The 57,004-nt window shown below is 68.3% G+C and carries 56 protein-coding genes and 1 pseudogene (1 of these 57 cut by a window edge); 35 read left to right on the top strand and 22 right to left on the bottom strand.

The genetic code is table 11. From position 1 onward, the window contains the following. The 6 genes from OO71_RS42605 to OO71_RS42580 form a co-directional block, all read left to right on the top strand. Positions 1-689, top strand: the 3' portion of a protein-coding gene (locus OO71_RS42605; protein WP_033295774.1) for a long-chain fatty acid--CoA ligase. The gene continues 940 nt to the left of window position 1, outside the view; only the last 689 of its 1,629 coding nucleotides appear in the window; the start codon falls outside the window, past its left edge; the stop codon is at positions 687-689. 100 nt (positions 690-789) lie between these two features. Continuing rightward, a complete protein-coding gene (locus tag OO71_RS42600) occupies positions 790-2,094 on the top strand; it encodes an ABC transporter substrate-binding protein (protein ID WP_033295773.1) in 1,305 nt (434 codons plus the stop codon). Continuing rightward, positions 2,091-3,002, top strand: coding sequence for a carbohydrate ABC transporter permease (locus tag OO71_RS42595; protein WP_033295772.1), 912 nt, complete (start codon positions 2,091-2,093; stop codon positions 3,000-3,002). The genes OO71_RS42600 and OO71_RS42595 overlap by 4 nt, the downstream gene beginning before the upstream one ends. Beyond that, the gene (locus OO71_RS42590; protein ID WP_033295771.1) at positions 2,999-3,817 is read left to right on the top strand and encodes a carbohydrate ABC transporter permease; all 819 of its coding nucleotides are present in this window, start codon (positions 2,999-3,001) and stop codon (positions 3,815-3,817) included. Before OO71_RS42595 ends, OO71_RS42590 begins: the two co-directional genes overlap by 4 nt. 94 nt (positions 3,818-3,911) lie before the next feature. After that, positions 3,912-4,238 (top strand): hypothetical protein, encoded by a 327-nt coding sequence (locus tag OO71_RS42585; protein WP_033295770.1) that lies wholly within the window; start codon positions 3,912-3,914, stop codon positions 4,236-4,238. A 1,024-nt stretch (positions 4,239-5,262) separates the two neighbouring features. Then, entirely contained in the window at positions 5,263-5,727 is a 465-nt protein-coding gene (locus OO71_RS42580; protein ID WP_033295769.1) for a DUF4190 domain-containing protein, read from the top strand. Positions 5,728-6,177: 450 nt separating this feature from the next. Here OO71_RS42580 and OO71_RS50705 read toward each other — a convergent pair whose 3' ends face one another. After that, positions 6,178-6,330 carry a hypothetical protein gene (locus OO71_RS50705; RefSeq protein ID WP_156096835.1) on the bottom strand — a complete coding sequence of 51 codons (153 nt, stop codon included), beginning with the start codon at positions 6,328-6,330 and terminating at the stop codon, positions 6,178-6,180. A gap of 329 nt (positions 6,331-6,659) precedes the next feature. On the opposite strand from OO71_RS50705, the gene OO71_RS42575 reads away from it, so the two are divergent. The 5 genes from OO71_RS42575 (at position 6,660) to OO71_RS42555 (ending at position 11,927) form a co-directional block, all read left to right on the top strand. Then, on the top strand, positions 6,660-8,390 hold the full coding sequence (locus OO71_RS42575) for a TIGR03767 family metallophosphoesterase (RefSeq protein WP_033295768.1): 1,731 nt from the start codon (positions 6,660-6,662) through the stop codon (positions 8,388-8,390). A gap of 52 nt (positions 8,391-8,442) precedes the next feature. Then, positions 8,443-8,844 (top strand): PaaI family thioesterase, encoded by a 402-nt coding sequence (locus OO71_RS42570; RefSeq protein ID WP_033295767.1) that lies wholly within the window; start codon positions 8,443-8,445, stop codon positions 8,842-8,844. 67 nt (positions 8,845-8,911) lie between these two features. Continuing rightward, entirely contained in the window at positions 8,912-10,162 is a 1,251-nt protein-coding gene (locus OO71_RS42565) for a peptidase C39 family protein (protein WP_033295766.1), read from the top strand. Positions 10,163-10,203: 41 nt separating this feature from the next. Continuing rightward, positions 10,204-11,301: an S-(hydroxymethyl)mycothiol dehydrogenase gene (locus tag OO71_RS42560; protein ID WP_033295765.1), complete on the top strand. Its 1,098-nt coding sequence runs from the start codon at positions 10,204-10,206 to the stop codon at positions 11,299-11,301. Further along, on the top strand, positions 11,298-11,927 hold the full coding sequence (locus OO71_RS42555; protein ID WP_425388749.1) for a gamma-glutamylcyclotransferase: 630 nt from the start codon (positions 11,298-11,300) through the stop codon (positions 11,925-11,927). Before OO71_RS42560 ends, OO71_RS42555 begins: the two co-directional genes overlap by 4 nt. A gap of 17 nt (positions 11,928-11,944) precedes the next feature. Here OO71_RS42555 and OO71_RS42550 read toward each other — a convergent pair whose 3' ends face one another. Both OO71_RS42550 and OO71_RS42545 read right to left on the bottom strand, forming a co-directional pair. Continuing rightward, a complete protein-coding gene (locus OO71_RS42550; RefSeq protein ID WP_051793067.1) occupies positions 11,945-12,697 on the bottom strand; it encodes a class I SAM-dependent methyltransferase in 753 nt (250 codons plus the stop codon). A 28-nt stretch (positions 12,698-12,725) separates the two neighbouring features. Next, positions 12,726-14,339 (bottom strand): FAD-binding oxidoreductase, encoded by a 1,614-nt coding sequence (locus OO71_RS42545; protein WP_245633960.1) that lies wholly within the window; start codon positions 14,337-14,339, stop codon positions 12,726-12,728. A 16-nt stretch (positions 14,340-14,355) separates the two neighbouring features. Here OO71_RS42545 and OO71_RS42540 point away from each other — a divergent pair, with 16 nt between their 5' ends. From OO71_RS42540 to OO71_RS42520, 5 genes are all read left to right on the top strand, one after another. Continuing rightward, complete coding sequence (locus OO71_RS42540) at positions 14,356-15,000, top strand: TetR/AcrR family transcriptional regulator (RefSeq protein ID WP_033295763.1); 645 nt, start codon at positions 14,356-14,358, stop codon at positions 14,998-15,000. Then, on the top strand, positions 14,997-16,523 hold the full coding sequence (locus OO71_RS42535; RefSeq protein WP_033295762.1) for a glycerol-3-phosphate dehydrogenase/oxidase: 1,527 nt from the start codon (positions 14,997-14,999) through the stop codon (positions 16,521-16,523). Before OO71_RS42540 ends, OO71_RS42535 begins: the two co-directional genes overlap by 4 nt. A 151-nt stretch (positions 16,524-16,674) precedes the next feature. Further along, positions 16,675-16,944, top strand: coding sequence for a helix-turn-helix transcriptional regulator (locus tag OO71_RS42530; RefSeq protein WP_033295761.1), 270 nt, complete (start codon positions 16,675-16,677; stop codon positions 16,942-16,944). Next, positions 16,944-17,846, top strand: coding sequence for an ABC transporter ATP-binding protein (locus OO71_RS42525; protein WP_033295760.1), 903 nt, complete (start codon positions 16,944-16,946; stop codon positions 17,844-17,846). Before OO71_RS42530 ends, OO71_RS42525 begins: the two co-directional genes overlap by 1 nt. Then, entirely contained in the window at positions 17,843-18,931 is a 1,089-nt protein-coding gene (locus tag OO71_RS42520) for an ABC transporter permease (protein ID WP_033295759.1), read from the top strand. The genes OO71_RS42525 and OO71_RS42520 overlap by 4 nt, the downstream gene beginning before the upstream one ends. On the opposite strand, the gene OO71_RS42515 is transcribed toward OO71_RS42520, so the two are convergent. The 4 genes from OO71_RS42515 to OO71_RS42500 all read right to left on the bottom strand — a co-directional run bounded on the left by OO71_RS42515 (position 18,918) and on the right by OO71_RS42500 (position 23,420). Next, positions 18,918-20,270, bottom strand: a complete 1,353-nt coding sequence (locus tag OO71_RS42515; protein WP_033295758.1) for a cryptochrome/photolyase family protein — start codon at positions 20,268-20,270, stop codon at positions 18,918-18,920. The two genes, OO71_RS42520 and OO71_RS42515, sit on opposite strands and share 14 nt — an antisense overlap. Before the next feature lie 61 nt (positions 20,271-20,331). Beyond that, positions 20,332-21,648, bottom strand: coding sequence for a citrate synthase (locus OO71_RS42510; protein WP_051793058.1), 1,317 nt, complete (start codon positions 21,646-21,648; stop codon positions 20,332-20,334). Positions 21,649-21,838: 190 nt separating this feature from the next. After that, positions 21,839-22,780: a carbohydrate kinase family protein gene (locus OO71_RS42505; RefSeq protein WP_033295757.1), complete on the bottom strand. Its 942-nt coding sequence runs from the start codon at positions 22,778-22,780 to the stop codon at positions 21,839-21,841. A 52-nt stretch (positions 22,781-22,832) separates the two neighbouring features. Further along, a complete protein-coding gene (locus tag OO71_RS42500; protein ID WP_033295808.1) occupies positions 22,833-23,420 on the bottom strand; it encodes a TetR/AcrR family transcriptional regulator in 588 nt (195 codons plus the stop codon). Positions 23,421-23,524: 104 nt separating this feature from the next. Between OO71_RS42500 and OO71_RS42495 the strand changes: the two genes are divergently transcribed. Together OO71_RS42495 and OO71_RS42490 are read left to right on the top strand one after the other, a co-directional pair. Next, the gene (locus tag OO71_RS42495) at positions 23,525-24,661 is read left to right on the top strand and encodes an acyl-CoA dehydrogenase family protein (RefSeq protein WP_033295756.1); all 1,137 of its coding nucleotides are present in this window, start codon (positions 23,525-23,527) and stop codon (positions 24,659-24,661) included. A gap of 91 nt (positions 24,662-24,752) precedes the next feature. Next, complete coding sequence (locus OO71_RS42490; protein ID WP_033295755.1) at positions 24,753-25,361, top strand: Uma2 family endonuclease; 609 nt, start codon at positions 24,753-24,755, stop codon at positions 25,359-25,361. Between the two features lie 29 nt (positions 25,362-25,390). Here OO71_RS42490 and OO71_RS42485 read toward each other — a convergent pair whose 3' ends face one another. The 3 genes from OO71_RS42485 to OO71_RS42475 are packed head-to-tail and all read right to left on the bottom strand — an operon-like array spanning position 25,391 to position 28,007. Beyond that, positions 25,391-26,611, bottom strand: coding sequence for an amidohydrolase (locus OO71_RS42485; RefSeq protein ID WP_033295754.1), 1,221 nt, complete (start codon positions 26,609-26,611; stop codon positions 25,391-25,393). A gap of 20 nt (positions 26,612-26,631) precedes the next feature. Beyond that, on the bottom strand, positions 26,632-27,135 hold the full coding sequence (locus OO71_RS42480; protein WP_033295753.1) for a GNAT family N-acetyltransferase: 504 nt from the start codon (positions 27,133-27,135) through the stop codon (positions 26,632-26,634). Then, the gene (locus OO71_RS42475) at positions 27,102-28,007 is read right to left on the bottom strand and encodes an aldose 1-epimerase family protein (RefSeq protein WP_033295807.1); all 906 of its coding nucleotides are present in this window, start codon (positions 28,005-28,007) and stop codon (positions 27,102-27,104) included. The genes OO71_RS42480 and OO71_RS42475 overlap by 34 nt, the downstream gene beginning before the upstream one ends. 66 nt (positions 28,008-28,073) lie before the next feature. On the opposite strand from OO71_RS42475, the gene OO71_RS51110 reads away from it, so the two are divergent. Genes OO71_RS51110 through OO71_RS42460 form a run of 3 tightly spaced genes read left to right on the top strand, consistent with a single transcriptional unit; the run spans position 28,074 to position 30,305 of the window. Continuing rightward, positions 28,074-28,607 (top strand): CGNR zinc finger domain-containing protein, encoded by a 534-nt coding sequence (locus OO71_RS51110; protein ID WP_162186177.1) that lies wholly within the window; start codon positions 28,074-28,076, stop codon positions 28,605-28,607. Continuing rightward, the gene (locus OO71_RS42465) at positions 28,594-29,439 is read left to right on the top strand and encodes an EamA family transporter (RefSeq protein ID WP_033295752.1); all 846 of its coding nucleotides are present in this window, start codon (positions 28,594-28,596) and stop codon (positions 29,437-29,439) included. The genes OO71_RS51110 and OO71_RS42465 overlap by 14 nt, the downstream gene beginning before the upstream one ends. 41 nt (positions 29,440-29,480) lie before the next feature. After that, positions 29,481-30,305 (top strand): MBL fold metallo-hydrolase, encoded by an 825-nt coding sequence (locus tag OO71_RS42460; RefSeq protein ID WP_033295805.1) that lies wholly within the window; start codon positions 29,481-29,483, stop codon positions 30,303-30,305. Here OO71_RS42460 and OO71_RS42455 read toward each other — a convergent pair. The 3 genes from OO71_RS42455 to OO71_RS42445 are packed head-to-tail and all read right to left on the bottom strand — an operon-like array spanning position 30,302 to position 33,421. Continuing rightward, a complete protein-coding gene (locus OO71_RS42455; RefSeq protein ID WP_033295751.1) occupies positions 30,302-31,711 on the bottom strand; it encodes an amino acid permease in 1,410 nt (469 codons plus the stop codon). The two genes, OO71_RS42460 and OO71_RS42455, sit on opposite strands and share 4 nt — an antisense overlap. An 8-nt stretch (positions 31,712-31,719) precedes the next feature. Further along, positions 31,720-32,853 (bottom strand): aminotransferase class V-fold PLP-dependent enzyme, encoded by a 1,134-nt coding sequence (locus tag OO71_RS42450; protein WP_033295750.1) that lies wholly within the window; start codon positions 32,851-32,853, stop codon positions 31,720-31,722. A gap of 10 nt (positions 32,854-32,863) precedes the next feature. Next, entirely contained in the window at positions 32,864-33,421 is a 558-nt protein-coding gene (locus OO71_RS42445) for a helix-turn-helix domain-containing protein (protein WP_245633959.1), read from the bottom strand. A 117-nt stretch (positions 33,422-33,538) separates the two neighbouring features. Between OO71_RS42445 and OO71_RS42440 the strand changes: the two genes are divergently transcribed. Together OO71_RS42440 and OO71_RS42435 are read left to right on the top strand one after the other, a co-directional pair. Then, on the top strand, positions 33,539-34,327 hold the full coding sequence (locus OO71_RS42440) for a cyclase family protein (RefSeq protein WP_051793053.1): 789 nt from the start codon (positions 33,539-33,541) through the stop codon (positions 34,325-34,327). Then, positions 34,324-35,952 (top strand): thiamine pyrophosphate-binding protein, encoded by a 1,629-nt coding sequence (locus OO71_RS42435; protein WP_033295749.1) that lies wholly within the window; start codon positions 34,324-34,326, stop codon positions 35,950-35,952. Before OO71_RS42440 ends, OO71_RS42435 begins: the two co-directional genes overlap by 4 nt. Here the strand turns inward: OO71_RS42435 and OO71_RS42430 are convergent. The 4 genes from OO71_RS42430 to pdxH all read right to left on the bottom strand — a co-directional run bounded on the left by OO71_RS42430 (position 35,912) and on the right by pdxH (position 40,189). Beyond that, a complete protein-coding gene (locus OO71_RS42430) occupies positions 35,912-37,291 on the bottom strand; it encodes an APC family permease (RefSeq protein ID WP_033295748.1) in 1,380 nt (459 codons plus the stop codon). The genes OO71_RS42435 and OO71_RS42430 overlap by 41 nt on opposite strands. Before the next feature lie 46 nt (positions 37,292-37,337). Next, positions 37,338-37,886, bottom strand: coding sequence for a DUF3558 domain-containing protein (locus tag OO71_RS42425; protein ID WP_033295747.1), 549 nt, complete (start codon positions 37,884-37,886; stop codon positions 37,338-37,340). A 36-nt stretch (positions 37,887-37,922) separates the two neighbouring features. Next, on the bottom strand, positions 37,923-39,221 hold the full coding sequence (locus OO71_RS42420; RefSeq protein ID WP_051793050.1) for an MFS transporter: 1,299 nt from the start codon (positions 39,219-39,221) through the stop codon (positions 37,923-37,925). A gap of 302 nt (positions 39,222-39,523) precedes the next feature. Continuing rightward, on the bottom strand, positions 39,524-40,189 hold the full coding sequence (pdxH, locus tag OO71_RS42415; protein WP_033295746.1) for a pyridoxamine 5'-phosphate oxidase: 666 nt from the start codon (positions 40,187-40,189) through the stop codon (positions 39,524-39,526). 403 nt (positions 40,190-40,592) lie between these two features. On the opposite strand from pdxH, the gene OO71_RS42410 reads away from it, so the two are divergent. Beyond that, positions 40,593-41,732 carry a citrate synthase 2 gene (locus OO71_RS42410; protein ID WP_033295745.1) on the top strand — a complete coding sequence of 380 codons (1,140 nt, stop codon included), beginning with the start codon at positions 40,593-40,595 and terminating at the stop codon, positions 41,730-41,732. A gap of 89 nt (positions 41,733-41,821) precedes the next feature. On the opposite strand, the gene OO71_RS49710 is transcribed toward OO71_RS42410, so the two are convergent. Continuing rightward, complete coding sequence (locus OO71_RS49710; RefSeq protein WP_211260830.1) at positions 41,822-42,448, bottom strand: TetR/AcrR family transcriptional regulator; 627 nt, start codon at positions 42,446-42,448, stop codon at positions 41,822-41,824. A 14-nt stretch (positions 42,449-42,462) separates the two neighbouring features. Continuing rightward, complete coding sequence (locus OO71_RS42405) at positions 42,463-44,163, bottom strand: SDR family oxidoreductase (protein ID WP_033295744.1); 1,701 nt, start codon at positions 44,161-44,163, stop codon at positions 42,463-42,465. Between the two features lie 145 nt (positions 44,164-44,308). Here OO71_RS42405 and OO71_RS52745 point away from each other — a divergent pair, with 145 nt between their 5' ends. From OO71_RS52745 to sepH, 7 genes are all read left to right on the top strand, one after another. Continuing rightward, positions 44,309-45,148 carry an ABC transporter ATP-binding protein gene (locus tag OO71_RS52745; RefSeq protein ID WP_156096832.1) on the top strand — a complete coding sequence of 280 codons (840 nt, stop codon included), beginning with the start codon at positions 44,309-44,311 and terminating at the stop codon, positions 45,146-45,148. Then, positions 45,145-45,960 carry an ABC transporter permease gene (locus tag OO71_RS42395; RefSeq protein ID WP_033295742.1) on the top strand — a complete coding sequence of 272 codons (816 nt, stop codon included), beginning with the start codon at positions 45,145-45,147 and terminating at the stop codon, positions 45,958-45,960. The genes OO71_RS52745 and OO71_RS42395 overlap by 4 nt, the downstream gene beginning before the upstream one ends. Further along, positions 45,939-47,120, top strand: coding sequence for a sensor histidine kinase (locus OO71_RS42390; RefSeq protein ID WP_245633958.1), 1,182 nt, complete (start codon positions 45,939-45,941; stop codon positions 47,118-47,120). Before OO71_RS42395 ends, OO71_RS42390 begins: the two co-directional genes overlap by 22 nt. Then, positions 47,117-47,740: a response regulator gene (locus tag OO71_RS42385; protein ID WP_033295740.1), complete on the top strand. Its 624-nt coding sequence runs from the start codon at positions 47,117-47,119 to the stop codon at positions 47,738-47,740. The genes OO71_RS42390 and OO71_RS42385 overlap by 4 nt, the downstream gene beginning before the upstream one ends. A gap of 22 nt (positions 47,741-47,762) precedes the next feature. After that, entirely contained in the window at positions 47,763-49,109 is a 1,347-nt protein-coding gene (locus OO71_RS42380) for a serine hydrolase domain-containing protein (protein WP_033295739.1), read from the top strand. Positions 49,110-49,535: 426 nt separating this feature from the next. Beyond that, positions 49,536-50,660, top strand: a complete 1,125-nt coding sequence (gene serC, locus OO71_RS42375; protein ID WP_033295738.1) for a phosphoserine transaminase — start codon at positions 49,536-49,538, stop codon at positions 50,658-50,660. 244 nt (positions 50,661-50,904) lie between these two features. Then, a complete protein-coding gene (gene sepH, locus OO71_RS42370) occupies positions 50,905-51,747 on the top strand; it encodes a septation protein SepH (RefSeq protein ID WP_033295737.1) in 843 nt (280 codons plus the stop codon). A gap of 176 nt (positions 51,748-51,923) precedes the next feature. Here the strand turns inward: sepH and OO71_RS42365 are convergent, their stop codons facing one another. From OO71_RS42365 to OO71_RS42355, 3 genes are read right to left on the bottom strand one after another with little or no spacing between them, the layout of a single operon-like run. Then, positions 51,924-52,277 carry an MmcQ/YjbR family DNA-binding protein gene (locus OO71_RS42365; RefSeq protein WP_033295736.1) on the bottom strand — a complete coding sequence of 118 codons (354 nt, stop codon included), beginning with the start codon at positions 52,275-52,277 and terminating at the stop codon, positions 51,924-51,926. Positions 52,278-52,295: 18 nt separating this feature from the next. Continuing rightward, positions 52,296-52,877, bottom strand: a complete 582-nt coding sequence (locus OO71_RS42360; protein ID WP_033295801.1) for a DUF2537 domain-containing protein — start codon at positions 52,875-52,877, stop codon at positions 52,296-52,298. A 32-nt stretch (positions 52,878-52,909) separates the two neighbouring features. Beyond that, a complete protein-coding gene (locus OO71_RS42355) occupies positions 52,910-53,731 on the bottom strand; it encodes a TrmH family RNA methyltransferase (RefSeq protein ID WP_033295735.1) in 822 nt (273 codons plus the stop codon). 216 nt (positions 53,732-53,947) lie between these two features. Between OO71_RS42355 and OO71_RS42350 the strand changes: the two genes are divergently transcribed. The 4 genes and pseudogenes from OO71_RS42350 to OO71_RS49705 form a co-directional block, all read left to right on the top strand. Continuing rightward, positions 53,948-55,444, top strand: a complete 1,497-nt coding sequence (locus OO71_RS42350) for a glutamate-cysteine ligase family protein (RefSeq protein ID WP_033295734.1) — start codon at positions 53,948-53,950, stop codon at positions 55,442-55,444. 20 nt (positions 55,445-55,464) lie between these two features. After that, on the top strand, positions 55,465-56,067 hold the full coding sequence (locus tag OO71_RS42345) for a TetR/AcrR family transcriptional regulator (RefSeq protein ID WP_033295733.1): 603 nt from the start codon (positions 55,465-55,467) through the stop codon (positions 56,065-56,067). A 78-nt stretch (positions 56,068-56,145) separates the two neighbouring features. Continuing rightward, entirely contained in the window at positions 56,146-56,808 is a 663-nt protein-coding gene (locus OO71_RS42340) for a biliverdin-producing heme oxygenase (RefSeq protein ID WP_033295732.1), read from the top strand. 114 nt (positions 56,809-56,922) lie between these two features. Beyond that, a pseudogene (locus OO71_RS49705) lies at positions 56,923-57,004 on the top strand (superoxide dismutase); the annotation flags it as partial.

Below are 57,004 nucleotides of genomic sequence, written 5' to 3'. Positions count from 1 at the left end.
TCGAGGAGCGCTACGACGTGCCGATCCTGCACGCGTGGGGCATGACCGAGACGTCTCCGCTGGGCAGCGTCGCCCGGCCGCCGGCGAGCGCCACCGGCGAGGAACGCTGGGCGTACCGCTACACCCAGGGCCGGTTCCCGGCGTCGGTGTCGGCCCGGCTGATCGGCGACGACGGGCAGGAGCTGCCCTGGGACAACGAGGCGGTCGGCGAGCTGGAGGTGTCCGGGCCGTGGATCGCGGGCGCCTACCACGGCGGGTCCGAGATCGACCCGGAGAAGTTCCACGACGGCTGGCTGCGCACCGGCGACGTCGGCAAGATCAGCCCGGACGGGTTCCTCACCCTCACCGACCGCGCCAAGGACGTGATCAAGTCCGGCGGCGAGTGGATTTCGTCGGTGGACCTGGAGAACGCGGTGATGGGGCATCCGGCGGTCGCCGAGGCGGCGGTGGTCGGCATCCCGGACGAGAAGTGGGACGAACGCCCGCTGGTCGCCGTCGTGGTCAGGGAAGGACAGAGCGCGACGGCCGAGGAACTGCGCGACTACCTGGCCGACAAGGTCGCGAAGTGGCAGCTGCCGGAGAACTGGACGTTCGTGGAGGAGGTGCCCAAGACCAGCGTCGGCAAGTTCGACAAGAAGCGGCTGCGCGCGTCCTACTCCGAGGGAAAGCTCGACATCTCACACCTCTGACCCGGTAAAACTCCGGCGAGTTGCGCGTACGGGAAGGGCTTCGTGAGGGACGCTGAAGCCCGCAAGGAGCCTTTCCCGGCACGTCGGAGGAGAAACGGGGATGCAGCAGCGGAGCAGGAGGTCGTTCCTGTCGTTGGCAGGGGCGGCTGCGGTGGGCGCGGTCGCGGCCGCGTGCGGGTCGGACACCGGTCGTCCGGGAATCCCGCCACCGTCCACGGCGATGTCGGCGGGGCTCACGCCCACGTCGCAGGCGCCTCGGGTCACGCTGCAGCAGTGGTACCACGCGTACGGCGAGGACGGCGTGCAGGAGGCCGTCAAGAACTACGCGGCGTCGTACCCGGGTGCGAAGGTCGAGGTCGTGTGGAACCCGGGTGACTACGACTCGAAGATCGTCACGGCGCTGCAGAACAGCGCGGTGCCGGACGTCTTCGAGGCGCAGGTGAAGATCGACTGGGTGCGGCAGAACCAGGTCGTGCCGCTCGACGACCTCGTCGCGCCGGTGAAGAACGACTTCAGCCCGGCGGTGCTTGCCGCGCAGACCGTGGAGGGCAAGGTCTACGGCATCCCGCAGGCCACCGACACGCAGGTGCTCTTCTACCGCAAGAGCATGCTGCAGGCGGTAGGAGTGCAGCCGCCGCAGACGGTCGACGAGCTGATCGACGCGGCGGGCAAGCTGACCAAGGACGGCGTGAAGGGGCTGTTCGCAGGCAACGACGGTGGCGTCGGCACGCTCACCGGGCCACTGCTGTGGTCGGCCGGGCTGGACTACCTGAAGAACGGCAACCGGGCGGTCGGGTTCGACGATCCGCGTGCGGCCGCGGCGTTCGGGAAGCTGCGTACGTTGAACGCCAACGGTTCGCTGTTGCTCGGTGCGCCGGCGGACTGGTCGGATCCAAGCGCGCTCATCGACGGGCTGTGCGCAATGCAGTGGACCGGGCTGTGGAACATCCTGAAGATCCGCGACGCGCTCAACGACGATTTCGCCGTGCTGCCGTTCCCGAAGCTGGACGGCAGCGGCGCGCCGTCGGTGCCGGTGGGCGCGTACGGAGCGATGGTCAACGCCAAGAGCGCGCACGTCAACGAGGCCAAGGCATTCGTGAAGTGGCTCTGGATCGACCAGACCGACGACCAGCTGGAGTTCGCCACCCGCTACGGCTTTCACGTACCCGCCCGGCAGAGCCTCATCGACAAGGCCGACACGCTGAAGTCCGGCCCGGCGGCCGACGTGGCCCGGTTCGTGAAGGAGAACAGCCACCTCGTCGGCGGTCCAATGTGGACACAGGCGGCGAACACCGCGCTTTCGGACGCGGTGGCGAAAATCGCCAAGGAAGGCGCGGATCCGGTGGCGGAAACGAAGGCCGCGGTCACCGTCGCGCAGTCCGAGCTGAAACGCCTGTTCGGGTGACGCTTTCCCGGAAAGCTCGGGATACGCTGGCGTTCTGGGGGTTTGTGGGTCCGTTCCTGGCTGGTCTGGCTGTATTCGCGTACGTGCCGATCGGGTGGAGCCTGTACCTGTCGTTCTTCGACGCACGCAACACGGTCACCCCCAGCGTCTTCGTGGGCCTGGACAATTACGCGCACATGCTCACCGACGGCCCGTTCGTGTCGAGTCTCGGTACATTCAGCGTGTTCGCAGCGTTCATCGTGCCGCTCACTTTTGTGCTGTCGCTGGCTTTGGCGGTGGGCGTGAACCAGCTGCGGTTCGCGCGGGCGTTCTTCCGGTCAGTGTTCTTCCTGCCGTTCGCGTGTTCGTACGTGGTGGCGTCGCTGATCTGGAAGACGTCACTGTTCTCCGGAGTCCGATATGGACTCGCGAACACCGTGCTCGGCATCTTCGGCGTGGACCCGGTGGCGTGGACCGGCACCGTGCACCCGCCGTTGTACTGGGTGGTGCTGGTGACTGCCCGGCTGTGGCTGCAGCTCGGCTTCTACCTGATCCTGTTCATCGCCGCACTGCAACGAATTCCCGCGCAGCTGTACGAGGCGGCGTGGCTGGACGGCGCCAAGCCGGGGTGGCAGGTGTTCCGGCACATCACGCTGCCCCAGCTGCGGGCGACGTCGATTGCCGTGCTGCTGCTGAATCTCATCAACGCGTACCAGGCATTCGACGAGTTCTACAACATCATGGGCGATTCCCGCGGTTATCCACCGTTCGCGCGACCGCCGCTGGTGTACCTCTACTACACGTCACTCGGCTCGGGCGGGCAGGATCTCGGACGCGGCAGCGCGGGCGCGATGATCCTGGCGTTACTGATCGCGATAGTGACTCTGTTGCAGGGCAAGCTCTTCCGCTTCGATCGGAGCGCGTCATGATCCGCGCGGCGGTGCGCTGGACGGCGCTGACGCTGTCCGCCATCCTGTTCCTGGTGCCGTTCTATCTGTTGCTGCGCAACGGTCTTGCGTCCCGCGCGGAGATCACGTCGCCGGGTTGGACATGGTGGCCGAAACAGGTACACTGGGAGAACCTCGCCAAGCTCTTCCAGCAACCTGACGTACCTTTTGCGCGCAGCATTCTCAATTCTGTCATTGTCGCGGTTCTGCAGACCGTCGGCCTGCTGGTGCTCTGCTCACTGGCGGGCTACGGCCTGGCACGGGTGCCGTCCCGCTATGCGAAGCCGGTCTTCTATGCAGTGCTGGCCACGCTGATGATCCCGACGTCGGTCACGTTCGTGCCGAGCTTCGTGGTGGTGTCCTCGCTGGGCTGGCTGTCGGACTTCCGCGGGCTGGTGATCCCGGGCTTGTTCAGCGCGTTCAGTGTTTTCCTGTTCCGGCAGTACTTCCTGGACTTCCCGCGGGAACTGGAGGACGCAGGTCGCGTCGACGGGCTCACCCGCTGGGGCGTGTTCCGGCGGATCGTGGTGCCCAATTCGCGGGGCTTCTTCGCGGCCATCGCGGTGATCACCGTGATCGGCAGCTGGAATGCTTTCCTGTGGCCGCTGATCATCGCGCAGTCGCCGGATTCGTGGACGGTGCAGGTCGCGCTGTCGGGTTTGCTGACCGCGCAGAACCCGCAGCTGAACCTGCTGTTCCTGGCCGCCGCGCTGTCGATCCTGCCGATCGTTTTTCTTTTTGCTTTCCTGCAACGCTATCTCGTGCGAGGCGTGATGGAGGCGGGGTTGAAGGGGTAGAGTGGATCTTGTCAGGGAGTGGAAGGAGGTGATCACGGTGCACCAGCTCTAGGTACGGCCCGTCCGGGGCCGTCACGGAGCCGAAAGGTGACCGATGAGCAGGACCGACAAGACCCGCCCGTGGTGGGTGCGAATGGCCGACGAGCCGATGCGGACGTGCCGCCCAGCCCACGACCACCGCGACGGGCACTGCACGCTGCCGCCGGACATCACGCGAGCCACGGAGTCGATGGGCCACGTCTCGACGATGGGCTGCCACTGGCGCGCAACCGACTTCTACCTCCACGCCCAATCCGGAGGCAGCGACGGCTGCCGCGACTGCACCGGCTACTACGAACGCCGCGCCGACCGCCGCCGCACCCGCCACGAAAGCCGCCGGGAACTGCGCGAGTATCGAGGAAGGCCCCCAGCAGCGGACTGAGGTGGACGACGCCTCCACTTAGTGGAGACACACCTGCCTCCGGGAAACCGGCCCTACCCGCTGGGACCCACTCCCCGGGAGACACCGCCGGTCCCTGAGGTGCGGCTGAAGGGTGTACCAATTCCGCCTGAGCTAAGCCACCAGGCACCAGCTCAGCGCCGGACGCAACCGGGCGTCACGACTCAGCGGGCAATGCGTCAGCAACCGAAGCAACCGGACGTCACGACCCAGCGCGCGACGCCTCAGCAACCAAAGCAACCGGACGCCACAACACCGCGGGCAATGCGTCAGCAACCGAGGTAACCGGGCTTCACAACTCAGCGGGCGACGCCAGTGAGGTAACCCAGCCGAACCGGCCGGTCTTCCGACGGACGACCGGCCGGTTTGGTGCTTCGTCCAGCCTGCCGACCGGTCAACTGCAGCCGCCCGTTGTCGCATGCAGTTCCCGAGCCACCCACCTGTTGCCCAACCGGCCCCGACCAACTCAGGCCGCTTCGCCCAGCCGGTTCCCGCGCGGTTCGCGACTCCACCCGACCCAGCCAACGACAGCCCCCGGCTGCCCGGATCACCCAGCGGGCCCCCGCTGCTCCACCTGTCCAGTTGGTGACCAGTCTTCCCGTCCGGCCTGCCGAACGAGGGGCCCCAAACCGCCGAGCCACTCCCCTTCCGGCGCATCGCCGCCGACCCAGCGCGCGACCCGAACCCCTACCGAACCACCCGGATCCGCCACTGATCCAGCCCATCGGGTTGCCCCACCCCGAGCCATCGGGTCCGCAGCCAGAGCCCGGCCGACCCCTCCGTACCTTCGGCGGGGCGAGGCCCACCCCTGCCCGCATCGTGTTCGTCATTTCAGGGGCGCCATCACCGCAACCCCGGCCACCACCGTGTGGAACCCGCAAGAATCACCCCTCAATTTCGCGGTTCTCCATGCTCGCCGGGCCGCGGCGGGCGAGAATCAGATCTCGTAACGTTCCACCTCGATCCGGCGAATACCCAGCGTCACCGAAGCCGCAGGAGTGCACCTATGACGGACCCCTACCAGCAGCAGCCGTATCCCGGCCAGGAGCCGACTCCGGGGCAGCCGTACCCGGGGCCTCCGTCCGGGCCGGTGCCGTCGCCTTACGGTGGGGTGCCGCAGCCGTACGGGGCTCCGCAGCCATACGGCGCGCCGCAGTACGGGGCTCCCTATGGCGGTTATCCCGCCCCGGCCAAGACCAGCGGGCTTGCGGTGGCCGGGATGGTCGTCGGGATCGTCGCGTTGATCTCGTTCTGGGTGCCGTTCTTCGACGTGATCGCGGCGATCACCGCGATCGGCCTCTCCTGGGGCGGCATGGTCCAAGCGGGCAAACCCGGCTGGACCGGACAGGGAATGGCCATCGCGGGCCTGGTGTGCGGCATCATCGCGGCCATCCCGGCGGTGATCTTCCTGGTGCTGTTCATCGGGTCCCTCGCCGCGGCGGGAACGGCCACCTGCGCGTTCTACTGCTGAACCCATGAGGCTCGACCGGCCGCCCATCCGTGGCCGGTCGGGCCGACGCACTCCGCCCGGCGCAGGCGTCATCTGCGGGATTCCAGCCGCATCAGGGCGTCAGCGACTTGCTGGCAGTGACGACAATCCGCCTGCCACATTGCGGCAGAAGCCAGCACTGCCCTGACGTCAACCACAAGCCCGCATTCGCGGCTCTTCCGGCTGCCGCATAGCGACGACCCGCGCAGGCTGGACATCAGCACACATACGCCCACCCCACAGGCGACAAACCGACACGAGCACCGGCAACAACCGCGGCCGAGACGCGAACAACAAGCCAGCCCCGCCGACCGGACCCAGCGCGGGCATCAGCAGCGGGCCAACACGAGCGACCGGCACAGAGCACCGGCAACAACCGCGGCCGAGACGCGAACAACAAGCCAGCCCCGCCGACCGGACCCAGCGCGGGCATCAGCAGCGGGCCAACACGAGCGACCGGCGCAGCACGAGCGCCAGCGGCAGGTCCGCACGAGCGACGGCGCAGCACGAGCGCCAGCCGCAGGTCAGCACCACCCACCGGCGCAGCACGGACGCCAGCGCTGAAAACCGGGGCAGCGCAGGCATCAGCGACAGGCCAACAGTCCCGACCGGTGCGATAGAGACACCCGCAGGGAGGCCCACGGGCGATTCAGCCCAGGCCCAGCCAGCCAACCCCCGAGGCATTGCCCCACCTTCGGCGGTAGTCCAGGGCTGCTCGTTGTGACAGAGTCTCGCCCGTTGTCACGGTTAATGTGAGAGAGCTTCGCGTTTTGCTCCGGTTTCGTTCACCGGCCGTGCATCGGGGTCCGGCAGTGTGCCAGAGCAACAGCAAAGACAGAGACAAAGGCAGCGGCAACAACAAAGGCAGAAGCAACAGGCAACGGCCGGGCAACGCGAGGACCGGGGAGGAACCCATGGCGGACCTGACCAGGCGGGCATTCACCACAGCAGCAGGGGCCGCAAGTGCGAGCCTGCTGCTCTGCACCCCCACCGCCAACGCGTTCGACCGGGCCCTTCGGCGGACGGCCACCCGAGCCGTCCGCACTGCTGGCACCACACTCGAGCAGGTCGCCGTCGGAGCGCAAAACGGCCAAAAAGGATACTCCTGTCTCACCGCAGGGCCAGGGTGGCCGCTCATCGTCCGCGAGGACCTTCTCGAAGGCAAGGCCGGACGCGACGATCGCCGGACCGGGCTGGGGGCGTTTGTGCAGTTCACCGACCTCCATTTCACCGACACCGAGTCCCCTGCGCGGTTCGAGTACCTGCATCCCTTCATCGGGTCGGCGCATCGGCCGCAGGAGGTTCTCGGGGCGGTCGCGACCACCGCGCTCGTCCAGCGGGTCAACCGGGTCGGCACAGGGCCGTTCACCGGGCGAACGTTCGACTTCGTCGTGACCACCGGCGACAACACCGACAACCACGAGCTGATCGAGCTCGACTGGTTCCTCACCACCCTCAACGGCGGGCCGATCACGCCGAATTCCGGTGACCCCAAGCGGTACGAGGGCGTCCAGGCATCCGGCAACCCGGCCTTCTGGAACCCGGGCACCCGCCTCGCCGACGACTACACCAAGAAGGGCTTTCCGCAGGTCCCCGGGCTACTCGACGCCAGCATCAAACCCTTCACCGCACCTGGGCTCGACCTGCCGTGGTACTGCACGTTCGGCAATCACGACGACAGCGTCGTCGGCACGTTGCCCGAGGGCATTCCGGGCATCGAAGGCTGGTACACCGGCAAATACAAGATCATCGGCAAGGACGAGAGCACCGCGAGGAAGCTCGGGACGGCCATCCGGCAAGGGCAGAACGTCCCGATCGGCGAGCTGTTCGGCGGGAGCGGCACGGTTCGCGAGGTCACGCCAGACGCGCGGCGGCGGCCGTTCAGCACCGCGGAGTTCGTCAGGGCTCACCTCGCCGCGGAGCACACCGGACCTGGCCCCGTCGGGCACGGTTTCACCGGTGCCAACGCCGACGGTCTCGACGTCTACTACCCCTTCCGCATCGCGCCCGGCGTCACCGGGATCAGCCTCGACACCACCACGCAGGGCGGGCTCGCCGACGGGTCGATCGGGCTCCGTCAGCTCAGCTGGCTCGAGGCAACGCTCAAGCGCGGCAGTTCGACGTACTACGACTTCTTCGGCCGCAAGGTCACCCACTCCGTCACCGACGAGCTCTTCCTCCTCTTCAGCCACCACACCAGCGACACCATGGGCAACCTCCTCCCCGACGCCCGCCATCTCCTCGACCCACGGCTGGGCGGCGACACGTTCGTCGCGCTGCTGAAGCGGTTCCCGAACGTGCTGGCGTGGGTCAACGGGCACACGCACCTCAACAAGATCACCGCGCACGTCGGCAGCACCCCGGCGCAAAGCTTCTGGGAAATCAACACCGCGAGCCACATCGACTTCCCGCAGCACGCGCGCATCATCGAGCTCGCCGACAACCACGACGGCACGCTTTCCCTCTTCACCACGCTGATCGAGGCCGACGCCCCCTACGCCGTCGACTATTCCGCGAGCACGCCCGAAGCGCTCGCCTCGCTGTATCGCGAGTTCTCCTACAACGACCTCCACGCGGACCTCGGCCGCGTCGGCGCCCCCGGCGACCACAACACCGAGCTGCTGCTCCCCAACCCACTCGGTTGATTACCCGCGGGGTAATCGACGCCATGCACCCGCGTGCGGTTGACTGCCGGACATGACCGACGTCGAAGGTACCCAGCTGTTCCACAAGACGATGCCGTTCAGCGAACGGCTCGGCATCGAGGTACTGGAGCACGGCGCGGACCTGGTCCGCAGCCGGCTCGCGTGGGACGCGTCGCTGTGCACCGCCGGGGACACGTTGCACGGCGGCGTGCTGATGGCGCTCGCCGATTCGACCGGTGCCATGTGCGCGTTCCTCAACCTGCCCGAAGGTGCGCAAGGCACGACCACGCTGGAGTCCAAGACGAACTTCCTGCGCGGCGTCCGTTCGGGGTACGCCACTGCGTCGTCCAGACCATTGCACGCCGGGCGCCGGGTCATCGTCGTCGAGACGGAAATCCGTGACGACGCAGGGAAACTGGCCGCGAAAGTCACCCAGACGCAGGCAGTGCTCTGACGCCAGCTCTTTACTTACCCGCTCGACAAGGTGAAAATCTCTGGCTAAGACTGGGGACGGAGCCGGAATGCGGGTTCGCGGATTGTGCACGTTACTGACCATTGCCATGCTCACCACCGGTGCGACGCAGGCCATCGCGGCACCGCGGCACACTGGAGCCATCGACTACCACGAATGGTCCGCCGGCTCGCTGTCCGCCGGACGCCTCGACGGCCTCGCCGTCGGTCACAAAGGCCTGCGGATCACGCATCCGGCAGGCAGTGTCGAGCACGCCGAACCGGGGCTCGGCACCACGCGTACCTATGAATACGGCACCTGGACGTCGCCGCTGTACCGGCCGGGTTTCGACGCCACTCAACTGATCGCGTCGTGGAATGCGCGCACCCCGGCCAAAACGTGGCTGGAGGTGCAAGCGCGCGGCCGCACGTCCACCGGCACCCAAACCCCCTGGTACACCATGGGCCGCTGGGCCAGCGGGGACGCCGACATCCAGCGCACCAGCGTCGACGGGCAGAGCGACGGAAACGCCTACGTCGACGTTGACACGCTCGTGATGCAGGACGGCGTCACGCTCCGCTCGTATCAGCTGCGCGTGACGCTGTACCGCGAAGCAGGGTCGCCAAGCACGCCGACGCTGTCCGCGCTCGGCGCGATGACCTCGAACATCCCCGACCGGTTCGACGTCCCGCCCACGAAACCCGGCCAGGCCAGCGGGATCGAGCTCAGCGTGCCGCCGTTCGCCCAGAACCTCCACAAAGGACAGTTCCCGGAGTACGGCGGTGGTGGCGAGGCGTGGTGCAGCCCGGTCGCGACGGAGATGGTCGCCGAGTACTGGGGCCGTGCACCCACCGAGCGGCAGATGGACTGGATCCCGCCGGACTACCAGGACCGATCGGTGGTCTACGCCGCCCGTGGCACCTACGACCACGCCTACGACGGCACCGGCAACTGGCCCTTCAACACCGCGTACGCCGCGACACTCGGCCTGCGCGGGCACATCACCCGGTTGCCCGACCTCACCGCCCTCGAGGGTTACCTGGCGCGCGGAATCCCGGTGATCACCTCGCAGTCGTTCCTGTCCAGCGAGCTCGACGGCGCCGGGTACGGCACGTCCGGTCACCTCATGGTGGTGATCGGTTTCACCCGAGCGGGCGACGTGATCACGAACGATCCTGCCGCGAACTCCAACGACCGGGTACGCACCGTGTACCCGCGTGCCCAGTTCGAAAAGATCTGGCTGCGCACGAAGCGGTACACCGAAAGCGGCAACGTGGCGAGTGGTCCCGGCGGAATCGTTTACGTCATCACGCCTTCGTGAGTATTGTCGCATGATCCGTCAGGTGCCGAAGGGATGTGCGCATGCCGTACGAGGTCCAGGGAGTCGTGTCGCGGGCAAAGGGACAGCCGGTCACGCTCGAAACGGTGGTGGTGCCGGATCCCGGGCCGGGTGAGGCGGTCGTCTCGGTGCAGGCGTGCGGGGTCTGCCACACCGACCTGCACTACCGCGAGGGCGGCATCAACGACGAGTTCCCGTTCCTGCTCGGGCACGAGGCAGCGGGTCGCGTGGACAAGGTCGGCGCGGGCGTCACTGACCTGGCGCCGGGCGACTACGTGATCCTCAACTGGCGTGCGGTCTGCGGCACCTGCCGGGCGTGCAAGCGCGGGAAACCGTGGTACTGCTTCTCCACCTTCAACGCCGAGCAGCCGATGACTCTCACTGACGGCACGAAGCTCTCGCCCGCGTTGGGCGTCGGCGCGTTCCTGGACAAGACTTTGGTCCACAGTGGACAGTGCACGAAGGTCGACGAGGCCGCCGAGCCTGCGGTCGCTGGGCTGCTGGGCTGCGGGGTGATGGCCGGGCTGGGCGCGGCGATCAACACCGGCGCAGTCAGCCGCGGCGATTCGGTGGCGGTGATCGGCTGCGGCGGCGTGGGTGACGCCGCCATCGCGGGCGCGCATCTGGCAGGCGCGACCACCATCGTCGCCATCGACACCGACGACCGGAAACTGGGGTGGGCCAAGGATTTCGGCGCCACGCACACGGTGAACAGCCGCAACCTGACCGAGGCCGACGTGGTAGCCGCCATGCAGGACGCGACGCACTCCTTCGGCCCGGATGTGGTGATCGACGCCGTCGGCCGCCCCGAAACGTGGCGACAGGCGTTCTACGGCCGAGACCTCGCCGGAACCGTGGTGCTGGTCGGCGTGCCGACACCGGACATGAAGCTCAACGACCTGCCCCTGATCGATTTCTTCTCCCGCGGCGGCTCGCTGAAGTCGTCCTGGTACGGAGATTGCCTGCCGTCGCGCGATTTCCCGATGCTGGTCGACCTGTACCTGCAGGGCAGGCTGCCGCTGGACAAGTTCGTCACCGAGCGGATCGGCGTGGACGGCGTGGAGCAGGCCTTCGAACGCATGCACCACGGCGACGTCCTGCGTAGCGTGGTGGAGTTCTGACCCTCTTCCTCGACGCGGACTACCCGGCCGACCCGTACCCCGGCGCACGGCCGGACTGTTCGTACGTCCACCTCGACGGCGCCGGTCACCCCCTGGACGCGGCGCCGTCGGGGTGGCGTTCGCGCACACCGGTGCTGGCATACGGGTCGAACGCTTGCCCGTCGAAGATCACCTGGTTGCGGACGAATCTGGGGCTGACCGGACCCGTTGTCGCCGCGAAAGTGCGGTGCACTGGCCTGGCTGCGGTATGGGCAGCCGGGCTGCGCGCTCGCGACGGGCAGCGTCCGGCCACACTGACCGCACTGCCGGGTGCGGTCGAAGAGCACTTCGTGTGGTTTGCGACGCCGGAGCAGCTGGCCGTACTGGACGTCTGCGAGGGCCGCGGGAACCGGTACGACCTCGCGGTGCTGGACGGTGCGGACATCCGGCTCGACGGCAGTCCGCTCACCGGCGTGCACGCGTACGTCGGCGCGTCGCCGATCCGCTACCCGCTGCTGGTCGGCAACGCTCCCGTCCGCGTCGCCGACCTCCCCCAAGCCGAAGCTGCGTCGTTGATCGGCAACCCAGCCTCCGGACACGGCCTGCCGACCTGCACCGTGCTCCCCCCGATGCGCCGAAGTCCGTGAAGGGAACCTTCACGGAATCAGATTCCCTCATGGTTCCCTTCACGGACTTCAGCGGGCCAGCCGCAGGTCCGTGAAGGGACCGCCCGGATCGCCAGGAAGCCGATCGGTTCGCGGTCCAGGCGGGCGTGGCGCTCCGGGTCCACCTCCGCAGCCGCCGCCGGGGGACGGCCCTCTCGAAGCTGTTCGATCAGGAACCCAGCCTCGCGCAGCTCGTCACACGTCCGCTCCAGCGGCGTAAGCCAATACCGCACCCGCCAGCCGCGGCTCCAGACCTCCTCGATCACGCGGTCTTCGAAGTAATTCCCGCCATGGCGCAGCCAGTCGCCGAAGGGATGCTGCCGGGACAGCACCAGCGCACCATCCGGACGTAACACGCGGCGCAGTTCACGCAGCGCGGCCACCCGGTCATCCACATACTCCAGCGCCAGCGCGAACAACACCCGGTCGACGGACGCGTCGGGCAGCCATGAAATCGGCTCGGCCAGGTTTTGCACGCGGAATTCCCCCGCAGGCACCCGCTCCCGGCTCAACTCCACCATCCGCGGACTGAGATCGAACCCGGTCACCTGCGCGCCGCGAGCCGTCAGTTCTTCGGCATACAGGCCCGGCCCGCACGCCGCGTCGAGAACGTGCAGACCGGCAACATCGCCCAGCAGTTCCAGGCAAGCAGGCCGGTCGTAATGCGCGTTGTAGAAACCATCTTGCGCATGGTCGAGAAAATCGTCGGCGAACACTTCGTACTGCGGAAAGGAACCCACTGCATCGGTCACGGACGACATTCTGCCCGCGCGGACGCGTTCAGCCGAGCAGTTTTCCGGGGTTCAGGATTCCGGTCGGATCGACCGCGGACTTGGCCGCCCGCAACACGTCGACACCGATCCGCCCGATTTCCGCTTCCAGATACGGCGCATGATCCACCCCGACCGCATGATGGTGCGTGATCGTGCCAATGCCCGTGATCGCCTCGCACGCAGCCGCTTTCGCACGCTGCCACTGTCCGATCGGGTCACGGTCGTCGCGCGAAGTGAGCACCGTGAAATACAGCGACGCACCGGTTTCGTAAGCATGCGAAACGTGGCACATCACAATCGCCTGGCCGAGTGACGAGACCAGCGCCGCCCGCACCGCGTCGTGCAACTCGTCCAAATTGGACCAGTACGCCGCCGTCTCGAGAGTTTCTACGCACACTCCGAGGTCCAGCAACACATCCCGCTGCCGTGGACCGGAGAACCGCCCGTGCCGCCACGATTCGCCGAGCGCCTTCCCGATCCGCCGAGCCCCCGCGCGACGCAGCAACGCCGACGTCCGCCGCCGCCGGCCAACCACGTCCCCTTCCCAGCCGACGATCAACAGACACGGACTACGCATCCCGCGTGCGCGCAAATATCCGCGCAGCAGCGAGGTTTTCCACCCGGCATTGAGCGCAAACGACACCGCCGTCTCGTCCACATCGGACAGCCGGGTGACATCTGCAAGCGCATGTTCCTGCGCCAGCTTCCGCACCGCGGCGGCCCCGCCGTCCCAGCCGTCTACGACCCAGCCTTCGTAATGCCGATGGTCCGGCAGCGGCCGTACCCGCAGCGCGACCTCGGTGATCACCCCGAGCGCGCCCTCACTCCCCACCGCCAACTGCCGCAAATCCGGCCCAGCCGCCGACGCAGGCGCGACCCCGAGCCGCCACTCCCCCTTGGGCGTCGCCAACCGGACCCCCGTGACCATGTCCTCGAACCGCCCATACCCGGCCGAAGCCTGCCCAGCCGACCGAGTCGCCGCGAACCCGCCGATCGTGGCCCGTTCGAACGACTGCGGTACGTGGCCGAGCGTGTACCCGTGCGCCGCCAGCAGCCGTTCTGCCTCCGGCCCTCGCACGCCTGCCTGCAGCACCGCAATCCGCGAAACGTCGTCCACCGACACCAGGTCGTCGAGCCGCTCCAGGTCGAGCACGACCACCGCGGACTTGTCCCCGCGCAGCGCCGCGACCCCGCCGACCACCGACGTTCCGCCGCCGAACGGGACCACGCCGATGTCGTGCCGCACGCAGATGTCGAGCACCGCCTGCACCTCGTCCGGGTCACCTGGCAGCAGCACGGCGTCGGGGACCGGCACGGTCTCGTCACCGGTGCGCGTGCGCAGCAGGTCCAGATAGGACAGACCACCGGTGCGGCCGAGCCGTTCCTGGGGGTCGAACAGGACGTGATCCGGCCCGAGAGCGTCCTCGAATTCGGTACGGACGGGCACACTCACCGCGGACTCGGTCACCGAACGGGGCGAAACCGGCTTTGTGTCTCGATCCGGGCCGATCCGGCCGATACGCTGGTCAAGCCACCGAACCGCCCGCTCGGGCAGCGCGGCGGCACCCGCCCCGCGCTCGGTCCACGAGCGGCGGATGCGGTGGTTGATGAGATCGCTCACCGGTACAGTGTGACATATGGACGTCAAACGTCACTCCCGACCGGGAGAGGCCCCCTCGGCGCTCGCGGACGCGCGCAGCCGCCCGACCTCGGCACGCGTCGGCGACGACGTGCTCCTCGACGCCGCGCGCAAGTGCGTGCTCGCAGTCGGGGTCCGGCGCACCACGCTCGCGGAGATCGCCCGCACCGCGCAGGTCAGCCGCATGACCGTGTACCGCCGGTTCCCCGACGTGCGCAGCGTGCTCGCCGCGCTGATGACCCGCGAGTTCAGCGGCCTGCTGCAGCGGGTGAGCGAGTCCGGCAGCGACGCTGCGCACACCCGCGATCGCATTGTGCACATCGCCGCGGCCGGCGTCAGCGCGTTGTCCGCGGACCCGCTGTTCCGCACGCTGCTGGACGTCGACCCGGAGCTGGTGCTGCCCTACATCGTCGAGCGGCTCGGGGCCACGCAGCAGTTCGCCGAGCAGGTACTCCGGCAGCTGATCGAGGAGGGGCACCGGGACGGTTCGGTGCGCCGCGCCGAGGTGGTCACGCAGGCCCGGTCGGTGTTGCTGGTGGTCCAGTCGTTCGCGTTCTCCCTGCGTCCCGCGACCGCCGACGTCGACGAAGCCGCCCTGCTCGCCGAGTTCCGGTACCTGGTCGACGCGGCTTTGCGGCCATGAGCACCGGCTCGCTCAACGCGCGCCGCCGCGAACGCGAGCTGGCGCGGCTGGCCGACGGGGAACGGGTCGACGTGCTGGTGGTCGGCGGCGGTGTCACCGGCGCCGGGATCGCGTTGGACGCGGCGGCGCGCGGGCTGTCCGTGGCACTGGTGGAAGCACACGACCTCGCATTCGGTACCTCGCGCTGGTCGAGCAAGCTGGTGCACGGCGGATTGCGGTACCTGGCCAAGGGCGACCTCGCACTCGCGCACGAAAGTGCGGTGGAGCGCGGGATCCTGATGACCCGCACCGCGCCGCACCTCACGCGCGCGATGCCGCAGCTTTTCCCGCTCTATCCGGACACTTCCGCGGCGCAGCAAGCGGTTATCACCACCGGTCTGCGAGCGGGTGACGCATTGCGTCGAGTGGCGCGCACGCCGTCGTCGGTATTGCCTTCGCCACGCCGGATTCCCGCCGCGGAAGCGCTGGCGTTGTCCCCCGGTCTCACCCCGGCGGGGTTGCGCGGCGCGCTGCTGGCCTACGACGGCGCGTTGGTCGACGACGCCCGGCTGGTGATCACGCTCGCGCGTACGGCCGCGTTGCTCGGCGCCCGGATCATCACCGGGGTGCGCGCGATTTCCTTGTCCGGCACCGAAGTCCGCACCTCCGAAGGCTACGCCTTGCACGCCCGGCAGGTCATCAATGCAACCGGCGTATGGGCCGGCACACTCACCGATTCGGTACGGCTGCGCCCATCCCGCGGGTCACACTTGGTGCTCGCGCCGGACACCGTGCGCGTCGGCGCCACCTCGGTGAACATCCCGGTACCCGGCGAGAGCAACCGGTTCGTCTTCCTTCTCCCCCAACCGGACGGCAGAGTCTACTTGGGACTCACCGACGAGCCGATCACCGGCGAGGTACCGGACGTACCGACGGTCCCGGAGTCCGATGTGGACTTCCTGCTGTCGGTGGCGTCGTCGGTGCTGAGCCGCCCACTGTCCGAAAAGGACGTGATCGGCTCGTACGCCGGATTACGCCCGCTCGTCGCCGGATCAGCCGGACGCAGCGCGGACCTCTCCCGCAAACACGCAGTGGTCACCAGCGCGGACGGCGTCCTGACCGTGGTCGGCGGCAAGCTCACCACGTACCGCCGAATGGCCGAGGACGCGGTCGACGCAGCGCTCACCCACGCCGGACTGCACGCAGGCCCGTCGCGCACCGCGAAGCTGCCCCTGCTCGGCGCCGCACCGCGATCGCGACTGTCCCTTGTGGACGCTCCAGCCCGACTGGTCGCCAAGTACGGCACGGAAGCACCCCGTGTGGCCGCGCTGGGCGCAGTGGAACCGGAGTTCGCCGAGCCACTGTCGGATTCGACGGAGATCACTGCGGCCGAGGTGGTGTGGGCCGTCCGCCACGAGGGCGCCCAGACGGTGGACGACGTCCTCGAACGCCGCACCCGCCTGTCACTGGTCCCGGCCGAGGCGGAAGCAGCCCGGGAACGAGTGGCCGACCTGGTCGAAAAGACACTGGCCGGGCTCTCCTGACCCGCTGCCAAACATCGCCCCAATGTGGCATTGGGTGCGTCAGATGCACCGAACGCCACATTGGTTGCGTCAGATGCACCCAATGCCACATTGGGGTGGTGTGGACCGGGTCGACTTGCTGGTTCGTTGGGTTTTTGCAACAGTACGGTGCATGAGTCCAGTGCGGCGGGGGAAAGAGCTGCCGATTCACAACCGTCTTGCAGTGTTGCGGGCGGAGCGGCGGATGAGCCGCGCGGAGCTGGCCGCGGCGGTCGAGGTGAACCCGCAGACCATCGGCGCCCTGGAACGCGGGGACCACTACCCGAGTCTCGATCTGGCGTTGCGCATTTGCGCGGTGTTCGACCTGCCGGTGGAGGCGGTGTTCGGCCGCGAGCCGTTCGCGCCGCTGTCCACCCAGGTCTATCGGGAGGGGGATGCGTGATGCTGGAGATCGACCGGGTCAGCAAGGCGTTCGGGGCGAAAACCGCGCTCGACGGCGTGAGTTTCGCGGTGCGTCCGGGCGAGGTTTTCGGGCTCGTCGGCAGCTCCGGCGCCGGCAAGACCACCACGATGCGGATCGCCCTCGGGGTGCTCGCGGCCGACTCCGGCGAGGTCCGTCTCGACGGCCGCCCGGTGACGGACGAGACCCGCGCGCAGATCGGGTACCTGCCTGAGGAACGTGGTCTCTACCCGAGGATGAAGGTGTTCGACCAGCTCGTGTACCTCGCGGAGCTGCATGGGCTCAGCACGAACGAGGCGTATGGCGCGGCCGAGCTGTGGGTCGCGCGGTTCGGGCTCGGGCCGTGGCGCACGGAAGCGGCCCAGAAGCTCAGCCTCGGCAACCGGCAACGGGTGCAGCTCGCCGCCGCGCTGGTGCACAATCCTGCCGTGCTGGTGCTCGACGAACCGTTCTCCGGTCTCGACCCGCTGGTCGTGGATGTGCTGAGCAAAGTGTTGCGGGAGAAGGCATCCGCCGGGGCTTCGGTGCTGTTTTCCAGTCACCAGCTCGATCTCGTGGAACGGCTGTGTGACCGCGTCGGAATCATCCGGGACGGCCGGATGGTCGCCGTAGGCACAGTGGACGAACTGACTCGCGATGCCGCGCGACGCCTGGTGGTCACCGCACCAGGAGCGCGTCCCGGTTGGGCGGCAACGGTTCCTGGCGCGCGGGTGTTGGAAGGCCATGGTGCCACTACGGTGCTGGAACTGTCCCCGAGTGCGGACGACCAAGCCGTGCTCGCCGCGGCGCTGGCCACCGGGCCGGTCACCGAGTTCAGCCACCGCCGACGCACGTTGTCCGAGCTGTTTCACGACGCTGTCGCCACGCCGGAGGGACCACGATGACCCCTGTCCGTGCGGTACGGCTGGTGGCGAAACGGGAGCTCAACACCCGGCTCCGCTCTCGGTCCTTTGTGGTCAGTACCGCCGTACTCCTCTTGCTGCTACTGGGTTACGTCCTCCTGCAGGCGCTCGTGATCGGCGACCAGGCCACGACCAGGGTCGCGCTCACCGGGCAGGCGCAGGGGATCGCCGGGCAACTGCACAACGTCGAGGTCGTGCGCGTACTGTCCGAACCGGACGGTCTGACCCAAGTCCGCGATGGCGACGTCGACGCGCTTGTATCCGGCAGTGCCTCCCGGCTGCGGGTCACCGTGAAGTCCACTTTGGACCCGAAACTGCGTGCCACCCTTGACACGATTGTGCAGCAGCAGGTACTCGACGCTCAGTTGTCCTCCGCCAACCTCGACCCCGGCACCGTGCATGAGGCCGTGGCAGCCGCGCACGCCGAGGTGTCGCCGCTCGAGCCGGCCGACCCCGAGGCCGGAGCCAAACTCGCGGCCGGGATCGTGGTCGCGATTCTGCTGTACCTCAGCGCCACCACGTACGGCATGCTGGTCGCACGGGGAGTGGCCGAGGAGAAGTCCAGCCGCGTGGTGGAGACCATGCTCGCCATCGTCCGGCCGACCTCCCTGTTGCTGGGCAAGGTGATCGGCCTCGGACTCGTCGGGCTGATCCAGCTCGCCATCCTCGGCGTGGTCGGCCTGATCGCGGGTCTCGTGTCCGGGGTGCTGTCGCTGACCGGCCTCGCCCTCGGTGCGGCGGCCTGGGGTTTGGTGTGGTACCTGCTGGGATTCCCGCTCTACGCAATACTGTACGTCGTGTCCCGGCAGGCGGCGGTACTCGCACCGCTCGCGCTGGTCATCGGGTCGGTCACGGGCCTCGTCCTGCTGGTCCAAGCACCGCACGGGGCGGCAATCCGTATTCTGTCGCTGTTCCCTTTGCTGTCACCGATTCTCCTGCCCGCACGGCTCGGGACTGCGGAGTCATGGGAAGTGGTGACAGCACTGGTGCTCACCGCCGCGACCGTCGCCGTGGTCACCTGGGCGGGCACGCGGGGGTACCGCAACAGCGTGCTCAGGACCCGGTGATCGCACCGTACCGCTGCAACGCCACCTGCCGTTCCTCGGCGTGGTCGACCAGTGGCGCGGGATAGTCCGCCGGACGTTCCTTGAGCGTGTGCACCGCTTTGCCGGGAATGTCGCGCAATTCCGGCACATACCGGCGGACGTAGTCACCCTGCGGGTCGAATTTCTGCCCCTGCGTGGTGGGATTGAAGATCCGGAAATACGGCGCCGCGTCGGTGCCGCACCCCGCAACCCACTGCCAGTTCAGCTGGTTCGACGCCAGATCCCCGTCCACGAGATGCCGCATGAAGTGCCGGGCGCCCCACCACCACGGCAAATGCAGGTCTTTGACCAGGAAACTCGCCACGATCATCCGGACCCGGTTGTGCATCCAGCTTTCGGCGAGCAGCTGCCGCATTCCGGCGTCGACGATCGGGTACCCGGTGCGCCCCCCGCACCACTGCCGGAACATTTCCTGCGCGGTTTTCCCGGTGTCGTACCGCATCCGGTCGAAGCGCCGGTCGTAATTCTCCCGCGCAGTTTCCGGGCGATGCCACAGCACGTCGGCGTGGAATTCCCGCCAGCACAACTCCGCCCGCAGAGCCTGCGCACCTTCGGACGAGTTCCCCGCCAGATCGGCGAGCATCGTGCGCGGATGGATGGCGCCCCATCGCAGGTACGGGGAAAGTCTTGTCGTACCAGCATGATCCGGCCGATCGCGCGCCGCCGCGTAATCCGCGATCCCGTCGGCGAGAAACGCTTGCCAAGCGTCCAGCGCGGTCTCCTCCCCAGCCGGAGGCAACGGTACGTCGTCGGCAGCGGGCAGGTGGAGCGAGCTGCCTGGCTTGACCCAGTCCACAAGGGACACATCGGTTTCGGCCGGACGCGGCCATCCGTGCCGGGTCCACGCCCGATGGAACGGCGTGAACACGCGATACGGGGTCCCGTCCGGCTTCGTCACCCGCCCCGGCGTCACCGCGTACGGAGACCCGGTCGGCACCCACTCGATCCCGTGCGCTGCCAAGGCTTTCGCCACCGCATCATCGCGCGTACGACCATAAGGCACGGTATCCGCCGTGACATGCACCGCAGCCGCACCGATCTCCCGCGCCGCGGCCACGACCTCCTGCACCGGATCGCCGTGCCGCACCAACAGTCGTCCGGACAATGCCTGGTCCAATTCCCGCAGCGAAGCCAGGAGAAAAGCCGTCCTCGGTGCACCGGCGGGCTTCAGCAACCGGTCGTCCAGCACGTACAACGCCAGGACATGCTTGCTGTGCTTCGAAGCAGTGAGCAGCGCAGCGTGGTCCCGCAGCCGGAGGTCCCGGCGGAACCACAGCACGACCGGTGCTTCCATCGTCATACCGGACAACGATAAACGCCCCGTCGTGCCGCGGCACGACGGGGCGTTCGAGCGAGAATCCTCAGCGCTCCGAGATCGGCGTGTAGTCCCGGGTGGCGTGCCCGGTGTAGATCTGGCGCGGGCGCCCGATCTTGGTCTGCGGGTCGTTGATCATCTCGCGCCAGTGCGCGATCCAGCCGGGCAGCCGGCCGAGCGCGAACAGCACGGTGAAGAACTTCGTGGGGAAACCGAGCGCGCGGTAGATGAGCCCGGTGTAGAAATCGACGTTCGGGTACAGCTTGCGCTCGACGAAGTAGTCGTCGGAAAGGGCGGTTTCCTCGAGCTTCTTCGCGATCTCGAGCAGCTGGTCGCCGCCCTTCAGCTTGCCGAGGATGTCGTCGGCGGTGTTCTTGATGATCTTCGCGCGCGGGTCGTAGTTCTTGTAGACCCGGTGCCCGAAGCCCATGAGCTTGACACCCTTTTCCTTGTTCTTCACGCGGTTGACGAACGTCGCCACGTCACCGCCGTCGGCGCGGATGCCCTCGAGCATCTCCAGCACCGCCGAGTTCGCGCCGCCGTGCAGCGGGCCGAACAGCGCGTTGATGCCCGCCGAAATGCTGGCGAACAGGTTCGCCTCGGACGAGCCCACGAGCCGCACGGTGGACGTGGAGCAGTTCTGCTCGTGGTCCGCGTGCAGGATGAACAGCAGGTCGAGCGCCTTCGCGACGTCCGGGTCGACCTCGTACGGCTCGGCCGGGAAGCCGAACGTCATCCGCAGGAAGTTCTCCACCAGGCCCAGCGAGTTGTCCGGGTACAGCAGTGGCTGCCCGATGGACTTCTTGTAGGCGTACGCGGCGAGCGTGGGCACCTTCGCCAGCAGGCGGATGGTGGACAGCTCGACGTTCGGCTCGTCGAACGGGTTCAGCGAGTCCTGGTAGAACGTGGACAGCGCGGAAACGGCACTGGACAGCACCGGCATCGGGTGCGCATCGCGCGGGAAACCGGAGAAGAACGCCTTCAGGTCCTCGTGCAGCAGCGTGTGCCGCTGGATCTTCTCGGTGAAGTCGGCGAGCTGGGTCTCGGTGGGCAGCTCACCGTAGATCAGCAGGTAGGACACCTCGATGAAGGTGGATTTCTCGGCCAGCTGCTCGATCGGGTACCCGCGATAGCGCAGGATGCCCGCATCACCGTCGATGTAGGTGATGGCCGACGACGCGGCTCCGGTGTTGACGAACCCGGGGTCGTAGGTGATGTACCCCGTCGACGCCAGCAGCTTTCCCAGTTCGATCCCCGGCGCGCCCTCGACCGGCTGGACCACCTTGAACTCGTGCTCGCCACTCGGCAGGCGCAGTGTCGCGGTTTCGCCGCCGGCCTGCCCCGCATTCGTCGCGTCGGACATGCAGGTCCCTCTCACGTTGGCACGGAGCGGCGGCGCCTACGGGTTCCGCAGTAGCCACGTGTTCACGCGAGGAAACACGCGCCTCGCTGCACACCGCCCCGCTGGGGAATGAATTCACTACTACGCTAGTCGAAGGGTGGGTGGGTGCGCACTCGCTGCGTTGCCCCGAAAGGCCCCATTGGGACCAGGTTCACACGGTGGCCGCCATGTCCGCGGCAGTCGGCGGCTCGGCCCCGCTTCGGGACACGGTGATCGAGGCCGCTTTCGCCGCAAAGGCGAGCGCTTCGGTCCACGCCGCGGCGTCGAGCGCGGCAAGATCGCGTACTGCCTGTTCGTGCAACCACGCCAGCAGCGCACCCTGCACGGTGTCGCCCGCGCCGATGGTGTCCACTACCTCGACCTTGCGGGAAGGGACGTGGGCCAGCTCACCTTGCGCAGTGACCACGGACAGTCCCTCGGCACCGCGCGTGAGCACCACTGCGTCCACACCGGACTCGACCCAGGATTTCGCGGCGGACACCGGGTCGGCCCCCTCGGCAAGCCATGCGACATCGTCATCGGAGATCTTCAGCAACCGGACATCCGGCAGCCAGGACGCGAACCGCGCACGGTAGGCCGCGGGGTCGGTGATCAGCGCCGCACGGATGTTGGGGTCGAGCACGGTGAGCGTGCCGCGCGCGGATTCGCGGCGGAGCACCTGCTCGTACGCGCTCACGCCCGGCTCCAGCACCATGCCGAGCGTGCCGAGCGACAGCGCGGTGGTTTCGTCCGGCAGCGGACCCGGATCGGAAACCAGCCGATCGGCGGTTCCCTCGACGTAAAAGGTGTACTGCGCGGTACCGCGTTCGTCGAGGGCGACCACCGCGAGCGTCGACGGTTCGTTTCCGCGCTGCAGCAAGGCGGTGTCCACCCCCGAAGCGGCGAGCCGGTCCACGAGCGCTACTCCGAACCGGTCAGTGGAAACCCGCGACAGGAACGACGCCGGTACGCCGAGCCGGGCCGCGGCTAGCGCGACGTTGTACGGACCACCACCGAGGCGGGGCAGCAGCGCACGCAGCCCACCGTCCACAGTGGAATCCAACGGTTCACCCGGTACGAGGTCGACGAGCGCCTCTCCACCCACCACGATCACGCGGCGAGTGTAGAGGAACCGGCGATGACAATTCTGTCCGCGAACGGACAGGTCAGTCCTTGAGGAGCCCGCCGAGGAGGAGTTCGCCGAGTGCGGTGAAGGCCTCGGCGTCGGAAACGTCGGTACGCCGGCCGAGTACGCCGGTCTGAATGCCTTCGACGATAAGTCCGGTCATTTCGGCGATGAGCCGGGCATGCACGTCGCGGAATACGCCGTCGGCCACGCCTTTGTCGATGAACGCGCGGATCCGGCGCGCGGCCACGCGGCTGTTGAGCTGGTAGGTGTCGCGGGCGGGCGGAAAGGCGGCGATGTCGGCCATGAACACCGGCGACGCGCGGTTGAGGTGATCGGAAACACCGTCCAGGTACTCGCCGATCAGTTCCCGGGCGTCCTCGATGCCCTCGATCCGCTTTTCGATGCGCTCAGCGGCCCCACGGAAGAAATGCGCGACCACCTTCACCGCGAGCTGTTCCTTGCTCGGCGCGAGCGCGTAAAGCGTGGATTTCGAGCAGCGGAGCCGGGCGGCCAGATCGTCGAGGGTGAAGCCTGCGAAGCCCTCCGCCAGGAACAACGCCTCGAGGTCGCGCAGCAGCGCCTGCTGCCGCGCGGTCGGACGGCGACGGACTGCGGGGGTGGACATCACGCCACTATCTCCTACGAGCAGGGGACAGCCGCGCTCCGCATACTGTACTCTCAAACGGCCGTCAGTACTGTTTTCAGTACAGCTCGCCTGGGAGGAAGACCATGTCCGTCCACCGTCTGCTGCCCACCCCGGAGGCGGAAGACCTGCTCACCCTCGTCACCGAAATCGCCCGTGACGAGCTGAAACCGCGCGCGGCGGCAGGTGAGGAGGCCGAGGAGTTCCCTCGGGACCTGTTCACGCTGATGGGCAAGTCCGGTCTGCTGGGGCTCCCGTACCCGGAACGCTGGGGCGGCGCCGAGCTGCCGTACGAGGTGTACCTGCAGGCGCTGGAGGAGATCGCCGCCGCGTGGATGAGCGTCGGCGTTGGGCTGTCGGTGCACACGATGTCGTGCTACGCGCTCGCGCACTACGGCACGGAGGAACAGCAGGATCGATGGCTGCCGGACATGCTGGGCGGCTCGCTGCTGGGCGCGTACGCACTGTCGGAAAGCCACGCAGGCTCGGACGCGGCAGCGCTGTCTACGCGCGCACGCCGGTCGGGTGACGAGTACGTGGTCAACGGCGCGAAGGCGTGGATCACCCACGCCGGGGTCGCGGACTTCTACACGACGATGGTCCGCACGAGCGAGGACAGCGTGTCGTGCCTGCTGGTCGACGCGTCGACGCCGGGCCTGACGGCGGCCCCCCGGGAACGGAAGATGGGCCTCACCGGCTCCCCGACGGCACAGATGCTGTTCGACGACGCCCGAGTCCCAGCCGACCGCCTGATCGGCGACGAGGGCGCGGGCATGCGGATCGCACTGTCGTCCCTGAGTTCCGGACGGCTGGGGATTGCCGCGTGCGCGGTCGGCCTGGCACAGGCAGCGCTGGACGAGGCCGTCGCCTATGCGAAGAGCCGCACCCAGTTCGGCCGCGCAATCGCCGACTTCCAGGGCATGGAATTCCTGCTGGCCGACATGGCCGCAACGGTCGAGTCGTCCCGCGCGACGTACCTGGACGCCGCCCGCCGCCGCGACCGCGGCCTGGACTTCCAGCGGCAGTCGTCAATCGCAAAACTGGTGGCGACGGACGGCGCAATGAAGGTGACGACGGACGCAGTCCAGGTGCTTGGCGGGGCCGGGTACACGAGGGACTTCCCGGTGGAGAGGTACCTGCGGGAGGCGAAGGTGCCCCAGATCTTCGAGGGGACGAACCAGATCCAGCGGATGGTGATCGCGCGCTCCCTGAAGGAGGCCTGACCCGCCTACACAGTGTCACCAAATGTGTCGATATGATCACTGACGGTCTTGCGGCAGGCGTGAGACAATGCCGGTGACGTGAGGAGACGCTGTGACAGCCCTTCCCGAGCCGACGCGCGGTGAGTTCCCGTGGGAGATCCCGGACCACCTCCTGTCGATCGAGGAATACGCGGCCCTCGGTGAAACCGACTCCGGCTTCACCGAGCTCGTGGAGGGCCGCTTGATGATGTCACCCAGTCCGAGACCGGATCACGGCCTCGCGATGCTGGAGTTCGCGTACCAGCTGCGGCCGCACCTCCCAGAGGGGTTCAAAGCGGTGGCGGAGACAGACGTCGACCTCGCGTTGGCACCAGAAGGCAGCCCGGGCTTTTCCCGCCGTCCAGACCTACTGGTCACCAGCAAGGCGGAACTCGCGCGCCGTCGCGAACAGGGCGGATTGCTGCGAGCGACTGAAATCCTGCTCGTGGTCGAGATCGTGTCACCTGGTTCGAAGCGCACCGACTACGTCACCAAACACGACGAATACGCCGACGCCGGAATCCCCTTCTACTGGATCCTCGACCTGAGCGACCCCGTCTCCCTGGTCGCCTGCCACCAGGCCGGGGAACTCGGGTACCAGGACGCCCCGGCCGTCACCGGGACCTTCCGCACCACGGAGCCGTTTCCCGCAGAGATCGACCTCACCGTGTTGCTCGATTGAGGCATCGCGCCCCAATCGAGCAACCCAGGTCAGCGGCTTTCGCGATAGCGGCGGTCCAGCGGTACGCCCTCGCCGGTGGACTCGTCGAAGTGGTACACCTCGCGGCCCCGCACGAACACCCGCATGGCGCGGTTCATCACGTCCAGTGGGTCGCCCGACCACAGCACCACGTCCGCGTCCAGGCCGGGGGCCAGTGCGCCGATCCGGTCGTCGAGGCCGAGCATCTGCGCCGGGTGCAGGGTCAGTGCCTTCAGCGCCGTCTCCGGGTCGAGGCCGTCCTTCACCGCGAGGGCGGCCTGGTACACCAGGAAGTTGATCGGCACCACCGGGTGGTCCGTGGTCAACGCCAGCTTCACCCCGGCCCGCGCCAGGATGCCCGCCGAGCGCAGGGAGCGATTGCGCAGTTCCACCTTCGACTTCGTGGTGAACAGCGGGCCGAGGATCACCGGCACGTCGCGTTCAGCCAGCAAGTCGGCGATCAGGTGGCCTTCGGTGCCGTGGTTGATCACCAGCCGGTAGCCGAACTCGTCGGCCAGCCGGATGGCCGTCACCATGTCGTCGGCGCGGTGTACGTGCTGGTCCCAGTACAGCTCGCCGTCGAGGACCTTCACCAGCGTTTCGTTGGTCAGGTCCACCTCGAACGGCTTGCCCTCGCCGAGCGTGTGGTCGCGCTTCGCCTGGTAGTTGCGCGCCGTGGTGAATGCTTCGCGCAGAATCGCGGCCACGCCCAATCTGGTGGACGGTGTAACCTTTTTCTCCCCATAGATTCTTTTCGGATTCTCCCCCAGCGCACTTTTCACGCTCACCTGCTCGGCGAACGTCATGTCCAGGATCGAGCGGCCCCACGTCTTCACGCCGATCGTCTGGCCGCCGATCGGATTGCCCGACCCCGGTTTGATCACCACGCTCGTCACGCCGCCGGACAGTGCGTCGTCGAAACCCGGTTCGTACGGGTCGATCCCGTCGACCGCGCGGAACCGGGCGCCGTTCGGGTCGGTCATTTCGTTGGTGTCGTTGCCCGACCAGCCTTCGCCGTCCTCGTGCACGCCGAGGTGCGCGTGCGCGTCGAGGAAGCCCGGCAGGACCCAGCTGCCGGACCCGTCCACCAGTTCGGCGTCCTCCGGGACGTCGACGTCGGCCTCAGTGCCGACCTCGGTGATCCGGCCGTCTTCGATGAGCACGGTGCCGCCCTCGATCGGGGCGGCACCGACGGGGACCACATAGCCCCCGACAATCGCCTTGTAAGCCATAGTTCGACACGCTAACGAACTCACCCGGTAATGCGCACCCGGGGTTTTTCGAGGTGTACGAGGTGATAGTCGGCTTCCGGGGACCGGTGCGTCTCCCGATAACCGAGCTTTCCGTACAGATACAGCGGCCCCGCCGAGCGTTCTCCGGTGCACAGGCGGAACGTGGTCACTTCCGGTGCCGTCGCTTCCTCAACGGCCAGCAGCAGCGTGGTCCCGAGGCCCTCGCCCTGGCGGTCCGGCGCTACCACCAGACGGCGGACCTCGCCGATCGAGCCGTCCACCCACATGCGCACGCTCGCCACCAGACGGCCGCCGTCGCGAATGCCCCATATCGTGATGGCTGGGTCGGCGAAGGCCGCGCGGATGTGGTCGAGCGTGTCCATCAGCGGGGGCAGGTCGAAGTTGCGGTGCGCCCGCGCTTCGGTGATATACGCGGCCTGCTGCAAGGTCAACAGCTCGCCTGCCGCGGCCGCCGTCAGCTGTTCCGGCGTCACGGGACCCGGATTCCCCAGCTGCCCGACCACGACGTCGCCGGTTCCAGCTCGACGAGGTCCGTGCGGGTGTTCAGCGCATCCGCCGGGCAGGTCATCGGCTCGATCGCCACCGCGCGACCGCGGCCGACGAGGTCGTCGGGCGTGAACACCTGTACCCACCGGAAGTCCGGGCCGGTCCAGACCACCAGGTGGCGGTCGCCGTGGGAGAGCACGTGGTGGTGGGTGCCGTCGGCGTCGAGGTCCAGGGCGCCGAAAGCGGTGTCCAGATCGACACCGGCGAGCAGCTTGCCCTTGCGGAAGTCGTACTCGGTGCCCTCGACGTCCTGTTCGTCCGCATACGGCATCTGCTGGTCGCCCTCGTACGGGCGCACGCGCGCGGCCGGCAAGGTGAGCCTGAGCTCGTCGGTGGGTGCGTCGCCGATGCGGAAGTACGGGTGCGTGCCCACGCCGACGCCGATCGGCTGGTCTCCCTCGTTGCGGATCTCGTGCGTGACCACGAGTTCGCGCGGCTGCAGGTCGTACGTGATCGTGGCGCGCAGCGGGACCGGCCACCCGGGCTGCACCTCGACGTCCACCGCGAGCGTGATCGACGATTCGGCGTGCTCGAGCAGTTCCCATTCGCGGCGCCGGACGAGGCCGTGGATGGCGTTGCCGCGCGCTTCCTCGGTGATTTCCAGCTGCTGCTCCTCGCCGTCGAACTCCCACTGCCCGGCCTTGGTCCGGTTCGGCCACGGCAGCAGCACCTGGCCGAGGCCCTTGGGTGGCTTCTCGTCCTCGGCGAACGTTTCGACGTACGGCACCCCGCCGACCTCGAACGCACGCAGACCGGCACCGATCTCGGTGACGACGGCGCGCGCGTTGCCGCGGGTGATCTCGAACTGCTCTCCGGTGGGGTTCGCCATGCCGCCGAGATTACCGGCGCCGCACCGCCAGCCGCTGGTCACCATTTAATCGGCTATAGTGGTGACGTGAAGCTTGTCCCCGATCCATCCCCCGCCGCCCCCGAGGGCCTGGAGCAGGTGCGCCGGTTCCTGAACACGCTGAACCGGTACCACGGCTACGACGAACTCGCTTCACCCGAGAATGCCCGCGAAGCGTTGCAGCGCCTGGAAATATTGCCTGCCGGTGCCCCTTTGCCTGCCCGGGATCTGCGTCGGCTGCGTGAGCTTCGTACCGCGTTGCGCGCGCTGAAGATCCCCAGCGAGGAGGCGGCCGCGACGCGAATTCCGGACATCCCGCTGCACCTGCGCGCCGACGGCAACGCGCTCGTCCTGGCCGGAACCCGCGACGGGTTGTGGGGGCAGGCCGGCGCGCTGGTCGCCGCGGTCTATTCCGCGTCCCTGCTCGGCCATTGGGAACGGCTGAAGGCGTGCGCGAACCCGGGCTGCCAGTGGTTCTTCTACGACACTTCCCGCCCTCGCACCGGCAAATGGTGCTCGATGACGATCTGCGGGGCCCAGCACAAATCCCGGAGCTACCGGCAGCGTCGTGCACAGCCGTGACCAGCGGCCCGGGATCGCCAGCGTGCTGGTCATCGCCTCCTGCACCGGTATCCAGGGGACCGCCGCACTCACCTCGGCCTTGTTCGCCACCGCCGGGATAACCGGCACCGTCGGGCTCCGGCAGCTCGTCGGTGCTGGCGCGCTCCTGCTGCTTGCCCGACCCGAGCTCCGGGGACGAACGCCGCGGCAATGGGCACAGATCGTCCTTTACGGCGTGGCGATGGCAGCCATGAACCTCGCGTTCTACCAGGCAGTCGCGCGTCTTCCCCTGGGTGTTGCCGCCACGCTGTTGTTCCTCGGCCCCTTCGCCGTCGCAGCAGCCATGATCAAACGGCGGTGGGAGATCGTCTTCCCGCTCGCCGGTCTCGCCGGGGTGCTCCTGCTCGCCCGTACCGAAGGCCAGATCACCTGGTCCGGCCTGCTGTTCGGGGCCATTTCGGCAGCTGCGCTCGCGCTTTACACCGTGTCCGCACAACGGCTGGGACACGCCGAGCCAGGGCTGAAACCGGTGGCCCTGTCGGTTTCGGTGGCGTCGCTGCTGCTCCTGCCCTTCTCCCTGACCGCCGCACCACAGCTCGCCCGCGGAGACTGGGTCGTCGCCCTCTCCGGGCTCCTGGGGGTCGCTCTTCCGTACGCGCTCGACTTCCTCGCCATCCGGATGGCCTCCGCACGCATCGTCGCCACGCTTTTCGCCCTCGCCCCGGTCGTCGGAGCCGTGATCGGGGCACTCTTCCTCGGCGATCCCCTCTCCGGACCGGCCATCGCCGGAATCGCCCTCATCGTCACCACCGGCGCCGCCCTCACTTGGACCGCGCAAACCCGGCGGAATTGACTATGGTCGAGCTGCGGCCGGTCCGGCGAGAGGAACAGCGCATGAAGGTGCACCACTTCAACTGCGGCACGATGCACCCGCCCGGCGGCAGGCTGCTCGACGGCCGCCCCGGCTTGCTGCGCCGGAGCGAGATCGTCGCGCACTGCCTGCTCGTCGAGACCGCCAACGCGCTCGTGCTGGTCGACACCGGCTTCGGGACCCGCGGGGTCACCGAACCGCGGCGCTGGCTCGGCGGGCCGTTCCTGACCATGGTGGGCGGCCGCCCCGCGGAGGAAGAGACCGCGGTGGCGCAGATCCGCGCGCTGGGCCACGATCCCGCCGACGTACGGCACATCGTGATGACCCACCTCGACGTCGACCACGCCGGTGGCCTCGCCGACTTCCCGGACGCCACCGTGCACGTCCGCACCACCGAACGACGGGCCGCCGCAAACCCCAAGAACTACCAGGAAAAAGCGCGGTATCGGGCCGTACAGTTCGCGCACAGTCCACTGTGGAGCACCTACGACGAGGCCGGGGAGACCTGGTTCGGGTTCGAGGCAGTACGACCGCTGCGCGGCCTGCCGCCGGAGATCCTGCTGGTCCCGCTGCCCGGGCACACGCACGGCCACGCGGGCGTCGCGGTGGACACCGGCGACGGCTGGCTGCTGCACGCCGGTGACGCGTACTTCTTCCACGGCGAGGTCGCCCCGGTACACCCGCACTGCCCGCCGGGGATGCGCGCGTTCGAAGTGCTGAACCAGATGGACGGCCGCACCCGCCGCACCAACCTCGCCCGGCTGCGCACGCTGGCCCGCGACCACCCCGACGAGGTCACCGTGTTCAGCGCGCACAGCCAGACGGAGTTCCAAGCGTTGCGCCGCTAGACATTCTGCTCCACCGTCGAATCCTCGAGTTCGGTCTCGCGGGCGTGCTTGCTGCGCCCGGTCATTCGCAGCACCAGGTAAGCCGCCACGAGCAGCACGAAGAACGGGACACCGAACTTCCACGCCGGGTCGAGCCCTTCGATCCAGAACGTCGAGACCAGTACTGTGGCAAGGAAAGCAATCACTACCACGTTCACCACCGGTGCGCCCCACAACTGCACCGGGGACGCGGGTAACCCGGCGCGGCGGCGGCGGATCCGGAATGCCAGGTGGGTCACGAGAATGATGATCCACACCACGAGTGCGGCGAAAATCGAAATGCCGAACAACACCAGGTAGGCGTTGGAATCGGAGTTCTTCGAAAGGATCGTCGCAATCACCAGCCCGGCGGTGGACAGCACGAGCGCGTTACGCGGTACTCCGGCTTTCGTCAACCGTCCCGTCCACGATGGGGCGAATCGGTGCTCGGCAAGGGAATGCAGCATCCGGGTGGTGAGATAGAGGTTCGTGTTCGCACTCGACAGCGCAGCCGTGAGGACCACGAAGTTCATCACCGTTGCGGCCGCGGGTACCCCGGCCGCTTGGAATACGCGGACGAACGGGCTCGCGGTGATCGAGCCGCCCTCGCCGGTCACCGTCCACGGCACCACGAGCACGACCACGAGCATGGCCGCGACGTAGAAAATGGCCAGCCGGATCACCATTGCCCGGGCCGCGCGGGGAATGTCGCGGGTCGGATTCTCGGACTCGGCTGCGGTCACCGAAACCACCTCGGTGCCGATGTAGCTGAACAGCACGAAAACCATGGCCAGAAACAGACCGGACATGCCATTCGGCAAGAATCCGCCACTCACCGTGAGATTCGAGACCCCCGCCGCGGGGGTGTGCGGAAGCCCGAAGAACACCAGCACCAGCCCGAGTGCGACGAACACCAGAATCGCGCAGACCTTGATCATCGCGAACAAGTACTCGAACTCCCCGAAAATGTGCACGGCCGCGGCATTGACCACGATCACCAGCAGCGAGAACACCGCCACCGGAAGCCACAGCGGAATCTGCGGCCACCAGAACTGGACGTATACGCCCGCCGCAATCGTCTCCCCGCCGATCGCGATCACCTGCATGGCCCAGTACGCCCAGCGCACCACGAACCCGCTACCCGCACCGAGATACTTGTGCGCAATCGCACCGAACGCACCCGCCGCCGGATGCACGACGACCATTTCCGCGAGTGCCCACGAAATCACGAGCGCGACCAGTCCACAAAGGACGTAAGCGAGCACAACGGCCGGTCCCGCATGGGAAATGGCCAGGCTCGACCCGAGGAAAAGGCCGGTGCCGATGGCCCCGCCGATTCCGATCATCGTGAGCTGTCTGCTGCGCAACCTGCGTTGCAACTCCGGCATATCTGCTCCTAATGGCTCGCGCGGTACTCGGCGATCGCCCGGACGACGGCGTCGAGGTCGGAATCCTCGTTGTAGTAATGGAAAGACATCCGCAGCACATCGCCGCGGGCACTGCACACAATCCGCCGCTCGGCGAGAAATGCCGCCAGCGCATCGGGATCACGATCGAACATGGCCACCAGCGGACCACGCCGGACGTCTTCGAGCGGCGACCAAAGCCGTTCTCCTGCTTCGAGAAGCCGTTGCTGCAACTGTCCGGTGAGCCCTTCGACATGCTCGCGTACCCGATGTGCGTCCAGGCGGTGCAACAGCGTCAGCCCCGCCACCGCGCCGTACGCCGACGGAACCGACGGCGTTCCGCTCTCGAACCGGCGGGCGTGCTCGGGGTATTCGAGATTGCGGGGGTCGAATTCGAACGGATTCGTGCGGCCGAACCAGCCGGTGAGCGGCGGGGAAACGGCATCGCGCAACCCCGGTCGCACGTACAGGAAAGCAATGCCGGAAATGCCGAGCAGGTACTTCAAGCTGCCGCTGACGAGGTAATCGCAGCCGAGTTCGGTGACGTCAACGGGTTCCACGCCGAGACCCTGATACGCGTCCACAAAGGTCCGCGCACCATTTTCCTTGGCCAGCTTCACAATTTCACGCGCGGGGAACCGCAGCCCGTTGGCGTAGCTGACCAACGGAACGGACACCAGCTGCGTATCCGGCCCGATCACCGCAAGATAATCCTCGGCATCGACCAACCCGTCGTGGTGCGCGACGAACCGTACCTCCGCGCCACGCCCTTGCTGCGCAAGCCAGTTGTGCGCGATCGACGGGAACTCCAGGTCGGTCGTGACCAGCCCGGGCCGCTCGTCCCACACCTGTGTGGACGCGACCTGGTACGCGCCCTCCGACGCCGACGGCACCACCGCGATGTCGTCCTCGCCCGCACCGATCAGCCGCGCGAACAACGCGCGGGCCTCGGCGATCTTCACCATCCACCGGTCCCACGGCGCCCCGTGCTCGCGGATCGTGTGCTGGAACTCGAAGAGCTCCGCGGTCAGCGCGTCCGAAAGGGCGCCCTGGCTGCAGCTTGCGAGGTGCACCGAGTCGGCGAAGGCGGGAAAGTGGGTCCGGAAGGCGGCTGGGTCGGTCACGACGCTCCGTTCAGTAGCTGGGTGGGGTGATGGCGGCGAAAAACGTGACGGGACCCGTCCCGTCGTTGCGATATCGATGCGGCAGCCGGGAGTCGAAGTAACATGAATCGCCCGCGGACAGCCGATGTTCGGCGCCGTCCACCTCGACCACGAGCTCGCCTTCGGTGACGACGACGCATTCCTCCGACGGATGCGTCCACGGTTCCTCGGACGACACGCCACCCGGCTTGAGCGTGCCTTCGAGCAGCTCCAGCCGCCCCGAACCGGGAGACACGCGTTCGTACGAGATCTCCCCGTGCGGCGACTGCTGCCGCAGCCGTCGCGCCTTGCGGACCACGGCCACCTCGGCCCGGTCCGGCTCGGCGAAGAGGTCGAACAGCGGGGTCTGCAGGGCTTTGGCCAGCGCACGCGTGGTCTGCAGGCTGGGTTCAGTGATCCCGCGTTCAACCTGGCTGATCAATCCGGTGGACACCTCGGCACGTTCGGCAAGTTCGCGAATGGAGAGCGATTTCGCCGTCCTGATCTGGCGAATCCGCTCACCAAGCACCTCCGGCCGAGAGTCTGCCACCGCCACCTGCACCCCGCCTCGATTGACTATTCCATCAGTGCCATTGAACACGGTACGGTAGATCCGACCTAACGTCCTGTCAACGACCGTCAAGGACCCGCGATAGAGAGGGACTCGATGACCACCTCCGCCGAAACCGCCGTCGACCAGCTACTGACCCACCTCGCCGACGGCCGGCTGCGGGTCGTCGACCTCACCAACCGGCTCAGCGCCGACACCCCCACCCTGCAGCTGCCCGAGCCGTTCGCGAACCTCATCGACTTCAGCCTCGAGCACGTGAGCGAGTTCGACGATTCCGGACCGTTGTGGCGGCACAACAACATCCACACCGGCGAGCACATCGGCACCCACCTCGACGCGCCGCGGCACTGGATCTCCAATCGCGACGGCGACGACGTCTCGCAGCTGCCGGTCGGCAGGCTGATCGGGCCCGCGCACGTCCTCGACATCTCGGCGCGGGTGGCCGACGACCCGGATTTCCTGCTGGAGATCGACGACATCCGCGCGTGGGAGTCCACGCACGGGCCGCTGCGCGCCGGTGGCTGGCTGCTGGTGCACTCCGGCTGGGACCGCTACGCCCAGGACCGCGACGCGTTCCTCAACACCACCGACGGCGTCAGCCACACGCCCGGTATGTCGTCGGCCGCGGCGCGCTGGCTCGCCGAGGAGACGCCGATTGCCGGGTATGGCGTGGAAACCGTCGGCATCGACGCAGGTAACGGGTTCTCGCTCGACCCGCCGATGCCCGCGCATCACCATCTGCTCGGCGCGGACAAGTACGGCATCACCTCCCTGCAGAACCTCGGCTCGCTGCCAGCGTCCGGCGCGCTCGTCGTGGTGTGCCCGCTGCCGATCGTCGGCGGAACCGGCAGCCCGGCGCGGGTGCTCGCGGTGGTGCCGTCGTGAATGTCGCGCAAGCCGTCGGGATTGCGCTGGCGCGGTTCGGCGTCCGGAGGGCATTCGGTGTGGTGGGGAGCGGGAATTTCCACTTCACCAACGGACTCGTACAGGGCGGCGCCGAATTCGTCGCGGCCCGGCACGAGGGCGGGGCCACCACGATGGCGGACGCTTACGCGCGGTGCAGCGGCGAAGTCGCGGTCGTGTCAGTGCATCAGGGCTGCGGGCTGGCCAACGCCACGACCGGGCTCGGCGAAGCGGCGAAGAGCCGGACGCCGTTGGTGGTCGTCACCGGCGAGGTGACGGATCCGTTGTCCAACTTCCACATCGACCAGGACGCGCTTGCCCGGTCGGTCGGCGCGTTGAGCATTCTGGTGCGCTCACCGGAATCCGCATTGGCCGACGTCCGGCGCGCGTTCATTCAGGCGCGCCGCGATCGGCGGACCGTCCTTTTGCGACTCCCGCTCGAAGTCCAAAGCGGACTCATCGACGAACGGCTTCTCGACGAGCTTACCGAAATCGAGCCGTTGCCGTATCCACGAGCGTCCGAAGAGGACGTCGAGGCACTCGCGTCAATTCTGCAGAAGGCGGAGCGGCCGGTATTCCTTTGTGGACGCGGATCCCGGTCAGCGCGGAAAGAGTTGGTGGCGCTGGCCAATCGTTGCGGTGCCCTGCTCGCCGAGGGAGCCGTCGCAAAAGGACTGTTCACCGGTGAGCCCTGGTCGATCGGGGTGTCCGGCGGCTTCTCCTCGCCGCTCACGGCGGAACTGATTCGCGGCGCGGACGTCGTGGTCGGCTGGGGTTCCGCCCTCAACGACTGGACCACTGCCCACGGAACCCTCCTCACTCCGGACACGACATTGGTGCAGGTCGACCTCGAAGCCGCAGCACTGGGCCGAAACCGACCGATCACGCGCGGGATCGTCGGCGATGTCGGGGGTACCGCGGCAGCCGTCACCACCCGTCTCGAAACGCATGCCGGATACCGCAGCGACGCCGTCAAGGAACGCATCACGCAGGAAATCCGCTGGCGTAGCAACACTTACGAGGACGCGGGTACCGCCGAGGTGATCGACCCGCGCACGCTGTCCGCCGCTCTCGACGACATCATCCCGGCCAACCGCGTCGTCGGCGTCGATTCCGGCAACTTCATGGGGTACCCGGCGATGTACCTCGACGTCCCCGACGAGAACGGGTTCTGCTTCACCCAGGCGTTCCAGTCGATCGGGCTCGGGCTGGCCACCGCGGTCGGCGCGGCGCTCGCCCGGCCGGACCGGTTCCCGGTCGCGGCCTGCGGCGACGGCGGGTTCCTGATGAGCATTGCCGAGCTGGAAACCGTGGTACGGCTGAAGCTGCCGATGCTGATCGTGGTGTACAACGACCACGCGTACGGCGCCGAGGTGTACCACTTCGAACCCGACGGACACCCGGCCGACACGGTGCGTTTCCCGGACACCGACATCGCCGCGATCGCCCGCGGTTACGGCTGCGACGCGGTCACCGTGCGCGGCAAGGAAGGCCTCGCCGAAGTGGCCACCCGCGTCGCCGCCGGGCTCGACCGTCCGCTGGTCGTCGATGCCAAGATCGCCGGTTTCAGCTCGTGGTGGCTCGAGGCGGCGATGAGTCACCATTAGCGCGCCGGTCCAGCCCTCGTTTCACCAGCGAGTTCACCAGCCACAGCAGGACGCCAACGGCAAGCAGGATTCCGGCCACGCGGTAGTCCTGCGCCGGACGGCCGGACAGCGGGCTGACCAGGTACAGGCAGAAGATCGCGGCCAGCACCGGAATCACCGTCGGCGCGCGGAAATGCTTGTGCGCCACCTTGTCCCGCCGCAGCACCAGCAGCGCGATGTTGACGATGGCGAAGACCACGAGCAGCAGCAACGCCGTCGTCCCGCCTAGCGCACTGATGTCCACAAAGGACACCAGGCCGATCGCGATCACGCTGGTGAAGATGATCGACACCCACGGCGTACGCCGTGTCGGATGCACGCGGCCGAACGCCGGTGGCAGCACGCGTTCGTTCGCGAGCCCGTACAGCAACCGGCTGGCCATCAGCATGTTGATCAGCGCCGAGTTGATCACCGCGAAGAGGCCGATCGCGGAGAACACCTCGCGCGGGAAGCCGGGTGCGCCAACGTCGAGGACCTTGAGCAGCGCGTCGCTCTTGGCCGCGGCCAGGTCGCCCGCCGGGACGAGCAGCGAGGACGTCACCGACACCAGCACGTAGATCGTCGCGGCCACGACCATGCCCCACAGCATCGCGCGCGGGAAGATGCGGACCGGGTCATGGCACTCCTCGGCCATGTTCACCGAGTCCTCGAAGCCGACCATCGCGAAGAACGCCAGCGACGTCGCCGAGGTGATGGCGACCAGCCAGGTCTTGTCCGCGGTGTTGATCTCGACCAGCCGGGACGGTTCGCCGTCGCCGTTCAGCACCGCCCACACGCCGACGCCGATGATGATCAGCAGCCCGGCCAGTTCGATGCAGGTGAGGACCACATTGGCCTTCACCGATTCGCCGACACCGCGGAAGTTGACCAGCGCCAGCATGATCACGAACAGGATGCCGACCAGCACGGTCGGCAGCTTCACGAAGGCCGCGAGGTACGTCGCACCGAAGGCGACCGCGGCCGACGACGCCGACGTGATCCCCGAGCACATCACCGCGAACGCGACCATGAAGGTCAGGAACGGCACGCCGAACGCCTTGTTCGTGTACAGCGCCGCACCCGCCGCGCGCGGGTATTTGCCGACCAGTTCGAGGTAGCTGAACGCGGTCATGAACGCCACTACGAACGCCAGCAGGAACGGCAGCCACAACGCCCCGCCGACGCGTCCGGCGACCTGCCCGGTGAGCGCGTACACGCCGGTCCCGATGATGTCGCCGACCACGAAGAACAGCAGCAGCTTGGGTCCCATGACCCGGCGCAGCGTCGGTTCCGGCGTAGTGCTCTGGGTCACGTCCGTCATGGGCGAATAGTGTGCCTTGTCCGGACGCGCGTGGAAAATCGGGTGATCAGGCCCCGGTGACCGCGGTGTGCACCAGCGGGACCATCATCTCCTGGGTCATCTTGGCCGGTCCGGTGTAGTTGACCAGCACCGGAACGCCGCCGGAGATCTTGGCCGCGGCGAGCGTGGCGCTCTTCTGCTGGTCGACGTAGTACACCGCGCCGTCGGGGAAGCCCGGCACGTCGACCGCGCCCGGCTTGGCCTTCTTGATCGCGGCGACCATGTCCGCGGGCTTGGCCTGGCGGCCCTCGTAGCGGGTGACCGCGAGCGCGCCGGCGGTCTTGCCCTCGACGACGAACTCGCAGCTCGTGGCCTTGCCGCCGTTGGTCGCGTTCTCCTCCTTCGGCCCGGGCTTCGACGTGACGCCCGCCTTGCTGATCGCCTTGCCGACCTGGTCGGGCGGCAGCAGCGAACAGGTCTCCGGGGCCTTCTTGGCCGGTGCGGAGGACGGGGCCTTCGTGTGCGGTTTCGGCGCGGACGCCTGCTGGTCCCCCGACGAGCAGGCGGCGAGCAGGGCGGCGGCGGAGATCAGCAGGGCGACCGGATATGCACGCATATCGGACATGCTAATCCGTTCGGCGTAACGCCGATGTCAATGGGTGTGTTCTTCGAGCGGCGCCCGGTACCGCCAGAAGGCAGGCAGGAGCAGCAACGACGCCAGCACCAGCACGATCACCAGCACGCCACCACCGGTCGCCGCGGCACTCGTGCCCCAGCCCGCGGCCGCCCAGCCGTGCGTGAGGTCGGCAACCCGCGGGCCACCCGCGACGACCACGGTGAACACGCCCTGGAGCCGGCCGCGCATCTCGTCGGTGGTCGCGGTCTGCAGGATCGCCTGCCGGTACACCGAGCTGACCATGTCCGATGCGCCGCCGAGCGCCATGAAGACCACGGCCAGCCACAGTGAATGCGCGAGCCCGAACGCCGCCATCGCGGCGCCCCAGCAAATGATCGACACCACCACCGCGACGCCTTGCCGGGTCACCCGATGCAGCCAGCCGGAGAACAACCCGATCAGCATCGCGCCCGCGGGTAATGCGGCGTACAGGAGCCCGAGCGCGGGACCGCCACCCGGCGGGTCGCCGAACGTCCGCTCGGCCATTTCCGGGATCAGCGCCCGCGGCATCCCGGCGACCATCGCGATGATGTCCACGACGAACGACGCGAGCAGGACCTTTTGCGTTGCCAGGTAACGGAATCCGTCGATGACGGAGCCGAGCCCGGCACTGCGCGCCCCTTCCCCGAGCGGCGGGATGGACGGCAGCCGCCACACGGCGATGAGCGTGATCGCGAGCGCGCAGACGTCCACGAGGTACAAAGTGGACAGTCCGATGACCGGAATCAGCGCGCCGCCGAAAAGTGGCCCGAACACCGCGCCGAAGGTGGCCATGGTGGTACTGAGCGCGTTGGCCGACGGCAGCAACGCAGGCGGCACCAGCCGCGCGACGACCGCGCCGCGGGTGGGCATGTTGATCGCGAAGAAGGCCTGGTTGGCGGCGAGCAGCACGAGCACGAACCACACCGAGTGGAAGTCGGCGAACGCCTGCAGCCACAGCAGCGCCGACGTGACCGCGACCCCGATATTGGTGACCAGCAACAACTTCCGCCGGTCGACGGCGTCGGCGATCGCCCCGCCCCAAAGCCCGAACACGAGAAGCGGCACGAGCGCGACGGCCCCGGTGAGCCCGACGTACCCGGAAGACCCGGTGAGATCGAAAATCTGCTTCGGCACCGCAACGGCGGTCAGCTGCGACCCGACCGCGGTCACCGCGGTGGACATCCACAACCGCCGAAACGCCGGAATCTTCAGCGGACGCGTATCGACGACAATCCGGCCGAGAAGCTTGCGAGCCCCGTTACGGGGCGGGCGTATCCCCGGTTCTGAAGTCACGACCCATCAGCTTAGCCGTGCTAACGACCGGAGCGCAGGTGATTTACCGCACCCGTCGCTCCGCCCTGCCAGCCCTGCTCAGCCCGCACCACCCGCTCCGCACCACCCCAATGCCACATTCGCTGCATCCCACGCACCCAATGTGGCATCCGCTGCATCCCACGCACCCAATGTGGCATTCGCTGCGTCACATGCACCCAATGCCACATTGGGGCGATCCGGGGCGATCCGGGGCGATCCGGGGGGCGGCGGGCAGGTAGCGGACGGGCCGGGAGGGAGACGGGGCAGAGAGCGGTCGCAGGTCAGGGAGCGAGGCGCTCCACGTGCCAGCCGTCGTGGGTGCGGTGGTAGCGGAGGCGGTCGTGCATGCGGTCCTCGCGGCCTTGCCAGAACTCGACGTAGTCCGGGCGGATTCGCCAGCCTCCCCAGTGCGGTGGGGCCGGGATGTGCTCGACGTCGGCGAAGCGGCGCTCGATGTTGCGCAGCGCGTTGTTCAGCGCGCGGCGTCCGTCGACCACTCGCGACTGCGGCGACGCCCACGCGCCCAGCTGCGAACCGCGCGGGCGCTGGGCCCAATACGCGGCCGTCTCGTCCGCGGCTACCTTCTCCACTTCGCCACGCACCGTGACCTGCCGGTGCAGCGAGTACCACGGGAAGGTGACCGACGCGTACCGCGTGGCCGTGAGGTCGTGGCTCTTCGCCGACGTGTAGTTCGTATAGAAAACGACGCCGCGGTCGTCGAGGCCTTTGCACAGCACGGTGCGCGAAGACGGGCGGCCCTCGGCGTCGGCGGTGGCGAGCACCATCGCGTTGGGTTCCGCGAGGCCCTCCGACACCGCGTGGCTCAGCCAGTTCTGCAACTGTTCGGTCCACGTGGACGCGAGCGCGGACTCGTCGAACGGCGCCCCGTCGTAGGCCACCCGCATGCCGGGCAGGCGGACCACTGCCTCGTCGATCTCCGGTGTCATCCGGCCCAACCTCCGTTACCCCTGGTGAGGGTGTCGACCCACGGCTATTCCGCCGACGTTATTGGCTCGCCGCGCAGGGCGAAACCCACCGAACGGTGACTCCTGCCACCCCCGGTCGGCCAGCGGGTCGCCACCTCGTGTTCATGCGCCCGATTCCCGGTCAACGGCACCCCGTCCCACCGACTCGGTCACCGCCCGCGACGAAGAACTTCGCGTCCTGCGCTCACCTGGGCTGAATCGTTCTCGTAATCGTGACCGAAACCACGACATCTTCCGTTGCCCCGGACCCCCGTCGAGGAGCATGGTTTGACCCACCGTGCGATGAGGCGCGCAGGAGCCGCGTGTTCCCGCCGCGCGCGAAGAAACACAGCCGGGGAATGCGCATCGAAAGGGTTCGCGAAGAGTGACTACCTCCACGATCAGCAAGACCGACCAGGCCGACGACGGGTTCCGACCGGGCCTCGAAGGCGTCGTCGCGTTTCGTACCGAAATCGCCGAACCCGACCGGGACGGCGGGGCACTGCGCTACCGCGGCGTCGACATCGAGGACCTTGCCGGCAAGGTGACCTTCGGCGACGTATGGGGACTACTGGTCGACGGCCGGTTCGGGCACGGGCTCCCGCCCGCCGAGCCGTTCCCGCTCCCGGTGCACACCGGGGACGTGCGCGTCGACGTACAGGCCGCCCTAGCCATGGTGGCACCGATCTGGGGCTACCGGCCGCTGCTCGACATCAGCGACCAGGACGCCCGTGACCAGCTCGCCCGCGCTTCGGTGATGGCGCTGTCCTACGTCGCCCAGTCCGCCCGCGGGATCGGCCAGCCCGCCGTGCCGCAGTCCCGGGTCGACGAGGCACAGTCGATCACCGAGCGGTTCATGATCCGCTGGCGCGGCGAACCGGACCCGGCGCACGTCCGGGCGGTCGACGCGTACTGGGTTTCCGCCGCCGAGCACGGCCTGAACGCCTCCACCTTCACCGCGCGCGTCATCGCCTCCACCGGGGCGGACGTCGCGGCGGCCCTGTCCGGCGCGATCGGCGCGATGTCCGGGCCGCTGCACGGCGGCGCTCCGGCGCGGGTGCTGCCGATGATCGAGGAGGTCGAGCGGACCGGCGACGCACGGGGCCTGGTCAAGGGCATTCTCGACCGCAAGGAGCGGTTGATGGGCTTCGGGCACCGCGTGTACCGCGCGGAGGACCCGCGGGCTCGGGTGCTGCGGCGTACCTGCAGGGAGCTCGGGGCGGAGCGGTATGAGGTCGCTGCGGCGCTCGAGCAGGCTGCGCTGGCTGAGTTGCGGGAGCGGCGGCCGGATCATCCCATTGAGACGAACGTCGAGTTCTGGGCTGCGGTGATTCTCGACTTTGCGCAGGTTCCGCCGCACATGATGCCTGCGATGTTCTCTTCCGCTCGGACTGCCGGGTGGGCGGCGCATATTCTGGAGCAGAAGAAGACTGGGCGGTTGGTTCGTCCGTCGGCGAAGTACGTGGGGCCTGGGGCTCGGAAGCCGGAGGATGTTGAGGGGTGGGAGCACGTCACCAAGCACTGACGTGACTCTGGCCGGGCACCCCGAAGCCTGATTGTGACTACGGTTTGAGGGGGCTTGTCAAGGCGGGAAAGGTGCCTTGACAAGCCCCCTCAAACCGTGTTTTGGCTTCGTATCGGGGTGCAGGGCGGGGGCTGGCTGCCCTGGTCCTGGGGGTGTGTGCGCGTGGCGGTCAGCATGGCGGTTAGTTGGGCTACTAGCCAGCTGTCCAAGGATTCTCGGGTTACGGTGCCTTCCTGTAGCCACGACAGTAGTGCGCCTTCTACTACTGCAGTCCAGCATCGTATGGTCAACAGCACCAGTGGTGACGGCTCGGTGATTGCCAATGCGTCGAGAATCAGTTCCACAGCTCGATTGCGTACTTCATCGATGGCGGCATCGGTTTCTGACGTTGCGATTACCGAACCGGTGCGCAGCAATGCGATATAGCCTGCCCGGTAATGCCCGGCTACGTCTATCAAGCCTCGTACCGCCGCGCGTAGTCGTTCTTCCGGTGGGCCTTCTTCCAGCGTCGCCAGTCGGGCTACCAAGCCATCCGTGACCGTGCGCAATGCCTGCATTTGCAGTTCACGCAGGCTGGAGAAGTATCGGTAGAACAATGGCCGTGATACCTCGGCGCGCGCGATGATGTCGTCTACCGTCACCAATTCCGGTGCGCGGCTGCCGAACAGGTCCAGCGCTGCCGCGATCAAGTCTGCACGCCGGGCTTCTGCGGTCATCCGGCGCGGGCGGCTCACGGTGTGACGTCCAGTTTGGCTGCTGCGCGAAGCAAACCGGGGGTCAGTCGCGAAAGGACCAGTGCGACCTTCGCCTCCGGAGTGGACGGTTGGATCGCGACGTTCTTCTCCACTGCCCGCAGGATGTCGCGTGCCACGCGTTCCGGGCCGAAATTGCGCCGGGCGTAGAGTTTCGACGATTGTTTCTGCCGTCGCTTTTCTTCTGCAGCGTCGACGCCGACGAACTTGGTCGTGTTGGTGATGTTGGTGTTCACCAAGCCTGGGCAGACCGCCGTCACGCCGATTCCGTCGGACGCCAGTTCTGCGCGAAGTCCGTTGCTCAGCGCGAGTACCGCCGCCTTTGTAGTGCCATAAGCGGTGAGGATTTTCGACGGCAGGTACGCGGCAGCAGACGCAAGGTTTACGATCTGCCCGCCCTCCGCCCGTTCCGTCATCATCGGCACAAACGCGCGGCAGCCGTGGATCACGCCCCACAGGTTGACGTCGACGACCTTTTCCCAATCCTCGACCGTCGTGTCCAGGAATGAGCCGGACATTCCGATTCCGGCGTTGTTCACCACGATGTCCGGCACGCCGAAATCGGCCCGCACCTGCGAAGCGAACTGTGCGACCGCGGAGCCGTCCGAAGAGTCCACTGTGTACTCACCGGCCGTCACGCCGCGTTCCCGCAGCAGTTTTGCCGTTTCCACCACCGATTCCGGGTTGATGTCGGAAACGACGACGTCGGCGCCTTCCGCGGCGAACGCCAGCGCGGTTTCCCGCCCGATTCCGCTGCCTGCGCCGGTCACCACCACGAGCTGGTGCGCAAACCGTCCGGTACCACCACGGGCTCGCCGCAAGCCGCGTGTTTCCTCCCCGGTTTCGACGTATTCGATCAGTTCGGCCGCCGCCGCAGCGACCACCGACGGCTTGCTGCGCGTGATCCAATGCGACCCGACCAGCCGGCGGACCCGCAGATCCGGTACCCAGCGCGCGATCTCGGTCTGCAGCGGAGTGGTGACGTACGCATCGCCGGTCGGAGCCAAGACCTGTACCGGGATTTCCGCGGGGCGCGGGCGCGGCCGGGCCATCCGCGGACCCATGTTGGCGCGGTAGAGCTTGAGCCCGTGCACGCCGTCGAGCGTGTCCGGCGAGGCCTCGGCCGGTTCCAGCCTACGGATCAACGTGCGCATGATTCCGGTGCGCCACAACAGTTCCGGGATCAGCGGTACCTGGAACGCGACGATGTAGTACGAGTGCAGCAGCTGCCGCAGCGCGTGCCTCAGCCGCCGTGGCGTCGGCCGGGTCAGCTGCTCGCGGAACCAGGCACCGGCGTGGTCGAGGCTCGGGCCGGAAAGCGAGGTGTACGACGCGATCCGCCCGCGCAGCCGGTCGCCGGTCACCGCATGCCACGTCTGGATCGACCCCCAGTCGTGCGCCACGAGATGGACCTTGCCGCTGGGCTGCACGTCGTCGATCACCGTGGCGAGGTCGTCGGCCAGCTGGTCGAGCAGGTACGCCCGCCGGGCGCGCGGCTTGTCGGATTCGCCCGCGCCCCGCACGTCGTAGACGACCACGCGGTATCGCCGACCCAGCTCCTCGGCTACGCCGTCCCACATCGAGCTGTTGTCCGGATAGCCGTGCACGAGCACGACCGTTGGCCCGTCCGGCAGCCCGCGCACGCGGACCGAGAGGCGGACTCCGTCGCTGGCCGTCACCTGCTTGTGAGACATCTTGTCATGTTAGACAATCTGTCAACAGTCGTGGTTTCACGGGGAACCAGCTTGTCCACCGTTCGGTGGACAGCCGGATTCCACTGCCTGGACGTCACGCGGACCCCGGTGCCCGGCGCACGCTGAACCCATGAGCACAGCAGTGCGAGTGCGCGGACTGCGCAAGGAGTACCCGGGGCACGTAGCCGTCGCCGGGATCGATCTCGACATCCTCGACGGCGAGGTGTTCGCCCTGCTCGGCCCCAATGGCGCGGGCAAGACGACCACCGTCGAGATCCTGGAGGGACACCGGCAGCGGACGGCGGGGGAAGCCACCGTCCTCGGCGAGGACCCGGGTACCGCGGGACGCGCGTGGCGCGCCCGCATCGGCGTCGTGCTGCAGACGGCCACCGACGCGGCGGAGCTGACCGTGGTGGAAACCGTGCGGCACTTCGCGAAGTACTACCCGAACCCGCGCGACGCGGAGGAGGTGATCGACCAGGTCGGCCTCACCACCAAGGCGGGCGCGCGAGTGAAGTCGTTGTCCGGTGGGCAACGCCGGCGCGTGGACGTCGCGCTCGGCATCATCGGCAGGCCCGAGCTGCTCTTCCTCGACGAGCCGACCACCGGATTCGACCCGGAGGCCCGCCGGCAGTTCTGGACCCTCATCGACGGCCTCGCCCACGAGGGCACCACGATCCTCCTGACCACGCATTACCTCGATGAAGTCGAGGCGTTGGCCGACCGGCTGGCAGTGCTCGCGCGCGGCGAAATCGTCGCGGAGGGCACGCCGGCCACGCTCGGTGGCCGCGAACGCGCGGAGGCCGTCGTGCGATGGCACGACGAACGCGGCAGCCACGAGGAACGAACCGCATTCCCGACCAAGCTCGTCACGCAGCTGGCCGGTTCCGGCGGCGAACTCGCCGGGCTGACCGTGACGCGGCCGAGCCTGGAAGACGTCTATCTCGACCTGATCGGGGAACAATCGTGACCACGACCTTGGCCCTGCCGGGCACCCTCAGCCTCGGCCTCGCCCGCGGCGCCGTGGAGCTGCGGCAGTTCTTCCGCAACCGCGAGCAGGTGGTGTTCACGTTCTCGCTGCCCGCGGTGCTGATGATCCTGCTCGGTTCCATCCTGAACGGCCCGACCGCGCAGGCCGGGGTGTCGTCCGGGCAGCTGCTCGCGGCCGGGATGATCGGCGCGGGGATCGTGTCGACGTCGTTCAACAGCGTCGGCATCGGGATCGCCAACGACCGGGAAGTCGGTGCGCTCAAACGGCTTCGCGGCACGCCGATGCCCGCGGCGGCGTACTTCATCGGCAAGATGATCATGGTCGCGGTGACCAGCGTGGCGCAGACCGTGCTGATGGCCGCGGTCGCGATGCTGCTGTTCGACCTCGACCTGCCTGCCGACCCGGCGAAGTGGCTGACCCTGCTCTGGGTGCTGGTGCTCGGGATCGTGTCGTCGACCCTGCTCGGCATCGCGATCACCTCGCTCACCCGCACCACGAACGGCACGGTGGCCGTGGTGCAGATGGTGTACCTGGTGCTGCAGTTCATTTCCGGGGTGTTCGTGACGCCGATCCGGAACCTGCCGCGGGTCATGGTCGACATCGCGTCGTTCTTCCCGCTGAAATGGATCTGCCAAGGTTTCCGCTCGGTGTTCCTGCCGCCGGAGGCCGCGACGCAGGAGATGGCGGGGACATGGGAGCTTCCGATGGTGGCGCTGGTGCTGGCGGTGTGGTGCGTGGTGGGCCTGGTGCTCGCGAGGGTGACGTTCCGGTGGACGAACGAAGCTCGGTGACCCAGCGCGACGCGTCTCAGCAGTCGTACTGGGCTTGGGAGGTCCTGTTCGCGGTCGCCTACGTGGCGACCGCGATCATGGTGGCCTTCACCGACTCCCCGGTGACGGACAAAGTGGTGGCCGAGGTCGCGATGGGGACCATGGCGCTGGCGTACCTCGTGACCGGCCGCCGCGTCGTGCTCGGGGAAGGCGGCCGCCCGGCCCGCGTCGCGGCGACGGCCACGGTGGTGCTGTGCACCGCCACCGCCATCCTCGCCGACACCACGTCGAGCTTCGTGCTGTTCTTCTCCACCCCACTGCTGTTCATGATGCTGACCCTGCGGCTCGCGGTCGGCTGGGCCACGCTGCTGATCCTGCTCGAGCCCACCGCGGCCGTGCTCGACGGCGGCTGGGGCAACCCGATGCTCCCGGTCCTGCTGCCGATGACCGGTATCCTGCTCGTCTTCGGCGTGCTCGCCGGGAAGTTCATCAGCGACATACTGGACCAAAGCAGCGCCCGTGCCGACCTGATCCGCAAGCTCGAGGCGAGCCAGGCGGAGGTCGCGCGGCTGTCCCGGGACGCCGGTACCGCGGCCGAACGCGAGCGGCTGGCCAGGGAAATCCACGACACGCTCGCGCAGGGCTTCACCAGCATCGTCGCGCTGACCCAGGCGATCGAGTCCGAACTGGACACCGATCCGGTGGTGGTACGCAAGCATTTGGCGCTCGCCGCCCGCACCGCGCGCGAGAACCTGGCCGAGGCACGCGCGATGGTCGCCGCGCTCGCACCGTCCGATTTGGCCACTGGCTCGCTACCGGAGGCAGTGCGGCGGCAGGCAAATCGGCTCGCCGAAGAGACCGGCGTACCTATCAAGTGCGAAGTGGACGATGCCCTCCCGCCGGTGCCGACCGCGGTCGAGGTGGTGTTGCTGCGAGCGGCGCAGGAGGCGCTGGCGAACGTCCGCAAGCACTCGGGGGCGACCGCGGTAGAGCTCCAGCTGTCCGCTGTGGACGGAGCGATCCGGTTACGGGTAGCGGACAACGGGTGCGGATTTGTGCCGGGGGCCGACGGATTCGGATTGCGCGGGATGCGTTCGCGCGCCGGGCAAGTAGGCGGCACGCTGGAGGTGCGGACGGGCGCGAACGGCGGCACCGAACTGGAACTGGAGGTACCCGCGTGATCACGATCATGCTCGTCGACGACCACCCCGTGGTGCGCGAAGGGCTGCGCGGCATGCTCGAAGCAGAGGCCGACCTCACGGTGGTCGGCGAGGCGGGTTCCGGCGGCGAAGCGGTGGCGCTCGACCGCGTGAAGCAGCCCGACGTCGTACTGATGGACCTGCGGATGCCCGGTCTCGACGGCGTCGGCGCGATCCGCGAAATCCTGCGCGAGACACCGGCCCGGCGCATTGTCGTGCTCACCACGTACGAAACCGACACGGACATCCTGCGCGCGGTGGAGGCGGGGGCGGCGGGGTACCTGCTGAAGGACGCGTCGCGGGTCGAACTGGCCGGGGCGATCCGCGCGGCAGCACGCGGCGAAACCGTGCTGGCACCGTCAGTTGCGGGCAAGCTCGTGCACCGGATGCGGAACCCGGAACCGGTGTCGCCGCTGTCCGCGCGGGAGGTCGAAGTGCTGCGGCTCGTCGCGAAGGGACACACCAACGCCGACATCGGCCGCGAGCTGCACATCGGCGAGGCGACGGTGAAAACTCATCTGCTGAGAGTGTTCTCGAAACTCGGCGTTTCCGACCGGACGGCCGCGGTGACGACGGCGCTGGACCGGCAACTGCTGGGTTGAGCCGCCAGTGCAGAATGGCGCCATGCTCGACTCCACCGAACTCGCCCTGTACCGACGCCTTGCGCACGAGCAGGCGGCGTCCCGCGCTCCGTCCCTGGTCGCCGCCGTGGTGCGGGACGGCGAGCTCGCGTGGTCCGGCGCCCGCGGGCGCGTGGGCGACCAGCGGCCGGACGGCGACACGCAGTACCGGCTGGGGTCGATCACCAAGACGATGATCGCGACCGCCGTCCTGCGGCTGCGGGACGAGGGCAAACTCGACCTCACCGACCCGATCGAACGGCATCTGCCGGGCACGTCGTTCGGGTCGGCGACGGTGGCTCAGCTGCTGTCGCACACGTCGGGGCTCACGTCGGAGTCACCCGGTGAATGGTGGGAACGTACGCCGGGCGCGGACTGGGCGACGCTGGTCGCGAGCCTGGAGAAGGGCGCGACGAAACTGCGTCCGGGATCGCGGTTCCACTACTCGAACGTCGGTTTCGGGGTGCTCGGCGAACTCGTCGCACGGCACCGCGGCCGCCCGTGGTTCGACGTCGTACGCGACGAAATCCTTGTCCCACTGGGCATGAATCGCACGACTCCGCATCCGGAGGGCGCGCACGCGGCGGGATTCGCCGTACACCCGTTCGCTGACGTTCTGCTACCCGAACGGTGGCCGGACACCGGCGCGATGGCCCCGGCAGGCCAGCTGTGGTCCACGATCACCGACCTCGGCCGCTGGGCGTCGTTCGTCGGCGGCTTCACCGGGGATGTGCTGTCCGGCGACACCGTGGCCGAAATGCGGACGATGAACACCGTCGACGACACCGAGGTCTGGACCTCCGGTTTCGGCCTCGGCCTCATGCTCGTGCGCTACCAGGGCAGGCAGCTGGCCGGGCACACCGGCTCGATGCCCGGGTTCCTCGCCGCATGCCTGATCGACCCGGCGACCGGCACCGGCGCGGTGTGCCTCGCGAACTCCACCGCGGGGGTCGGCATCACGCAGCTGTGCCTCGACCTGCTCACCACCGCGGACGACCTGGAGCCCGCGCTGCCCGCCGAGTGGCAACCGTCCACTGTGGACCCGGAACTGGTCGCGCTCACCGGCCTGTGGCACTGGGGCCCGACGCCGTACCTGCTGCGCGTCCAGAGCGACGGCCTGCTCGCCCTGAACCCGGTCGCGGGCGCCGGGCGGGCGTCGCGGTTCCGCCCGGAAGGCCCGGACACGTGGCTCGGCCTGGACGGCTACTACGCGGGCGAAACCCTCACCATCGGCCGCGACGCCACGGGGAAGGCCAACCACCTCGACCTCGCGACGTTCATCTTCACCCGCACCCCGTACGACCCGGCTGCGCCGATTCCGGGCGGGGTGGACGAAGGCGGCTGGCGCTGAGGGCAGGTTCGGTCGCTGGTCAGGACACCTTCCTGACCAGGCTGCCCGAACGCCACCCGCGGCGACGGCACCGCCAGCCGAACTCGCCGGTGCAGGCCACGCAACGACGCTCCCTGCCCAGCCCGATCTCCACCGCAACCCAGTCCGATCTCCACCCCGACCCGCCCGCGAACCCCGATCTCCACCACAACCCAGCCCGATCTCCGCCCCGACCCAGCCTGATCTCCACCCCGACCCGCCCGACGCCCCCAATCGGCAGGCCGACCCCCAGCGACGGGTCCCCCGGGGTGCACCAGCGCCCGCACGGCGAACTGTGCGAACCGTCCCGATCGCGGCCGGTAGCCGCGCGAATCCGGCACCGTTCCACATGTCGGGCACCCACCCGCCGCCGTCACCTGCGCTGTCCCGACCTGAGAGACTGACCCCATGACCGACGCTGAGTTGACCATCCCCGCAGACCTCAAGCCGGCCGACGGCCGCTTCGGCTGCGGACCCTCGAAGGTCCGCGAAGAGCAGCTCGCCGCCCTCGCCCGGTCCGGCTCCACCTACCTCGGCACCTCGCACCGGCAGAAGCCGGTCAAATCGCTCGTCGGCCGGGTGCGCGCCGGTCTGTCCGAGCTGTTCTCCCTGCCCGACGGGTACGAGGTCATCCTCGGCAACGGTGGTACCACCGCGTTCTGGGACGCCGCGGCCTTCGGCCTCGTGCGCGAGCGCGCGCAGCACTTCACCTACGGCGAGTTCTCGTCGAAGTTCGCCACCGTCACGAACAAGGCGCCGTTCCTCGGCGAGTCGATCGTGGTGAAGGCCGACCCGGGCAGCGCCCCGGAAATCGCCTTCCAGCAGGGTGCCGACCTGGTCGGCTGGGCACACAACGAAACGTCCACCGGGGTCGCGGTGCCGGTGCAGCGTCCGGCGGACAGTGACGGCGCGCTCGTCGCGATCGACGCCACCTCCGGTGCCGGGGGTCTGCCGGTCAACGCCGCGGACTTCGACGTCTACTACTTCGCGCCGCAGAAGTCGTTCGCCTCCGACGGCGGGCTCTGGATCGCGCTCGCGTCGCCCGCCGCGGTCGAGCGGATCGGCGAGATCGGCGGCGGCGACCGCTGGATCCCCGAGTTCCTCTCGCTCACCACCGCGCTCGACAACTCGCGCAAGGACCAGACGTACAACACCCCCGCGGTCTCCACGCTCTTCCTGCTCGCCGAGCAGATCGAGTGGATGAACGGCGAGGGCGGCCTGGCCTGGACCACCGCGCGTACCAAGGAATCCTCGACCCGGCTGTACGAATGGGCCGAAAAGACGTCGTACACCACGCCGTTCGTGGCGAATCCGGAGCTGCGGTCGCAGGTCGTCGGCACCGTGGACTTTTCCGATGAGGTCGACGCCGCCGCGGTCGCGAAGGTGCTGCGGGCCAACGGGATCGTCGACACCGAGCCGTACCGCAAGCTGGGCCGCAACCAGCTGCGCGTCGGCCTGTTTCCGGCCATCGACCCGGACGACGTCACCAAGCTCACCCAGAGCATCGAGTACGTCGTGGAACGCCTGGGCTGACCCGGTTTCCCGCCCCACCGCATCAACCGCCCCGCGTGCCGCCGGTACGCGGGGCGGTCTGCGTTCAGACCACTCGTTCGTGACGCACCGTGGTCGGCGTGTCACCCCGGCCGCCTCGCACCGGGCCGCAAGGATGATCGGAAAGTGCTGTCGGTTGGGTTGGGCGTCGGCGCGCCTCGCACGTCAAGCCGACGCGCCGTTCTAACGTAGGCACCCACAAAGGTGAACACCGGGGAGGCGAAAAATGCGGGCGTTGCGGGTGGTCGGGTTGCACGAGGACGGGAAGTCCCTCGTGCTGGAGGACCCGGCGAGCCGTACCCGCTTCCTGCTCCCGGCCGACGAGAGACTGCGTGCGGCGGCGAGGGGGGACATCGCCCGGCTGGGCCAGATCGAGATCGAGTTGGAGAGCCAGATGCGGCCACGCGAGATCCAGGCGCGAATCCGTGCGGGCGAGTCCGTCGAGCAGGTCGCGAGCAGCGCGGGCGTTTCGGTGCAGCGGGTGGAGCGCTTCGCTTATCCGGTGCTGCTGGAGCGGTCCCGCACGGCCGAGCTCGCGCAGTCCGCGCACCCAGTCCGCGAGGACGGGCCCGACGTGCAGACGCTCGGCGAGGTCATCGCGTACGCCTTCGGCGTCCGCGGCCACGACCACAGCCAGGCGCAGTGGGACGCCTGGCGCGGCGACGACGGCAAGTGGGTCGTGGTGCTGCGGTGGAAGGCGGGCCGCTCCGACAATCGGGCGCACTGGTCGTTCTCCCCCGGCGCGCACGGCGGCACCGTGCACGCGCTCGACGAGCACGCCGAGGTCCTGCTCAACCCGAACTCGTACCAGCCGCCGCGCACCGTCCGCGCGCTGGAGCCGGCGCGCGAATCCGTGGTACAGCCGACGCTCGACGCGGTCGAGGAACAGCGCGCCATCGAAGCCCCGGCCGAGCCGGAGGACGACGACACCCGCGAGATCCCGCGCGTCCCGGACGAGCCCGAGGATTCCGTGGATTCCGTGGAGCCGCCCGCGAAGCCGAAGAAGAACCATCCGATCGTGCCGTCCTGGGAGGACGTGCTGCTCGGGGTCCGCACCCAGCGCGGCTAACCCTGCCCGAACCGCCCCAATGTGGCATTGGGTGCGTCAGATGCACCCAATGCCACATTCGCAGCATCCCACGCACCCAATGCCACATTCGCTGCATCCCACGCACCCAACGCCACATTGGGTGCGTCACATGCACCCAATGCCACATTGGGGCCGATGTCGGCAGGAGGCATACGTCAGCCGTCCAGCAGCGCGGCCAGGGATTTCGGCGCCACCTGCCGGTACGCCTCGCGCACGATCTGCGTGATTTCGGTCCAGTCGACGTCCACGTCGAGGCGGACGCCGAGCCAGCCGCGATGTCCGACGTACGGCGGGCGGAAGAACCGTTCCGGCTCGGTGCGCACCAGTTCCTCCTGCGCACCGGGCGGGGCCGGGCACCAGAAGGCGACCTTGTCGTCGTGGTGCCGGTCGGCGAACATCACGAACGTCTTGCGGCCACGGATGAACCACGTCGGTTCCCCGTGGCTGAGCCGTTCGGTGGCTTCGGGCAGGGCGAGACAAAGCGCGCGTAATTCGTCGAGCGGAGCCATCGGGCCAGTATCGGCGAGTCAGAACACCGTCGCCAGCACGCCGACCCACGCGAGCACCAGACCGGCCGCCGCGCCGTACACCGCCCAGCGAAGGATCAGCACCCGCCTGCCCAGCCACAACGACGGCGCGACCCCGCCGGTCACGACCACCGACGCGACCAAGGCCAGCCACCCGCTCGTCTCGCGCGCCAGCGTGCCGGCCAGCGCGAGCATCGCCACGATCACCAGCACCGCCGCGAACACCGACACGGTGAGCCCGGTGGCCCATGGCGTCGGTTCCCGGACCGCCCGTACCCGCGCAGGCCGCTGCGGTGGATCGACCACTATCCCGGCGCCCGTCACCGGGTCGACGTACCGCACCTGGGTCCCCATCACCGCAGCCAGCCGCGTCGCGAGCTGCCGGCCGCGCTGCGACACGACAGTGCCCGCGATCTCGGTCTCCGGCCCGGACTTGGCGATCGCCGACGCGACGCGCGCCCACTCGTGCAGCGCCTGGGCAAGGTCGGCGCCGATCGCGAGCCGCCGCGGGTCGACCTCCCGCGCGTGCTCACCGCCCGGACCGGCGAGCACCGCCTGCTCACCCCGGATCCGCAGCTCCATGGTGTCCTTCCGCGCCGGAAACGTGCCGGCTGTCACTCTAGTGCGGCGGCCTCCGCGGAGATCTCGTGGAACGCAATAGCCGCCGCGGTCGCCACGTTCAGCGAATCGACCCCCGGCACCATCTCGATCCGCACGGCGACGTCCGCGGCCGCGATCGCCTCGTCGGTGAGGCCAGGGCCCTCCGCGCCGAGCAGCAGCGCAATCGGCCCCGGCACCTTGTCCCGCAATCCGCGCAGCGGCACCGAATCCGCGCGCGGCGTGAGCGCGGCCACGGTGAAACCCCTGGCCCGCAGCACATCCAGGCCGCCGGGCCAGCTGTCGAAGGTCGCGAACGGCACGCGCAGCACGTGTCCCATCGAAACGCGCACACTGCGCCGGTACAGCGGATCCGAACAGCCCGGTCCGAGCAGCACCCCGCCGACGCCGAGCGCCGAGGCATTGCGGAACAGCGCACCGAGGTTCTCGTGATCGCCGACGCCTTCGAGCACGGCCACTGCCTGGGTACCGTCCATGATCTGGGAAATCGTCGGCGGCACCGGCCGATCCGCGACCGCGAGCACCCCACGGTTGAGGTGGAAACCCACGACGTCGGCCATCGTCTCCGCCGACGTCACATACGCCGGCGCGTCGACGCCGTCGAGTTCGTCCTTCAGTTCCCGCAGCCGTCGCTCGACTCCCAGCAACGCGCGCACGGGATACCGCGACGCGAGCAGCCGCGCCACCACCACGGTTCCTTCGGCGATCACGAGCCCGCGCCCGCCCGGCCGGTCCGGGCGGCGGTCCGCTGTGGACAGGTCGCGGAAGTCGTCGAGGCCCGGATGCGCGCGGTCCTCGGTGAAGATCAGTTCAGCCACATCGGACAGTCTCGCACCCGGCCGAACCCTGCTCCGCTGGTCCGAACGAGGGGCCGCCCTTGGTACGAACGGCGCATTTTCGCGCAGGGTCAACTTGCCGTGACGGAGAGCACCAGTTTGGCCGCTAGCCCCGGCCTGCCGCGCTGTGCGACGGTGGTCGGCCTGGCAGTCCTCGCCCCGGGACACCGCGGACAGCAGCCTAGGAGCGCGTCGAACATGGGTACGGATCTCTCGGCACATCCCGGCCGGCTCGACCGCGGTCGGTACCGCCGAAAGGTCCAGCGGTGCCTCGACACCCTGGCCCGGATGCTCACCGACGGGAGTTTTTCCTTTCCCCGCAAGAACATCGGACTCGAGGTGGAGCTGAACCTCGTGGACGGGCAGATGCGCCCGTCGATGAACAACTCCGCCGTACTGGAGGCGCTCGACGATCCGTCGTTCACCACCGAACTCGGCCAGCACAACCTGGAGCTCAACGTTCCGCCGCGGCCGCTGGCCGGGGATTCCGCGCTGCAGCTGGAAGGCGACCTGCACGCGTACCTCGCGAGAGCCGAGTCGAGCGCCACCGGCATCGGGTCGACGCTCGCCATGATCGGCATTCTCCCTACGCTGCGGCAAGAACACTTCGACCAGAAGTGGCTTTCCCACAAGACGCGTTACTCGTCACTGAATGACGAGATCTTCGCCGCGCGGGGGGAGCGGATCGCGCTCGCGATGGACGGCGCCGCGCTGCCCGGCGCGCAACCGGAACGGCTGCGCAGCTACGCGGAATCCATTCTCCCGGAAGCTGCCTGCACGTCGGTCCAGCTGCATTTGCAAGTGGCGCCGGAGGAATTCGCCGCGCACTGGAATGCCGCGCAGTGCCTGGCCGGCGTGCAGACCGCGCTCGCCGCGAATTCGCCGTTCCTGCTGGGCAAGGCGTTGTGGCACGAAACCCGGATCCCGTTGTTCCAGCAGGCCACCGACACCCGTCCGGAGGAGCTCAAGAACCAGGGCGTACGGCCGCGCGTGTGGTTCGGCGAGCGGTGGATCACGTCGATCTTCGACCTGTTCGAGGAAAACGTCCGCTACTTCCCCGGGCTGCTGCCGGAAACCGATCTCGAGGACCCGCTCGAAACCCTGGAATCGGGGCAGGCTCCCAAGCTGGCCGAGCTGCGCATGCACAACGGCACGATCTGGCGGTGGAACCGGCCGGTGTACGACGTCGTCGACGGGATGCCGCACCTGCGCGTGGAAAACCGCGTGCTGCCCGCCGGTCCGACGGTCGCCGACATCGTGGCCAACGCGTTGTTCTTCTACGGCGCCCAGCGCGCTTTGGCGGAGGAAGACCGGCCGGTGTGGTCGCAGATGTCGTTCCAGGCCGCGGAGGAAAACCTGTACGCAGGCGCCCGCAAGGGTTTCGACGCGCAGCTGTACTGGCCGGGCATCGGCTGGATCCCGCCGGACGAGCTCGCGCTGCGCGTGCTGCTGCCGCTGGCGCACGAGGGCCTGCGGCGTTCGGACGTCTCCGACGAGGCCCGCGTGCGTTACCTCGGCATCATCGAACGCCGGTGCCTCGCGCGGCGCAGCGGTGCGACCTGGCAGCGGGATTACGTCCTGCGCGCGGAGGAACGCGGCGCCGACCGCGAGACCGCGCTCACCTGGATGCTGCGCCGGTACCTGGAGCTGTCGTCGGCGGGCGAGCCGGTGCACACTTGGTCGCTCACCGACTGACGCTCCCCTAAAGTGATCCCATGCCGAAGGTGCTGGGTGGCTCGCTCGAAGCACACCGCCGCGAAGTGCGCGCGCGGGTGTTCGAAGTGGTGCGCGCGCAGCTGTACGAGCGCGGGTTCGACGCGATCACGCTCGCCGGGGTCGCCGCGGAGGCCGGGCTCGGCCGCACCGCGATGTACAACCACTTCCCGGACAAGGAAAGCCTGCTCGTCGCGTTCGTCGAGGACGAGGCGGCGCAGTACGTCGAACGGCTGCGCGAGGCCATCGATGCCGAACCGGACCCGGTCGCCCAGCTGACCACGTTCGTCCGGCTGCAGCTGCGAGTGCTGGCCGAACACCATCTGCCGCCGGGTACCGCGCTGGAGTCGGCACTGGCTCCCGCGGCGTACCGGCGGATCAGCGCACACGCCGACCCGATCACCGAGCAACTGCGCGCGGTACTGCTCGCCGGGGTCGACGCGGGCAGCTGGCCTGCCCAGAATCTGGACGTGGTGGTCCCCATGATCACCGCGGCGCTCGGCAGCCGCCAGGTGATCGATGTGTCTCCCGAACTGCTGGAAGACGCCGTCGAGGGGGCCGTGCGGTTCGTACGGCGGGCACTCGGACCGGGTGAAGTTCGCTGATTTTAGGGTAGCCTAAGTCCGGATTGTGGCCTACGCTTCTTTCTGACAGCTTGTCAGATCGATCGCGGGAGGCCCGCTATGACGGTGACCACGGACCTGCAAGCCCGCCCGTTTTCCGGGCAGCTGCGGGCCTCCACGAAAGTGGTGCACGAGAAGGCCAACCACTCCACCTACATGAACGCGCTGCTCGGCGGCGAACTGTCGCTGGCCGGGTACACCGCGCTCGCGGTCCAGTACTACTTCATCTACCAGGCGATCGAACGCGCCGGGGACGCGATGGCCGATCCGGTGGGCCGCGAGTTCGTGTTCGAGGAGCTGCGACGGCTGCCGTCGCTGGAGCGCGATCTGGAGCGGCTGGTAGGCCCCGGATGGCGTAACGAGATCGAACCGCTGTCCGCCACGAAAGCGTACGCCGAGCGGATCGCCGAGGCTGCGCGCTGGTCCGGTGGCTTCGTGGCGCACCACTACACGCGCTACCTCGGCGACATCGCGGGCGGCCAGATCATCCGGCGGCTGCTGGAAAAGAACTTCGACCTCGCTGAGGCGGGCACGCTCTTCTACCACTTCGACGGGATCGGCAGCGCGCCCGCGTTCCGCGACCGGTACCGCGCAAAGCTCGACGAAGCGCCGTGGAGCGAGGACGAACGCGCCCGGGTGATCGACGAGTCGGTGGTCGCCTTCGAGCACAACGTGGCGGTGTTCGACGAACTGGCGCGTGACCTGGAGCAGTACCGCGCATGAGCCCGGTCACAGCAGCTTGACCTCGATCTTGGTCGAGGTACCAGGCTCGGTTTCGGAAGCCGCCCGCCCGGGTAGGCCGCGGGCGAAACCTGCGCCGAGACAGAAGGAGGGCCCATGGCCCGGTATGTGCTGCCCGATCTGGATTACGACTATGGCGCGTTGGCGCCGTCGATTTCGGGGGAGATCAACGAGCTGC

This window comes from Amycolatopsis jejuensis (genome assembly GCF_000717335.1).
Lineage (GTDB): Bacteria > Actinomycetota > Actinomycetes > Mycobacteriales > Pseudonocardiaceae > Amycolatopsis > Amycolatopsis jejuensis.
The sequence above is the reverse complement of the archived record's forward strand: the minus strand, read 5'-3'. Positions and strand labels throughout refer to the sequence as shown.

Bases quoted from the DNA above. Each gene is read 5' to 3' on its own strand.
- OO71_RS42565 (WP_033295766.1), top strand. From the start codon at position 8,912: ATGCGGGTTCGCGGATTGTGCACGTTACTGACCATTGCCATGCTCACC.
- OO71_RS42440 (WP_051793053.1), top strand. From the start codon at position 33,539: ATGACCACCTCCGCCGAAACCGCCGTCGACCAGCTACTGACCCACCTC.
- OO71_RS42580 (WP_033295769.1), top strand. From the start codon at position 5,263: ATGACGGACCCCTACCAGCAGCAGCCGTATCCCGGCCAGGAGCCGACT.
- OO71_RS42540 (WP_033295763.1), top strand. From the start codon at position 14,356: ATGGACGTCAAACGTCACTCCCGACCGGGAGAGGCCCCCTCGGCGCTC.
- OO71_RS42485 (WP_033295754.1), bottom strand. From the start codon at position 26,611: ATGGCTTACAAGGCGATTGTCGGGGGCTATGTGGTCCCCGTCGGTGCC.
- OO71_RS50705 (WP_156096835.1), bottom strand. From the start codon at position 6,330: ATGCCTGCGCTGCCCCGGTTTTCAGCGCTGGCGTCCGTGCTGCGCCGG.
- OO71_RS42560 (WP_033295765.1), top strand. From the start codon at position 10,204: ATGCCGTACGAGGTCCAGGGAGTCGTGTCGCGGGCAAAGGGACAGCCG.
- OO71_RS42530 (WP_033295761.1), top strand. From the start codon at position 16,675: ATGAGTCCAGTGCGGCGGGGGAAAGAGCTGCCGATTCACAACCGTCTT.
- OO71_RS42475 (WP_033295807.1), bottom strand. From the start codon at position 28,007: ATGGCGAACCCCACCGGAGAGCAGTTCGAGATCACCCGCGGCAACGCG.
- OO71_RS42575 (WP_033295768.1), top strand. From the start codon at position 6,660: ATGGCGGACCTGACCAGGCGGGCATTCACCACAGCAGCAGGGGCCGCA.
- OO71_RS42520 (WP_033295759.1), top strand. From the start codon at position 17,843: ATGACCCCTGTCCGTGCGGTACGGCTGGTGGCGAAACGGGAGCTCAAC.
- OO71_RS42585 (WP_033295770.1), top strand. From the start codon at position 3,912: ATGAGCAGGACCGACAAGACCCGCCCGTGGTGGGTGCGAATGGCCGAC.
- serC (WP_033295738.1), top strand. From the start codon at position 49,536: ATGACCGACGCTGAGTTGACCATCCCCGCAGACCTCAAGCCGGCCGAC.
- OO71_RS42570 (WP_033295767.1), top strand. From the start codon at position 8,443: ATGACCGACGTCGAAGGTACCCAGCTGTTCCACAAGACGATGCCGTTC.
- OO71_RS42365 (WP_033295736.1), bottom strand. From the start codon at position 52,277: ATGGCTCCGCTCGACGAATTACGCGCGCTTTGTCTCGCCCTGCCCGAA.
- sepH (WP_033295737.1), top strand. From the start codon at position 50,905: ATGCGGGCGTTGCGGGTGGTCGGGTTGCACGAGGACGGGAAGTCCCTC.
- OO71_RS42345 (WP_033295733.1), top strand. From the start codon at position 55,465: ATGCCGAAGGTGCTGGGTGGCTCGCTCGAAGCACACCGCCGCGAAGTG.
- pdxH (WP_033295746.1), bottom strand. From the start codon at position 40,189: ATGACACCGGAGATCGACGAGGCAGTGGTCCGCCTGCCCGGCATGCGG.
- OO71_RS42350 (WP_033295734.1), top strand. From the start codon at position 53,948: ATGGGTACGGATCTCTCGGCACATCCCGGCCGGCTCGACCGCGGTCGG.
- OO71_RS42590 (WP_033295771.1), top strand. From the start codon at position 2,999: ATGATCCGCGCGGCGGTGCGCTGGACGGCGCTGACGCTGTCCGCCATC.
- OO71_RS42510 (WP_051793058.1), bottom strand. From the start codon at position 21,648: ATGTCCGACGCGACGAATGCGGGGCAGGCCGGCGGCGAAACCGCGACA.
- OO71_RS42495 (WP_033295756.1), top strand. From the start codon at position 23,525: ATGTCCGTCCACCGTCTGCTGCCCACCCCGGAGGCGGAAGACCTGCTC.
- OO71_RS52745 (WP_156096832.1), top strand. From the start codon at position 44,309: ATGAGCACAGCAGTGCGAGTGCGCGGACTGCGCAAGGAGTACCCGGGG.
- OO71_RS42425 (WP_033295747.1), bottom strand. From the start codon at position 37,886: ATGCGTGCATATCCGGTCGCCCTGCTGATCTCCGCCGCCGCCCTGCTC.
- OO71_RS42455 (WP_033295751.1), bottom strand. From the start codon at position 31,711: ATGCCGGAGTTGCAACGCAGGTTGCGCAGCAGACAGCTCACGATGATC.
- OO71_RS42515 (WP_033295758.1), bottom strand. From the start codon at position 20,270: ATGACGATGGAAGCACCGGTCGTGCTGTGGTTCCGCCGGGACCTCCGG.
- OO71_RS42340 (WP_033295732.1), top strand. From the start codon at position 56,146: ATGACGGTGACCACGGACCTGCAAGCCCGCCCGTTTTCCGGGCAGCTG.
- OO71_RS42535 (WP_033295762.1), top strand. From the start codon at position 14,997: ATGAGCACCGGCTCGCTCAACGCGCGCCGCCGCGAACGCGAGCTGGCG.
- OO71_RS42525 (WP_033295760.1), top strand. From the start codon at position 16,944: ATGCTGGAGATCGACCGGGTCAGCAAGGCGTTCGGGGCGAAAACCGCG.
- OO71_RS42360 (WP_033295801.1), bottom strand. From the start codon at position 52,877: ATGGAGCTGCGGATCCGGGGTGAGCAGGCGGTGCTCGCCGGTCCGGGC.
- OO71_RS42380 (WP_033295739.1), top strand. From the start codon at position 47,763: ATGCTCGACTCCACCGAACTCGCCCTGTACCGACGCCTTGCGCACGAG.
- OO71_RS42460 (WP_033295805.1), top strand. From the start codon at position 29,481: ATGAAGGTGCACCACTTCAACTGCGGCACGATGCACCCGCCCGGCGGC.
- OO71_RS42600 (WP_033295773.1), top strand. From the start codon at position 790: ATGCAGCAGCGGAGCAGGAGGTCGTTCCTGTCGTTGGCAGGGGCGGCT.
- OO71_RS42430 (WP_033295748.1), bottom strand. From the start codon at position 37,291: ATGACGGACGTGACCCAGAGCACTACGCCGGAACCGACGCTGCGCCGG.
- OO71_RS42500 (WP_033295808.1), bottom strand. From the start codon at position 23,420: ATGTCCACCCCCGCAGTCCGTCGCCGTCCGACCGCGCGGCAGCAGGCG.
- OO71_RS49710 (WP_211260830.1), bottom strand. From the start codon at position 42,448: ATGACCGCAGAAGCCCGGCGTGCAGACTTGATCGCGGCAGCGCTGGAC.